This window comes from Micromonospora sp. II (assembly GCF_001709195.1).
In the GTDB taxonomy this organism is placed as follows: Bacteria; Actinomycetota; Actinomycetes; order Mycobacteriales; family Micromonosporaceae; genus Micromonospora; species Micromonospora chalcea.
The window spans coordinates 1-54,773 of the sequence record NZ_LYXF01000027.1; the positions used below are offsets into that span (position 1 = coordinate 1).

General features: G+C 73.6%; 53 protein-coding genes, 1 tRNA gene and 1 riboswitch. Of the genes, 25 read left to right on the top strand and 29 right to left on the bottom strand.

Going from position 1 to position 54,773, the window contains the following annotated elements; all coding sequences use genetic code 11:
• Both A8711_RS16340 and A8711_RS16345 read right to left on the bottom strand, forming a co-directional pair.
• A partial coding sequence (locus A8711_RS16340) for a pyridoxal-phosphate dependent enzyme (protein ID WP_141707668.1) occupies window positions 1–409 on the bottom strand: 409 nt, incomplete at its 3' end.
• Window positions 410–421: 12 nt separating this feature from the next.
• Window positions 422–554, bottom strand: a riboswitch (SAM riboswitch).
• 72 nt (window positions 555–626) lie between these two features.
• Window positions 627–1,601, bottom strand: a complete 975-nt coding sequence (locus A8711_RS16345) for a DMT family transporter (RefSeq protein WP_069088723.1) — start codon at window positions 1,599–1,601, stop codon at window positions 627–629.
• Window positions 1,602–1,691: 90 nt separating this feature from the next.
• Between A8711_RS16345 and A8711_RS16350 the strand changes: the two genes are divergently transcribed.
• Both A8711_RS16350 and A8711_RS16355 read left to right on the top strand, forming a co-directional pair.
• Window positions 1,692–2,036 carry a helix-turn-helix transcriptional regulator gene (locus tag A8711_RS16350; protein WP_069088724.1) on the top strand — a complete coding sequence of 115 codons (345 nt, stop codon included), beginning with the start codon at window positions 1,692–1,694 and terminating at the stop codon, window positions 2,034–2,036.
• Window positions 2,037–2,043: 7 nt separating this feature from the next.
• Entirely contained in the window at window positions 2,044–2,673 is a 630-nt protein-coding gene (locus tag A8711_RS16355) for a DUF4232 domain-containing protein (RefSeq protein WP_069088725.1), read from the top strand.
• Between the two features lie 55 nt (window positions 2,674–2,728).
• Here the strand turns inward: A8711_RS16355 and A8711_RS16360 are convergent, their stop codons facing one another.
• From A8711_RS16360 to A8711_RS16370, 3 genes are all read right to left on the bottom strand, one after another.
• The gene (locus tag A8711_RS16360) at window positions 2,729–3,178 is read right to left on the bottom strand and encodes a DoxX family protein (RefSeq protein WP_069088726.1); all 450 of its coding nucleotides are present in this window, start codon (window positions 3,176–3,178) and stop codon (window positions 2,729–2,731) included.
• A gap of 150 nt (window positions 3,179–3,328) precedes the next feature.
• Entirely contained in the window at window positions 3,329–4,237 is a 909-nt protein-coding gene (locus A8711_RS16365) for an ABC transporter permease (protein ID WP_043327978.1), read from the bottom strand.
• Entirely contained in the window at window positions 4,237–7,101 is a 2,865-nt protein-coding gene (locus A8711_RS16370) for an alpha/beta fold hydrolase (protein ID WP_064446734.1), read from the bottom strand. Before A8711_RS16370 ends, A8711_RS16365 begins: the two co-directional genes overlap by 1 nt.
• Before the next feature lie 374 nt (window positions 7,102–7,475).
• Between A8711_RS16370 and A8711_RS16375 the strand changes: the two genes are divergently transcribed.
• Genes A8711_RS16375 through A8711_RS16405 form a run of 7 tightly spaced genes read left to right on the top strand, consistent with a single transcriptional unit; the run spans window position 7,476 to window position 16,031 of the window.
• Window positions 7,476–8,657, top strand: coding sequence for a hypothetical protein (locus A8711_RS16375; RefSeq protein WP_069088727.1), 1,182 nt, complete (start codon window positions 7,476–7,478; stop codon window positions 8,655–8,657).
• Window positions 8,644–11,538: a nitrate- and nitrite sensing domain-containing protein gene (locus A8711_RS16380; RefSeq protein WP_069088746.1), complete on the top strand. Its 2,895-nt coding sequence runs from the start codon at window positions 8,644–8,646 to the stop codon at window positions 11,536–11,538. The genes A8711_RS16375 and A8711_RS16380 overlap by 14 nt, the downstream gene beginning before the upstream one ends.
• A complete protein-coding gene (locus tag A8711_RS16385; RefSeq protein WP_043327977.1) occupies window positions 11,535–11,999 on the top strand; it encodes a roadblock/LC7 domain-containing protein in 465 nt (154 codons plus the stop codon). Before A8711_RS16380 ends, A8711_RS16385 begins: the two co-directional genes overlap by 4 nt.
• Window positions 11,996–12,445 carry a DUF742 domain-containing protein gene (locus A8711_RS16390; protein WP_043327976.1) on the top strand — a complete coding sequence of 150 codons (450 nt, stop codon included), beginning with the start codon at window positions 11,996–11,998 and terminating at the stop codon, window positions 12,443–12,445. The genes A8711_RS16385 and A8711_RS16390 overlap by 4 nt, the downstream gene beginning before the upstream one ends.
• Window positions 12,423–13,217, top strand: a complete 795-nt coding sequence (locus A8711_RS16395; protein WP_176722823.1) for an ATP/GTP-binding protein — start codon at window positions 12,423–12,425, stop codon at window positions 13,215–13,217. Before A8711_RS16390 ends, A8711_RS16395 begins: the two co-directional genes overlap by 23 nt.
• 47 nt (window positions 13,218–13,264) lie before the next feature.
• Window positions 13,265–13,756 carry a hypothetical protein gene (locus A8711_RS16400; RefSeq protein WP_043330885.1) on the top strand — a complete coding sequence of 164 codons (492 nt, stop codon included), beginning with the start codon at window positions 13,265–13,267 and terminating at the stop codon, window positions 13,754–13,756.
• Between the two features lie 37 nt (window positions 13,757–13,793).
• Entirely contained in the window at window positions 13,794–16,031 is a 2,238-nt protein-coding gene (locus A8711_RS16405; protein ID WP_043327975.1) for an AAA family ATPase, read from the top strand.
• A 4-nt stretch (window positions 16,032–16,035) separates the two neighbouring features.
• Here A8711_RS16405 and A8711_RS16410 read toward each other — a convergent pair whose 3' ends face one another.
• From A8711_RS16410 to A8711_RS16425, 4 genes are all read right to left on the bottom strand, one after another.
• Window positions 16,036–16,986 (bottom strand): SRPBCC family protein, encoded by a 951-nt coding sequence (locus A8711_RS16410; protein WP_083297029.1) that lies wholly within the window; start codon window positions 16,984–16,986, stop codon window positions 16,036–16,038.
• A gap of 2 nt (window positions 16,987–16,988) precedes the next feature.
• Window positions 16,989–17,396, bottom strand: a complete 408-nt coding sequence (locus tag A8711_RS16415; RefSeq protein WP_043327974.1) for a hypothetical protein — start codon at window positions 17,394–17,396, stop codon at window positions 16,989–16,991.
• Window positions 17,397–17,522: 126 nt separating this feature from the next.
• A complete protein-coding gene (locus tag A8711_RS16420) occupies window positions 17,523–18,032 on the bottom strand; it encodes a GNAT family N-acetyltransferase (RefSeq protein ID WP_043327973.1) in 510 nt (169 codons plus the stop codon).
• Between the two features lie 149 nt (window positions 18,033–18,181).
• Window positions 18,182–19,084 (bottom strand): hypothetical protein, encoded by a 903-nt coding sequence (locus A8711_RS16425; protein ID WP_069088728.1) that lies wholly within the window; start codon window positions 19,082–19,084, stop codon window positions 18,182–18,184.
• A 151-nt stretch (window positions 19,085–19,235) separates the two neighbouring features.
• Here A8711_RS16425 and A8711_RS16430 point away from each other — a divergent pair, with 151 nt between their 5' ends.
• Complete coding sequence (locus A8711_RS16430; RefSeq protein WP_013288875.1) at window positions 19,236–19,448, top strand: hypothetical protein; 213 nt, start codon at window positions 19,236–19,238, stop codon at window positions 19,446–19,448.
• Window positions 19,449–19,454: 6 nt separating this feature from the next.
• On the opposite strand, the gene A8711_RS16435 is transcribed toward A8711_RS16430, so the two are convergent.
• From A8711_RS16435 to A8711_RS16450, 4 genes are all read right to left on the bottom strand, one after another.
• Entirely contained in the window at window positions 19,455–19,919 is a 465-nt protein-coding gene (locus A8711_RS16435; RefSeq protein WP_069088729.1) for a DUF3263 domain-containing protein, read from the bottom strand.
• Between the two features lie 136 nt (window positions 19,920–20,055).
• Window positions 20,056–21,069 (bottom strand): ABC transporter permease subunit, encoded by a 1,014-nt coding sequence (locus A8711_RS16440; RefSeq protein ID WP_043327970.1) that lies wholly within the window; start codon window positions 21,067–21,069, stop codon window positions 20,056–20,058.
• A complete protein-coding gene (locus A8711_RS16445) occupies window positions 21,066–22,064 on the bottom strand; it encodes an ATP-binding cassette domain-containing protein (RefSeq protein ID WP_043327969.1) in 999 nt (332 codons plus the stop codon). Before A8711_RS16445 ends, A8711_RS16440 begins: the two co-directional genes overlap by 4 nt.
• Before the next feature lie 163 nt (window positions 22,065–22,227).
• Window positions 22,228–23,013 carry a DeoR/GlpR family DNA-binding transcription regulator gene (locus A8711_RS16450; RefSeq protein ID WP_043327968.1) on the bottom strand — a complete coding sequence of 262 codons (786 nt, stop codon included), beginning with the start codon at window positions 23,011–23,013 and terminating at the stop codon, window positions 22,228–22,230.
• A gap of 199 nt (window positions 23,014–23,212) precedes the next feature.
• Here A8711_RS16450 and A8711_RS16455 point away from each other — a divergent pair, with 199 nt between their 5' ends.
• The 3 genes from A8711_RS16455 (at window position 23,213) to nagA (ending at window position 26,260) form a co-directional block, all read left to right on the top strand.
• On the top strand, window positions 23,213–24,142 hold the full coding sequence (locus A8711_RS16455; protein ID WP_043327967.1) for an SIS domain-containing protein: 930 nt from the start codon (window positions 23,213–23,215) through the stop codon (window positions 24,140–24,142).
• Between the two features lie 79 nt (window positions 24,143–24,221).
• Window positions 24,222–25,154: an ROK family protein gene (locus A8711_RS16460; RefSeq protein WP_064446739.1), complete on the top strand. Its 933-nt coding sequence runs from the start codon at window positions 24,222–24,224 to the stop codon at window positions 25,152–25,154.
• On the top strand, window positions 25,151–26,260 hold the full coding sequence (gene nagA / locus A8711_RS16465) for an N-acetylglucosamine-6-phosphate deacetylase (protein ID WP_043327965.1): 1,110 nt from the start codon (window positions 25,151–25,153) through the stop codon (window positions 26,258–26,260). The genes A8711_RS16460 and nagA overlap by 4 nt, the downstream gene beginning before the upstream one ends.
• 12 nt (window positions 26,261–26,272) lie before the next feature.
• Here nagA and A8711_RS16470 read toward each other — a convergent pair whose 3' ends face one another.
• Window positions 26,273–27,481 carry a DUF4032 domain-containing protein gene (locus A8711_RS16470; protein WP_069088730.1) on the bottom strand — a complete coding sequence of 403 codons (1,209 nt, stop codon included), beginning with the start codon at window positions 27,479–27,481 and terminating at the stop codon, window positions 26,273–26,275.
• A 111-nt stretch (window positions 27,482–27,592) separates the two neighbouring features.
• Between A8711_RS16470 and A8711_RS16475 the strand changes: the two genes are divergently transcribed.
• Both A8711_RS16475 and A8711_RS16480 read left to right on the top strand, forming a co-directional pair.
• Window positions 27,593–28,366: a phosphatase PAP2 family protein gene (locus A8711_RS16475; protein WP_069088731.1), complete on the top strand. Its 774-nt coding sequence runs from the start codon at window positions 27,593–27,595 to the stop codon at window positions 28,364–28,366.
• 47 nt (window positions 28,367–28,413) lie between these two features.
• Window positions 28,414–29,655, top strand: a complete 1,242-nt coding sequence (locus tag A8711_RS16480; RefSeq protein ID WP_069088732.1) for an APC family permease — start codon at window positions 28,414–28,416, stop codon at window positions 29,653–29,655.
• A gap of 9 nt (window positions 29,656–29,664) precedes the next feature.
• On the opposite strand, the gene A8711_RS16485 is transcribed toward A8711_RS16480, so the two are convergent.
• Window positions 29,665–31,449 (bottom strand): TrkA family potassium uptake protein, encoded by a 1,785-nt coding sequence (locus tag A8711_RS16485; RefSeq protein WP_369830115.1) that lies wholly within the window; start codon window positions 31,447–31,449, stop codon window positions 29,665–29,667.
• An 87-nt stretch (window positions 31,450–31,536) separates the two neighbouring features.
• Between A8711_RS16485 and A8711_RS16490 the strand changes: the two genes are divergently transcribed.
• The 4 genes from A8711_RS16490 to A8711_RS16505 all read left to right on the top strand — a co-directional run bounded on the left by A8711_RS16490 (window position 31,537) and on the right by A8711_RS16505 (window position 35,636).
• Window positions 31,537–32,016 (top strand): MSMEG_6728 family protein, encoded by a 480-nt coding sequence (locus tag A8711_RS16490; RefSeq protein WP_069088733.1) that lies wholly within the window; start codon window positions 31,537–31,539, stop codon window positions 32,014–32,016.
• 227 nt (window positions 32,017–32,243) lie between these two features.
• Entirely contained in the window at window positions 32,244–33,788 is a 1,545-nt protein-coding gene (locus tag A8711_RS16495) for an FAD-dependent oxidoreductase (RefSeq protein WP_069088734.1), read from the top strand.
• A 54-nt stretch (window positions 33,789–33,842) separates the two neighbouring features.
• Window positions 33,843–34,979: a hypothetical protein gene (locus A8711_RS16500; protein WP_069088735.1), complete on the top strand. Its 1,137-nt coding sequence runs from the start codon at window positions 33,843–33,845 to the stop codon at window positions 34,977–34,979.
• A gap of 216 nt (window positions 34,980–35,195) precedes the next feature.
• The gene (locus tag A8711_RS16505; protein ID WP_043327959.1) at window positions 35,196–35,636 is read left to right on the top strand and encodes an HNH endonuclease; all 441 of its coding nucleotides are present in this window, start codon (window positions 35,196–35,198) and stop codon (window positions 35,634–35,636) included.
• A gap of 75 nt (window positions 35,637–35,711) precedes the next feature.
• On the opposite strand, the gene A8711_RS16510 is transcribed toward A8711_RS16505, so the two are convergent.
• The gene (locus tag A8711_RS16510) at window positions 35,712–36,335 is read right to left on the bottom strand and encodes a TetR/AcrR family transcriptional regulator (protein ID WP_176722824.1); all 624 of its coding nucleotides are present in this window, start codon (window positions 36,333–36,335) and stop codon (window positions 35,712–35,714) included.
• 69 nt (window positions 36,336–36,404) lie between these two features.
• Here A8711_RS16510 and A8711_RS16515 point away from each other — a divergent pair, with 69 nt between their 5' ends.
• Window positions 36,405–36,956: a peroxiredoxin-like family protein gene (locus tag A8711_RS16515; RefSeq protein WP_069088737.1), complete on the top strand. Its 552-nt coding sequence runs from the start codon at window positions 36,405–36,407 to the stop codon at window positions 36,954–36,956.
• A 54-nt stretch (window positions 36,957–37,010) separates the two neighbouring features.
• Here the strand turns inward: A8711_RS16515 and A8711_RS16520 are convergent, their stop codons facing one another.
• Together A8711_RS16520 and A8711_RS16525 are read right to left on the bottom strand one after the other, a co-directional pair.
• The gene (locus tag A8711_RS16520; protein WP_069088738.1) at window positions 37,011–37,778 is read right to left on the bottom strand and encodes an enoyl-CoA hydratase/isomerase family protein; all 768 of its coding nucleotides are present in this window, start codon (window positions 37,776–37,778) and stop codon (window positions 37,011–37,013) included.
• A gap of 81 nt (window positions 37,779–37,859) precedes the next feature.
• Window positions 37,860–40,259, bottom strand: a complete 2,400-nt coding sequence (locus tag A8711_RS16525; protein WP_069088739.1) for a M4 family metallopeptidase — start codon at window positions 40,257–40,259, stop codon at window positions 37,860–37,862.
• 171 nt (window positions 40,260–40,430) lie between these two features.
• Between A8711_RS16525 and A8711_RS16530 the strand changes: the two genes are divergently transcribed.
• Both A8711_RS16530 and A8711_RS16535 read left to right on the top strand, forming a co-directional pair.
• Window positions 40,431–40,880, top strand: a complete 450-nt coding sequence (locus A8711_RS16530) for a protealysin inhibitor emfourin (protein WP_140946391.1) — start codon at window positions 40,431–40,433, stop codon at window positions 40,878–40,880.
• An 80-nt stretch (window positions 40,881–40,960) separates the two neighbouring features.
• Complete coding sequence (locus A8711_RS16535) at window positions 40,961–41,617, top strand: type 1 glutamine amidotransferase domain-containing protein (RefSeq protein ID WP_233514730.1); 657 nt, start codon at window positions 40,961–40,963, stop codon at window positions 41,615–41,617.
• A gap of 8 nt (window positions 41,618–41,625) precedes the next feature.
• Here the strand turns inward: A8711_RS16535 and A8711_RS16540 are convergent, their stop codons facing one another.
• The 6 genes from A8711_RS16540 to A8711_RS16565 all read right to left on the bottom strand — a co-directional run bounded on the left by A8711_RS16540 (window position 41,626) and on the right by A8711_RS16565 (window position 45,265).
• Entirely contained in the window at window positions 41,626–42,237 is a 612-nt protein-coding gene (locus tag A8711_RS16540; protein ID WP_069088749.1) for a histidine phosphatase family protein, read from the bottom strand.
• 49 nt (window positions 42,238–42,286) lie between these two features.
• A complete protein-coding gene (locus A8711_RS16545) occupies window positions 42,287–42,706 on the bottom strand; it encodes a VOC family protein (protein ID WP_043327953.1) in 420 nt (139 codons plus the stop codon).
• A 35-nt stretch (window positions 42,707–42,741) separates the two neighbouring features.
• Window positions 42,742–43,143, bottom strand: coding sequence for a helix-turn-helix domain-containing protein (locus A8711_RS16550; protein WP_069088740.1), 402 nt, complete (start codon window positions 43,141–43,143; stop codon window positions 42,742–42,744).
• Window positions 43,144–43,309: 166 nt separating this feature from the next.
• Window positions 43,310–43,981 (bottom strand): HNH endonuclease family protein, encoded by a 672-nt coding sequence (locus A8711_RS16555; protein ID WP_069088741.1) that lies wholly within the window; start codon window positions 43,979–43,981, stop codon window positions 43,310–43,312.
• Window positions 43,982–44,263: 282 nt separating this feature from the next.
• The gene (locus A8711_RS16560) at window positions 44,264–45,091 is read right to left on the bottom strand and encodes a hypothetical protein (protein ID WP_069088742.1); all 828 of its coding nucleotides are present in this window, start codon (window positions 45,089–45,091) and stop codon (window positions 44,264–44,266) included.
• Between the two features lie 97 nt (window positions 45,092–45,188).
• Window positions 45,189–45,265, bottom strand: a tRNA-Thr gene (locus A8711_RS16565).
• Between the two features lie 364 nt (window positions 45,266–45,629).
• Between A8711_RS16565 and A8711_RS16570 the strand changes: the two genes are divergently transcribed.
• A complete protein-coding gene (locus A8711_RS16570; protein ID WP_043327950.1) occupies window positions 45,630–46,721 on the top strand; it encodes an ABC transporter ATP-binding protein in 1,092 nt (363 codons plus the stop codon).
• 58 nt (window positions 46,722–46,779) lie between these two features.
• Here the strand turns inward: A8711_RS16570 and rlmB are convergent, their stop codons facing one another.
• Both rlmB and cysS read right to left on the bottom strand, forming a co-directional pair.
• Window positions 46,780–47,898, bottom strand: a complete 1,119-nt coding sequence (rlmB, locus tag A8711_RS16575) for a 23S rRNA (guanosine(2251)-2'-O)-methyltransferase RlmB (protein WP_043327949.1) — start codon at window positions 47,896–47,898, stop codon at window positions 46,780–46,782.
• Window positions 47,898–49,313: a cysteine--tRNA ligase gene (gene cysS, locus A8711_RS16580; protein WP_043327948.1), complete on the bottom strand. Its 1,416-nt coding sequence runs from the start codon at window positions 49,311–49,313 to the stop codon at window positions 47,898–47,900. Before cysS ends, rlmB begins: the two co-directional genes overlap by 1 nt.
• A gap of 63 nt (window positions 49,314–49,376) precedes the next feature.
• Between cysS and A8711_RS16585 the strand changes: the two genes are divergently transcribed.
• Both A8711_RS16585 and A8711_RS16590 read left to right on the top strand, forming a co-directional pair.
• Complete coding sequence (locus tag A8711_RS16585) at window positions 49,377–50,024, top strand: IclR family transcriptional regulator (protein ID WP_043327947.1); 648 nt, start codon at window positions 49,377–49,379, stop codon at window positions 50,022–50,024.
• Between the two features lie 216 nt (window positions 50,025–50,240).
• Entirely contained in the window at window positions 50,241–51,410 is a 1,170-nt protein-coding gene (locus tag A8711_RS16590; RefSeq protein WP_069088743.1) for a hypothetical protein, read from the top strand.
• Window positions 51,411–51,478: 68 nt separating this feature from the next.
• Here A8711_RS16590 and A8711_RS16595 read toward each other — a convergent pair whose 3' ends face one another.
• The 3 genes from A8711_RS16595 to A8711_RS16605 form a co-directional block, all read right to left on the bottom strand.
• A complete protein-coding gene (locus A8711_RS16595) occupies window positions 51,479–53,167 on the bottom strand; it encodes a S8 family serine peptidase (RefSeq protein ID WP_064446854.1) in 1,689 nt (562 codons plus the stop codon).
• Window positions 53,168–53,255: 88 nt separating this feature from the next.
• Window positions 53,256–53,954: an HAD family hydrolase gene (locus A8711_RS16600; protein WP_069088744.1), complete on the bottom strand. Its 699-nt coding sequence runs from the start codon at window positions 53,952–53,954 to the stop codon at window positions 53,256–53,258.
• Window positions 53,951–54,773 (bottom strand): EamA family transporter (locus tag A8711_RS16605; RefSeq protein ID WP_069088745.1); only part of this gene is annotated, 823 nt, incomplete at its 5' end. The genes A8711_RS16605 and A8711_RS16600, both read right to left, overlap by 4 nt.

Here is a 54,773-nt window from a genome sequence, read left to right on the forward strand (position 1 = left end):
GGGCCGCGGTCAGCGCCACCGAGACGACCCGGTCCTTGAACGAGTGGGTGGGGTTCGCGCTGTCGTCCTTGACCCACAGCGGCGCGGTGAGTCCCAGCTCGGCGGCGAGGTTCGGGGCGGCGACCAGCGGGGTCAGCCCCGGGTCGAGCGTGACCCGGGTGTCCGGGTCCTGACCGGCCGGCAGCAGCGCCGCGTACCGCCAGATGTTCGCCGGACCTGCCTCGATCTGCTCCCGGGTGACGGTGGCGAGCGCGGCGGTGTCGTAGTCGACCTCCAGCGGCCCGAAGCACTCGTAACAGGCGTGCTGGGCGGCCAGCGGGTAGCGCGCCGAACAGGCGCGGCAGACCAGGGCGCGGGCCGGGCTGAGGGTCGTGTCGATGCCGGTGGCGGCGGGAAGCGTCGACGTCATGTCGAGGATTTCCTCTCATCTTTCCCCGCATCGCCGGGTGCGGCGGGGACGGAATTGGCACCTGCCCGCTGTCGCTCGTCGTCGAGCGTGCGGGTGGTTGCCGGGGCGTCGTCGGGCCGTATCCCTCAGCCCCTCTGGATGAGGTATTCAGTTGTGCCGCCGAGTCTATGCGCTGCTCACGGCCGCGCCACCCCGGGATCCCACGCTGTGGGCCGGCTCAGCGTCCGACCACCGCGGCCGGCTCCACCACGGCGGGCCGGTCCACCACCGCGAGCGGCTCCGGCGCCGTCGTGGTCACGGCTGCCGGGCGGGTACGGGTGACCAGGTTCGCGGCCACCAGGGCGGCGATGGTCAGCCCGGCGCCCACCAGCTCGATCGCGACCGGCCGGTACCCGCGCAGGATCTGCACCGCGAACGTGACCACCGGCACCAGGTTCATGAACAGCGCGGCGTCGGCCGGGCCGAGTCGCCGTACACCGGCGTTCCAGGCCAGCACCGCGAGGACGGCAGCGATCAGCACCGCGTACGCCAGTTGGGGGGCGACCGCGACGAGGTCGGCGGCGGCCGGCGCGTGCTGGAGCCCGGTGAGGTCGGCGACGGCGCTGGCGGCGAGCATGGCGAGCATGCCCGTGACGGCGGTCAGCGTGGTGTAGCGCAGCGCCGACCATTCGGGGAACCGGCTCGCGCCGTGCGTGTAGAAGGCCCAGCCGATCACCGCGCCCAGCATGAGCAGCCCGCCGACGCCGAACTGTCCGAGCCCGTCCAGCCGGCCGCGGGTGATCACCAGGCCGACGCCGACCAGGGCCACCAGTGCCAGTCCGAGCAGCGCCGGGCGGGGGCGTACGCCGTCGCGCGCCCAGCGGACCAGCTGGGTGATCAGCGGCACGGTGGCGCCGAACAGCGCGATCTGCTGCGGGGTGGCGTGGCCGAGGGCGAGGTTCGTCAGCGCGTTGAAGCCGGCGAAGCCGAGTGCGCCGAGCAGCCACACCTCGGCCGCGCGCCCGCGCGTGGCGAGTGCGGCCAGCCCTTCACGGGCCAGCAGCAGGGCGACCAGCACGGCGGTGGCGAGGACGTACCGGGTGGTGGTCAGGTTGAGGGCGTCCACCCGGGTCAGCGCGCTCGCCAGCACGGGGAACATGACGCCCCAGCTGAGCACTGCGAAGATCGGGAAGGCGGCGGAACGGAAGCGCATCCCAGCTCCTATGTTCGAGTATCGTCGAACCAAACGCCACGACTCTAGGAGCTTGTTCGACGATTGTCGAACATGGGTTATCGTAGTCACATGGAGCTGCACGAACCCGAGCTGCGCGAGGTCCCGGTCACCGCCGTGCTGGCGGCGCTGGCCGACGACGTGCGGCTGCAGATCGTGCGCGCGCTCGCGCCGGGCGGGGAGCACGCCTGCGGCTCGTTCGAGTTCGGCGTCTCCAAGGCCACCCGCAGCCACCACCTGAAGGTGCTGCGCGAGGCGGGCCTGACCCGCACCCGCATCGCGGGCACCACCCGGTACGTGCGGCTGCGCCGCGACGAGCTGGACCGCCTCTACCCGGGCCTGCTCGACGCCGTCCTCACCGCGCCCGCCCGGCCGCAAGGATCAGCCTCCCCCGCCACTCCCGGCGGGATGACATGATCGCCTGATGCGGAGGGCGACTGCCCGGATCGGGCTCCTCGCCGGCGCGGCACTGCTCGCCGGCTGCACCCCGGCACCGGCCCCGGTCGACGGGCCGCCGTCGGCGCCACCCCGGCCCGGCGCCGAGCCCGCCGCCACGTGCTCCCCGGAGGGCATCCGGATCACCGGGCTCGGGGTGAGCGCGGCGATGGGGCTGCGGGCGATGGGCCTGGACCTGGTCAACTGCGGCGACCGCCCGTACGAGCTGCGTGGCTATCCGGCGGTCGCGCTCCGGGACGCCGACGGGGACGCGATAGCGGTACGGATCATCCCGGGCGCCGCGCCGATCACCGCCGGCTTCGACCACCCGCCCACCCGGATCGTGCTGGCGCCGGGCGAACGGGCCGGCGCGGCGCTGATCTGGCGCAACCTCGTCACCGACCCGACCGTGGTGGCCACCGCGGGCGCCGAACTCGACGTCGCCCCGTCGACCGGCCGGCCGGCGTACCCGGTCGAGCTGGACGGGCCGATCGACCTCGGGAACACCGGCCGGCTCGGCGTCAGCGCCTGGAAGCGCCGCGACGCCGACCCGGCGACGCAGGCGCCCCCGCGCTCCGATCCACCGGCCCCCTCGACCTCGCCGGTCAACCCGCTCTGACTCAGATCGCGGCACGGAAGCGCCCTCCCGTACCGCGATCTCGCCGGGCGGCGGATCAGACCGGAACCGAGGCGGGCGACGCGGTGGCGGGCTCGGCCGGGGCGGCGCGGCGGCGGGCGAGCAGCGCGTCCAGCGCCCAGCTGCCCGGGCCGAGCACGGCGACCAGCAGGAACGACCAGCAGAAGAGCGCCGCCAGTTCGCCGCCGTTCTGCAGCGGCAGCAGGTTCTGCGGCTGGTGCACAGTGAAGTACGCGTACGCCATCGAGCCGGAGGCGAGCAGCGCGGCCGGACGGGTGAGCAGGCCGACGAGGACCAGCACGCCGCAGACGAGCTGGATCAGCGCCGCCCACCAACCGGGCCAGGTGGCGAACGGGACGGCCTCGCCGGAACCTCGGTTGCCGCCGAAGACGCCGAATATCGACGCCGCGCCGTGGCATAGGAACAGCAGCCCCACAACAGCACGGAACAGGGACAGGACAGGGCCGCTGAGCTGGGTCGGAATCATGTGTGACCTCCTGGGGCGGGTGTTTGACCGCTCCAGGATGGCGATTGCACGTATCGATGTTAATCAATTTCTTTGCAGGCGGGACAATTGCATGGGAACGCTCCCATGATATGGGCGGACGCGCCAATGCGGGTACCCCCGACAGTCACCTCAGCTGGTGACGTCCTTGCGGGTGAAACGCCAGAAGGCCAGGCTCCAGAACAACGTGGCGTAGACGATTGCCGAGAACGCGCCCTTGACCACGTCGTCGGTCTGCATCGGCGTGGACAGCAGCCCCAGCCAGGCGCTGCTGTAGTGGGTGGGCAGCAGGTTCCGCAGCCCGCCCAGCGCGGTGATCTGATCCAGGATGCTGGACAGGATCCAGAGCAGCACCGCGCCACCGACCGCGCCGAGCGCGGCATCGGTGGTCACCGACAGCAGGAACGCCAGCCCGGCCACCACCAGCAGCACCACCGCCAGGTACCCGAGCACCCCGAGCAGCCGCAGCAAGCCGTCGGCCGGGGCCAGCTCGGCCGAGACCTGGCTGCTCAACGGCTTCCAGCCGTACCGCAGCGTGCCGACCAGCAGCGCGGTGCCCGCGAGCAACAGCAGCGCCAGCCCGGAGTACGCGAGCGCGACGACCAGCTTCACCGCGAGCAGCCGGGCCCGGGGCACCGGCACCGCCAGCAGGTAGCGCAGGCTGCCCCAGCTCGCCTCGCTGGCCACCGTGTCGCCGCAGAACAACGCCACCACCACGACCAGCAGGAACGACGCGGAGACCAGGATCGAGAACAGGGTGAAATTGAGCCCGCCCGAGGTGGCCAGGTCGGCCAGGCTGGAGAACTCGCCCCGCCCGCCGCGGTCGTCGTCCCCGGAGTCGAACTGGAACGCCACCAGGATGATCAGCGGCAGCAGCACCATGAACCCCAGCGCGAGCTGGGTACGCCGGCGCGACGCCTGCCGCCGGAACTCCGCGGCGAACGGAAGCGTGGCCGAGGGCCGGTAACCGGCCGCCGCACCGCCCGCGCCGGGCCCGGACGTGCCGCCACCAGGCGACGATGCCACAGACGAACCCGCCATCACCGGTCCCCGCTTCCCCGAGAGTTCTCGCCGACCAGGGCGAGGAACGCGTCCTCCAGGCGGCGCCGGGGCACCACCCGGTCCACTCCGATACCGGCCCGGACCAGCTCGGCCACCACCTCGCTGCGCGCGGTGCCGTTGGTGTCGACCACCAGCGCGCCCTCGGCGTCGGGCAGCACCCGTACGCCGTCGAGCCGGTCGAGCACCGTACGCGCCGCGTCCGGGTCGCTCACCTCGAACAGCACGCTCGGCGACTCGCCGACGATCTCCTCGACCGGACCCGAGGCGACGATCCGGCCCTTGTTCACCACCACGGCGTGCGTGCAGGTCTGCTCCACCTCGGCCAGCAGGTGGCTGGAGACCAGCACCGCCCGGCCGTCGGTGGCGTAGCGCTGGAGCACCCGGCGCATCTCGGCGATCTGCGGCGGGTCCAGCCCGTCCGTCGGCTCGTCCAGCACCAGCAGCTCGGGCAGGCCGAGCATGGCCTGGGCGATGGCCAGCCGCTGCCGCATGCCGTGGCTGTACTTCCTCGTCCGCCGGTGCACCGAGTCGCCCAGGCCGGCGATCTCCAGCGCCTCGTCGAAGTGCGCGTCCTCCCACGGCCGCCCGGTCGCCCGCCAGTACGCCTTGAGGTTGTCCAGGCCGGACAGGTGCGGCAGGAAGCCCGGCCCCTCGACCAGCGCGCCGATCCGGGACAGCACCGGCGAGCCGGGCACCAGCCGGTGCCCGAAGACGTAGATCTCCCCGGCGGTGGGCTGGGTCAGCCCCATCAGCACCCGCAGCGTGGTGGTCTTGCCCGCGCCGTTGGGGCCGAGCAGGCCGACCACCTGCCCGGGGTGCACCTCGAAGTCGACGTCGGAGACCGCGACGAAGCCGTCCGCGTACTCCTTGCGCAGGTTGCGCACGGCGAGCGGGACGCCCGCGTACTCCGGGTGCACGGAGTTGTCCTGGCGGCGGTGCCGGCGGCGGGTGAGCAGCACGACCACGACGAGCCCGAGCACGATTGCGGCGAGCAGCCCGGCCAGCGCCCAGCGCCACACCACTGCCGTGGTGGGGATGGGCGTGGCCTCGACGGTGGGCAGCGTCAGCGGCCCGTCGGCCAGCGCCACCGTGTGCACGGCCGGCTCGGCCGGCGAGGCGTACGCCTGGTCCGACGTCGCCACCACGAGCCGCAGCCGGTGCCCGGCCTCGACCCGCCGGACGATCCCCGGCAGCGTGACGGTGACCGGCGTGGCCGCGTCGACGGAGCTGGGCAGGCCGGTCAGGCGCACCGGCGCGACCAGGCCGGACGGCAGCGTGGCCGCCCCCTGCGGGTCGACGTCGTAGAGCTTCACGAACAGCACCGCCTCGCCGGTCGGGGAGGCGGCCCGGATCCGCACGGTGGGCGCGCCCACCACGTCGACCGGCTCGTCCAGCGGCGCGGACTCGAAGCGGGCGTGCTGGCCGGGGATGTCACCGGCCACGCCGTCCAGCAGCGAGCCGAGCGCGCCGGCGAACGGCACCGAGGAGATCGCCGCCGGGTTGCCGTTGGGCGGTACGGCGACCGGCTGGGGCGGACCGGCGAGCGTGACCTCGCGGCGGTCCTCCCCGGCCAGGCCCGGATAGTCGGCGGTACGGAAGCCGGTGGCGACCAGGCCCCGGTCGAGCGCGTCGAACCCGGCGATGCGGGAGAACGTGAACGTGTCGCCGGGCGCCGCCCCGTCCCCCTTGACGTAGTGGTCGAGCCACTGCGCGGTCAGGAACTTCACCCGGTCGGAGTCGGAGGTGGGTCCGGATCCGCCGTCGTGGCCGCCGGTGAACCAGGCGACCCGCACCGGCGTGCCGGCGGCGGCGATGCCCCGGGCGTTGGCGTCCGCCTCGGCCAGCGGGAAGAGCGTGTCCGCCTCGCCCTGGACCAGCAGCGTCGGGGACTTGATCCGGTCCAGCACGCCGGCCGGCGACGACCGGCGCAGCAGCTCGACCGCCGCCGCGTCGGCCCGGCCCGTGGTCGCGATACGCAGGTACGCGGCGCAGACGTCGGCGGCGAAGCGCCCGCAGGACGGGTCGGCGGCGCCGGCCGGCGCGCGACCGGAGCCGGTGCCGGGACCGGCGCCCGGCTGCGGGCTCGGCGGTCCGGCCGACTCGGGCGCGCCCTCCGGCGCGGCGGCGGTGGCCCCGGAGAGCCCGGCCGGACCGGAGCCGGCGTTCCCGCCGCCACCGAAGAAGATCCCCGCCCAGCCCTTCTTGAACACGCCGTCGGTGGGCTGCCGGCCGGTGCTCTCCGGCAGGAACGCGCGGGACAGGTCGTTCCAGGTGATCATCGGGACGATCGCGTCGACCCGCTGGTCCTGCGCGGCCAGCAGCAGGGCCAGGCCGCCGCCGTAGGAGCCGCCGACCACGCCGACGCGGGGGTCGCCCGGCGAGTCGAGGCGGATGTCCGGCCGGGCCGCGAGCCGGTCGAGCAGGCGCTGGGCGTCCCGCACCTCGTAGTCGGGGCTGTCCAGGTGGATCTGGCCGCCGCTGCGCCCGAAGCCGCGGGCGGTCCAGGTGAGCACCGCGTACCCCCGGGCGGCCAGGTCCTCGGCGTCGGAGCGGACCGAGTCCTTGGTGCCACCGAACCCGTGCGCCAGCAGCACCGCCGGCACGCGGTTCGCTTCCGACGCGCGATCCGGCAGGTAGAGCGTGGTGTCCAGCTCGACCGGCTCGTCACCGGAGGGCCCGGAGCGGACCGTCACCAGCGCCGACTCGGTGCGGAAGTCCGGGCTCTGCGGCCGGGCCACCCAGACGAGCGCGGCGGCGACGAGGACTACCACCGCCACGACGGCGACGATCCGGCGTGGGCGTCCGGCCAGGGCGCGCCGGATCCGCGCGACTGGTGATCTCATGCGGCACACGGTACGGGCCGATCGCTGTGCATTCGCTGAGATCCGCCGTACGTCCGTCCGGTTGCGCCGTTCGTCGTTCGCCCACCGTCGTCCGCCAAAGGTCCAGAGCATCCCAGCGGCACATGTTCGGATCATGTGAATTCACATCTACACGCGCAAACCATCGTCGATGTCACTTCTCGGCAACATGATCGGACGCTGAGTGACGTCGAAGCTCACTCAGCGTCGCCCAGAATGGACTGACGTGAAGCCGACTCATCGGCCGAGGTTGCACAGACGTCCGGTTCGGCTACTTTTCCGGTCCGGTGCACGGGACTGCGTACGGCGACCTCCCGGGGCACCGAACGCCCCGCCGTCGCCGGAGGAGACACACCATGACAGTCCCCGCGCCGCGGGTCCGTCGGCGGCCCGCCGTACCGGGCCGCACGCTTCCCCTGCTGCTGGTGCTGGCGCTGCTCGTACCGCTCGGGTTCATCTTCGCCCAGTCCGAGAGCAGCGCCGCGGACGACCACGACCTGGCGAGCCGGGAACGGCTCGGTGTGCGCTACCTGCGCGCCCTCGGCCCGATCACCGACGCGCTGGTGGAGGCCCAGGCGATAGCGGTCGCCGAGGGAGCCGTCTCCCGGGGCGCGCTCACCGCCGCGATCGAGGGCGTCGCCGAGGTGGACAGCGCCGTCGGCGACGAGTTGCGCACCCACGAGCGCTGGGCCGGGCTGCGGGCGAAGCTCGAGTCGCTGCCGGACCGCGGGCTCGGCGACCCCGAGGCGGCCTTCCGGGCCTACGGCGAGGCGTCCGACCTGCTCCTGGCCCTCTACCGCAAGGTGCGGGAAAGCTCCGGGCTGATCCGCGACCCGCGCTCGGACTCGTTCTTCCTCCAGGACGGCATCGGCGGTGACCTGCCCACCGCGACCGTGCTGGCCGGGCGGCTCGTCGACCTGGCCCGGCTGGCGGCCAAGCGCCCCGCCGCCGAGCGCGCGCGGACCGGCGCGGAACTGGCCGAGCTGCGCGTCGCCGCGCTCGGCCCGGCCACCGACCTCGTCGCCGACCTGCGCTCCGCCGTCGACAGCTCGGAGAGCACCGACCTGGGCGCCAACGTGCTCACCCCGCTGGACACCTACCAGCGCTCGCTGGAGACGTTCTCGGTCTACTCGGCGCCCGGCGGCGGGCGGTCCGCGCCGAGCACCGACCAGCTCACCCAGGCCGGCATCACCGCGCAGAACGCCGCCAAGCAGCTCCGGACGGTCATCCTCGACCAGCTCGACGCGCTGCTGAAGGAACGGCTGGACGCGATCGACCGGGACCGCCTGCTGGGCCGGGCCGCGGCCGGCACCGCTGTCGCGCTGCTCGCCGGGATCGCCGCGCTGCACCTCGCCGCGCTACGGCGGGCGCGGGCCGCCGGCCCTCCCCCGGCGCGCCGCACGCCGGCCGAGGCCGGACCGCCACCGGCGGTCCACGCTGACCCGCCGATCACCGTGTCCGAGGGTGACCGCCAGCCGGTCGCCGTCGGCCGGGGCGGCGACGCCGACCGGTGGAGGCCGTTCGATGCTGCTCGCTAGGTTACGGATCCGGGGCAAGCTCGCCCTGCTGGTGATCATCCCGCTGCTCAGCATGGTCGGGCTGGCCGTTCCGGTGGTCATCGACCGGGTGGCCGCCGCGCAGCGGGCCGCCGACACCGCCGAGACGGTCCGCATCGCCAGCCGCGTCGGCAGCCTGGTCCAGGATCTCCAGCAGGAACGCCTGCTCTCGGTCGGGCTGCTGCTCGGACGGGTGTCCCGCACCGAGCTGATCCAGAAGTCGGCCACCGTCGACGACCGGGTCGCCGATCTGCGCGCCGAGACGCTGCCGACGGCGGTCCGCGAGAGCCTCGACGGGGTACGCAAGCTGGACGACGTCCGCACCGCCACGCTCGCCGGCCGGGCCAGGCCGGACCAGATCCTGACCGCGTTCAGCGAGGTCGACACCGCCCTGATCGACGCGCTGCGACTGCCGTACCAGGTGGACACGGACACCGCCGCCGGGCGGCAGGTGCTCGCCCTGGACGCGTTGCTGCGCGTCGACGAGGCGCTCAGCTCCTGCACCACCCAGATCGTGCTGGTCAAGGCGACCGGCGACCCGCGGATGTCGCGGTCGTTCGTGGCGTGCATGGCGGCGCTCAACGTCGACAACCGGCGCTTCCGCCGGCTGATCACGCCGGAGCAGCTCAAGGTGGCCGAGCTGGACGACGCGGCGGTGGCCGCGCGGACCAGCCCGACGTTCCTGGTGGACAGCCTCCGGGACCCCGACGCGGCGATCGCGCCGGTCTCGCTGGACGTGCTCTTCCCCGCGTCCCGGTCGATGATCACGCTGGGCCAGTTCGTCGAGAAGAAGGTCGTCGCGGACGTCATCGCGGAGACCCGCGCCCGGGAGCGGGAGGCTCTGACCGCGGCCTGGCTGGTCACCGTGGCGGCGGGCGTCATCCTGCTGGTCGTGGTGCTGCTGAGCATGACGGTGGCCCGTACCGTCGCCCGCCCGCTGAGCCGGCTCACCCGCTCCGCCGAGCGGGTCGCCCGGGTCGCCGAGGCGGAGCTGACCCGGGTCGCCGACGACGAGTCCGAGAGCGTGCCCCCGGTACGCCTCGACCCGGTGGAGGTGAGCGCCCGGGACGAGATCGGTGAGCTGGCCCGCGCGTTCGACCGGGTGCAGCACACCGCCGCCCGGCTGGTCGAGCGGCAGGTGGCCGGACGCCGCAACGTGGCGCAGATGTTCGGCCACGTCGGACGGCGTACCCAGAACCTGGTCGGCCGCCAGATCGCGCTCATCGACCGGCTGGAGCGGCAGGAGACGGACCCGGGCCGGCTGGAGCACCTGTACCGGCTGGACCACATCTCCAGCCGTCTGCGCCGCAACGCGGGCAGCCTGGTGGTGCTCTCCGGCGCCACCGGCTCGGACGGCCACGTGGCGCCGGTCCCGCTGGCCGACGTGGTCCGGCTCGCGCTCGGCGAGATCGAGGACTACACCCGCGTCGACGTGGAGGTGCCGCCCGGCGTCGCGGCGGCGCCGGCGATCGTCGGCGACCTGGTGCTGACACTGGCCGAGCTGATGGAGAACGCCACCTCCTTCTCGGCGCCGCACACCCGCGTGGTGGTGACCGGCGAGCTGACCGACGGCGGCGCCCGGCTCGTGGTGGTCGACCACGGCATCGGCCTGACCGAGGAGCGGATGGCCGAGGAGAACGCGCGGTTCGACCGCCGGGAGCGGCTCGACCTCGCCCCGACCGAGGTGCTCGGCCTCTTCGTCGTCGGCCGGCTGGCCCGGCGGCACGGCTGGCACGTCCGGCTGACGCCGACCCCCGGGGGCGGCGTCACCGCCACCCTGGAGGTCCCGGCCGACTCGCTCGTGGTCCGCCGCCCCGAGCCGGTCTTCGCCACCGCCACGCTGGCCGCTGTGCCGCCCGGCGGGCACGAGCACGGGACGGCAGCGGTCGAACCGCCCGCCGGCTTCGACGCGGAGCTGCTGAGCCGGGCCACCCGCAGCATGTCCAGCGGCGACCCGTGGAACGCCTTCGGCAAGCGGGACGACGCTCCGGAGCCGGCCGAGGATCCGGGCCTGCCCACCGCCGGCGCGCCGCCCGCCTGGCCGCCGGCCGCAGGTGCGCCCGCCACCCGGCCGGCCGGGCCGGTGGCGCACCCCGGCCGTACCTCCCCGCCGACACCGGTCGTCGGCCCGGTCCCGGTCGCTCCCCCGGCCGCCGGGCCGACGACCGGCCCGACCCGCACCGCGCCGGCCGGCCCAGCCCTGACCCCACCGGCGGGTCCGGCCCTGACGCCGCCCGCCGGCCCGGCCCTCGCACCGGCCGCCGGGGCCGGCCTGGCCGTCGGGCCGTCGTCGCCACCGGCTGTCCGGCCGGCGCGCACGCCGACCGTCGGGTCCGCGCCCGTACCGACCGCCGGACCGGCGTCGGCCCCGCCGGTCGGTCCGGCCCGCACGGCGCCCCCCGCCGGTGGTCGCCCGTCGGCCCCGGCCGGGCCGGAACCGGTCGGCCCGCCCACCGGACGGCCCGGCACGCGGTCGCCGATCCGGCAGCGGGTGCCCGGCGCGAACCTCCCGGCCCCCGCGCCCACCACCCCGGCCGCCCCGGCGACCGGCGGGCCGCTGATCGGCGTACCGGCCGATCCGGCATCCGTCCGGGCCCTGGTCGAGGCGTTCCAGGACGGCGTACGCCGGGCCGAGGGCCACACCACCCTCGTCCCGCCCGCAACGGAGCGTCCCCGGCTGAGCCGGCGGGTGCCGGGCGCGAATCTGGCCGACACCCCGGTCCAGTCCACGCCCCCGGCCAGCTCCGACCCCGGCGACCCCGTCGAGGTCCGCAATCTCGTCAACGAATTCGAGGCGGGCGTCGCCCGCGCTCTGCGCGAAGTCAGCCCAGACCGTCATTACGAAGAGGACCCATCACGGTGACCAGCCCCTTCTTGCACGACAACATCGAACAGAGCGCCGCCGGCGACCTCAGCCCCGAGGCGCGCACCTTCAACTGGCTGCTCGACTCGTTCACCTCCAGCACCGCCGGGGTGATGGAGGCGATCGCGGTCTCCTCGGACGGGCTGCTGATGGCCATGTCCGCCATCAAGGACCGGTCCAACGCGGAACGGCTCGCCGCCGTGGTCTCCGGCATGACCAGCCTCGCCGGAGGCGCCGCGAGCTGGTACGCGCTGGGCGCGCTCAACCGGGTGATCGTCGACATGGCCGAGGGTTACCTGCTGATCAGCGCGATCAGCAGTGGTTCGGTCCTCGGCGTCGTCGCCGACCGGACGGCCAACCTGGGCACCGTGGCGTACGAGATGACGCTCTTCGCCGGCCGGGCCGGCGGCGCCCTGAGTCCCCGCCTGATCGCCGAGCTGAAGAACGCCGTTCAGCAATGATCCCGGGGGCCGCCGGCGCGGACCCGGAGCCGGAACCCGGCATCCGGGTCCGCCCCTTCCTGCACGCGTCCGTTCCGGTTCCGGAGCCGGACGCGGGCGACGGGGAGCCGACCGGCCCGCGCCCGTTCGTGCTGACCGCCGGACGAGTGGACGGCGACCCGGCGATCGGTCTGGAGACCCAGGTCACCGCTCGTCCGGGCAGCACCTCGTGGGCGGTGACGGCCCGGCTGTCCCCGGAACTGGCGGCGATCGTCGCGATCTGCGCCGAGCCCGTCTCGGTGGCGGAGATCTCCGCCCGGACCCGGATGCACTTCGGTGTGACCCGGGTACTCGTCGGCGACCTCCGCGCCGCCGGCCATCTCGACGTGCACGTCGCGGACGGCGACGACGCCCTCGATCCCGACATCATCCTGCGAGTGATTGATGGACTTCGTGCGATCTCCTGAATGGCCGGCGGCGGCCCTGGGCGGGCCGTCCGCGAACAGCGCCCCGAGCCGCTACGGCGGACCGGCCCCGCTGATCGGCCGCGCCACACCGCCACCGCCCACCCCGCCGCTGCCGTACCTGCCGCCCGGGGTGCCGCCCCAGGAACCGGCCCCGATCGTGAGCCGGGTCCCGGCGCCCCGCCCGCCGATCCCGGTCAAGATCCTGATCGCCGGCGGGTTCGGGGTCGGCAAGACCACCACGGTCGGGGCGATCTCGGAGATCGCGCCGCTGACCACCGAGGCCGAGATGACCACCGTCGGGATCGGCATCGACGACCCGGGCGGCGTCGCCGGGAAGACCACCACGACCGTCGCCATGGACTTCGGCTGCGTCACCATCGACCGCAGCCTCAAGCTCTACCTCTTCGGTACGCCCGGTCAGGCGCGGTTCGGTTTCATGTGGGACGACCTGGCCCGGGGGGCGCTCGGCGCGCTCGTGGTGGTGGACAGCGCCCGCCTCGACGACTGCTATCCGGCCATCGACTTCTTCGAACGTTCCGGGCTGCCGTTCGCCGTCGGCGTCAACGCCTTCGACGGGCGGCTGGCCCTCGACCTGCCGTCGATCCGCTGGGCGCTGGCGATCGCGGAGCACGTGCCGCTCGTGCAGTTCGACGCCCGGGACCGGCTCTCCGTCCGGGACGCCCTGCTGGTCGTCCTGGACCGGGCGCTGGACCGGGCGACCCGTTCGGGGCGGCGCGGCGACGGGCCCGCCCCGCAGCCACGGGCGGGCTGAACACCGACAGTCGTTTCGATCCGTTGTCTGGCGAAGGGGTGGACGCCATGAGAGGTGATCTGGACGAGACACTGGCCCGGATGGCGCGGCGCGAGGAGGCGATGCGCCGCCGGGCGCCCGGCGAACCGGCCGGCGGGACCGACCAGGACGTGGTCCCGGAGGAACTGCCGGCCGAGCCGGGCAACGGGCGGGCGGGCCACGGCGCGTACCGGCTGCGGGGCGGCGCGGCGCCGGCGCGGCGTGACCCGGTCGAGGAGGTCGCCGACGCGGTCCGGCGGGTCGTGGCCGACCACCCCGGGGTCGCCGTCACGCTGCGGGTGGAAGTGGGCGACCAGGCGTACCCGCTGCGGGTCTCCTGGTCGGGCCCCGCGGTCACGGTGGGCCCGGCCTCGGCGCCGACGCCCCCGCCGGCGTGGCCCATGTCGGTGAAGACGGTGCCCGCCCCCGGGCAGGACTCGGTCGAGTCGGACCCGGCGGCCCGGCTGGCGGAGATGATCCGGCGGGATCCCTCGCTGCTGGACGGCCCGGACCCGCGCTGAGGCGGCACCTCGTGGTCACGGCGGCTACTGTCGGCGGGTGGCGGAACCCGATCTGACCCTGACCGCGACGCTGCGGCCGGCCGCGCTCGACGCCCGCCGCGGCGTGGTACGCCTGCACCCCGAGGTGCTCACCGCGCTGGCGCTGCGCCCCGGCGATCCGGTGCGGCTGACCGGCCGCCGGACGACCGCCGGCATCGCGGCCGCCGCCGACCCGGGCACCAGCGGCGTCCTGCTGCACGCCGACGACCTGCTGCTCGGCAACCTGGGGCTGCGGGCCGGCGGCCAGGTGACGGTGAGCCCGCTGCCGGCCACCCCGGCGCGCCGGCTCACGCTGGCCGGCCCGGCCGCGGTGGTCGCCGCGGTCCCGCCGGAGATGCTGCGGCTCGCGCTGCTCGGCAAGGTCGTCACGCCCGGCGACGACGTCTCGCTGCTGCCGCAGGACGTGCTCCCGGACGCCGCCGTGCGCGGCCTGATCGAGGCCGCGCGGCGCAGTCTCGCCAGCTCCGTCGGGTACGCCTGGACCAGCACGCTGCTCAACGTCGTGTCCGTCGAGCCGGCGGCCGGCGCGCTCGTCACCATGGACACGGTGGTGGGCTGGGAGCACGGTCCGGCCACCCGGGGCTCCGGCCCGGTGTCCCCGGGCGCGCCCGTCTCCGCCCCCTCGGCCGCGCCGGCCGGGACGGAACGGGCCGAGGGCCTGCTCGGCCCGGAGGACGCCCCGGACGTCGACGAGCTGCCCGGCCTGCGCGCCCAGGCCGAGGAGCTGACCGAGCTGCTGGACCTGGGCTTCCACCACCGTGAGGTGCTGGGCCGGCTCGGCACCACCGTCTCGCTCGGCGTGCTGGTGGAGGGACCGGCGGGCTCAGGCAAGTCAGCGCTCGTGCGCGCCGTCGCGGCCCGGGTCGGCGCGGGTCTGCGCCCGCTCTGGGCGCCGGAGCTGGCCGCGCTCACGAACGACGCGGCGGCCCGCAGGCTCCGCGAGGCGGCGTCGGCGGTACGCGCCGGCGGACCGGCCGTGCTGCTGGTCACCGACGTGGAGGCGATCGCCCCGGCCGACGAGCCGGGTCCGCTGGCCACCGTGTTCCGCCAGGTGGTCGCCGAGGCGCTGCGGGCCGGCGTGGCGGTGGTCTGCACCAGCGGGCGACCGGAGGCGGTGGACCCGGGACTGCGCGGCCCGGATCTGCTGGCGCTGCGGATCACCGTGCCGCTGCCCGACGCGGCGCTGCGCCGGGAACAGCTGACAGTGCTCACCCGGCAGGTGCCGCTGGCCGGCGACGTACGGCTGGACGAGGTGGCCGGCCGTACCCCCGGGTTCGTCGCGGCGGACCTGGCGGCGCTCGTCCGCGAGGCCGGGGTACGCGCGGCGCTGCGGCAGAAGACGGCGGAGACGCCGACGGTGGCGATGACGGACTTCACCGAGGCGCTGGAGGTGGTCCGGCCGACGACGATGTCCGCGTCCACGCTGGAGCTGGCGTCGGTGACGCTCGACGACGTGGGCGGACTGCACGACGTCAAGCAGACGCTCACCGAGTCGGTGCTCTGGCCGCTCACCTACCCGGACACGTTCGCCCGGCTGGGCGTGACGCCGCCGCGCGGGGTGCTGCTCTACGGGCCGCCCGGCTGCGGCAAGACCTACCTGGTCACCGCGCTGGCCGGGTCCGGGCGGGCGAACGTGTTGTCGGTGAAGGGCGCGGAGCTGCTCTCCAAGTGGGTGGGTGAGAGCGAGCGGGCGGTGCGGGAGCTGTTCCGCCGGGCCCGCCAGGCCGCGCCCACGCTGGTGTTCCTGGACGAGGTGGACGCGCTGGCCCCGGTACGCGGGCAGGCCAGCGACGGCGGCACCACCGACCGGGTGGTGGCGGCGCTGCTCACCGAGCTGGACGGGGTGGAGGCGCTGCGCAACGTGGTGGTGGTCGGCGCGACGAACCGGCCGGAGCTGGTCGACCCGGCGCTGCTGCGTCCCGGCCGGCTGGAACGTCTGGTCTACGTGCCGCCGCCGGACGGGCCGGCCCGCGCGGAGATCCTCCGCGCCGCCGCCCGGGGCGTACCGCTCGCGCCGGACGTCGACCTCGACGCGCTCGGCGCCGAGCTGGACGGCTTCTCCGCCGCCGACTGCGCCGCGCTGGTACGGGAGGCGGCGCTCGCCGCCATGCGGGAGTCGCTCAACGCGAGCACCGTGACTGCCGCGCACGTCGGGGCGGCCCGGGACCGTGTCCGGCCGTCGCTGGACCCGGTGCAGCTCGCGCACCTGGAGTCGTACGCCGCCGGCCGGTCCTGACCGGTCAGCGCTCGTCGCGGCGGCGGGCACGCTCCGGTGCCGTGAGGACCGGCTCGTCGGCGTACTCGTCGTCGGCGAAGTCGTTGCCCTCGTCGTAGGCGGCGTACTCGTCGTCGGCCGGCCCGGTCTCTCCCCGCTCCTCCCGGAGCGCGGTCTCGTGGTCCTTGACGACCTGGGAGTCCTCGATCTCGCCGCGCCAGCCCTCGACCGCGTCCGGGTCGAGCACGGTCCGGGTCATCACGTGCCGGACGAAGTGCTTCAGCTCCAGCCGGACCCGGCGGCCCTGGGCCCGCCACAGGTTGCCGGTGTGCTCGAAGAAGCCCTGCGGGTGGTACTGCAGCACGACCAGGATCCGGGTCAGCTCCGGGGCGACCTCGTGGAAGCTGACGCTGCCGTCGACCGAGCCCTTCTCGCCGGTGGACCGCCAGTGGATGAGCCGGTCCGGGATCTGCCGCACGATCGTCGACTCCCAGGTCCGGTGCGACCAGAGCACCTGCGCCTTCCAGGTCATCTTCTCGTCGTCGCAGTCGGCCTGTTCGACCTTCTTCATGAAGCTCGGGAAGTCGCCGAACGTCGTCCACTGGTTGTAGGCGACCCGGACCGGTACGCCGACCTCGATGGTCTCGACGATGTTGGTGACCTTGAGCTTCCGGCCGCCGTCGCCGCCGCCCTTGCGGCCGAACGCCGCCATCAGCTTCTCCCTACCGCCGGCCACGCCGGCATGGAACATGGCCTTCACCGGGGAGTTGCCCTCGGCGAGCTTCCGCGCGCCGGTGGCGGCGGCGACCAGGCCGGGGTCGCCGCCCTGCTGCGCGTACTCGCTGAGTCGTCCGGTCGCGGCGGTGACCCGGTCGCTGATCGCCTGGACGGCCCGTTCACCGAGAGCCGCGGCGAGGTTGCGCAGCTCGCCGCCGATCTCGTCGCGTACCCGGCCGGTCAGATCGGTCGTCGCCATCGTCACCGCCCCCGCTGCTGTCGGTCCGGCGCCTCGGGCTGCTCGTCCAGCTCCGGTTCCTCGTCCGGCGCGGAACGCTCGGCGTCCGGCCGGCCCGGGCCGCTCCGGCGGCGCAGCGCGTCGGCCCCGTCGCGCAGCCGGCCGCCGATCGCGTCGATGCCGCTGCCGGCGGCGGCGGTCGCCGCGGCCCGCCCGGCCGCCACCAGCGGCGGCGCCAGCCCGCCGAGGTTGCGCAGCTGCGGACTGGCGCCCATCAGATCCGCGCCGAGCCGCTTGATGCCGCCGGGACGCTGGCTGGCCCGCCCGGCGGCGACCGCCGCGGCGAGCGTCAACGCGGTACGCATCTTCCTCCGGCGACCCAGCAGGTAGCCGAAGCCCACCGCCAGCGCCACCCGTGCTCCGCTTTTCATCCGCTCTCCTCCGCACTCCCCGGGGCGCGAACTACCCGTCACCCCGTTGGGAAAACATTTCCTCAGGGGAACGGAAAAGGCGGCCGAAACTTCACGTCAAGCGTCAGGGAGCTGCAAGAACGGGTCTCAGCGGATCGGCAGCGCCGAGTCGAGGCACATTCGGGCGTGCACTTCTCCGCCCTCCTCGCGCAATTCCGCACCGCATTTACGAAGAACGGAGAGAGCGCCCGCGTTGTCCGGCGTGGTGTCCGCGACCACTGTGTGCATCCCGGCCGCCGCGGCGGTGTGCAGCAGCTGCCGCAGCGCGGCGGCGCCGAGACCCCGGCCCCGGGCGGAGCGGCCCAGCCACATGCCCGTCTCCACAGTGCCGGGCTCGTCCCGGCGGGTCATCCGGATCATGCCGACGACCTCGCCGCCGGAGACGATCGCGTACATGGCGGTGCGGGTCGGGCCGTCGAGTCCGCCGAGGTTCGCCCGGTGGAACTCCCGGAACGCGTCCCGGCGGGCGAGCGACCAGCCCGCGGGCGCCTGCACCGGAGGCATCACGTCCTCCGGTTCCGCCTCCGCCGCCGCTACGGAGAGCAACGGTTCCAGGTTCCGCTCGTCCACCGGCTCCAGCCGTACCGCACCCGTCACGAGGCGCAGTCTGCCGCTACCTGTCCGGGCCGTCCACCCCTTTGGGCCCGGATTGCCGCTATGGCCGACCGCCTCGGCCGGTCGTACCCCCGGGGTGTTCCGCCTCACGCTGCGTTGTCATCCGACCGGGTGTTCCGGCGTGAGCGTGCTCACGCCGGAGGAGCGAACTCGCACAGCACCACCGAGGCGTCGTCGGTGCGCTTGCGCCGCCGCAGCCGCTCCGGGTGGTCCCGCTCGGCCGCGCGGACCCGGTCGATCAGCCCTTCCGGGCCCGCCACGGTCAGCACCTCCAGCAGCCCGGCCCAGTCGAACAGGCCGAACTGGTCGACCGCGCAGGAGGCGCCGTCGCTGAGCAGCGCGGCCCGGCGCAGCGCACCCGGACCGCGCAGCGGAAGCGTGCCGGTCAGCGCGTGGTACGCCGCGTCCGGGTCGCTCGCCGCCGCCCAGTAGCCGTGGGTGCGGTTCATCCGGGTCCGCTGCACCGTCGTCGCCCGCCGGAACCGGGTCGCCGGGTCGGTCTCGCCGTCGGGCAGCGCGGCGGCGTTGCGCCGCAGGTCCGCCACCGCGTCCGCGAGCCGGTCGTCGGTGACCACCTCGATCCCGCGGTCGGTGTCGAGCACCAGCGGGCTGTCGCAGAGCACCAGGTAGTCGACCCGGTCGCCGCTTTCCCGCAGCAGGCAGACGGTGGACGAGGAGGTGCCGGGATGGTCCAGGTCGCACGTCCCGCCGTGGTCGGCCCGGACCGCGAGGATCGCCGCCGCGAGGCTGCTCATCAGCGTGGCGGCGGGCCGGGCCGCGATCGCCAGGCCGATCCGGGCGGCCAGGTGCCGGACGTACCAGGCGGGACCGTGCACGCATCCGGTGTCGAAGCCCTCCGGCACGGTGGCCCCGTCGAGGACGCCGACGAGCGGGCCGATCCGGAAGACCACGTCCTCGTTCTCCGGGCGGCCCGGCGCCGGGTCGGAGGCGGAACGCACCCGCATCACCGGCGCCTCCCCGGCCGGGCGGGCCGGCCTGCTGCCGATCGCGTACCGGCGGTCCGGTGCTCCCATCGTCGCCTCCGTTCGTCGTCGTCGGCCGCCTACCCGGCCCGCGCCAGGTCATCCGCCACCGGCCCGATCGCGGTAACCCTGCGTCATCACTCCCGCACTTTCGGTAGCGTCGGACGCGACCGGGTCGGTCCCGGTGACAGGGGGATTCGAGATGTTGGAGCGGTTGCACGAGGGCGGCATCCGGGCGGAGCACGCATACCTCGCCGGGTTCGTCAGCATCGGCCTCTCGGTCACCAGTTGGTTCCTCTCCAAGCACATGGAGCGCGCCGGAGTGGCGCGGGCGGACCGCTGGGGCATCTTCATCGGCGAGTGGGCGCCGACGTTCTTCGCCATCGGCAACGGGCTGCGCACGTACGAGAAGTGAGGCGGGTCAGCGCCGCCGGTTGCGGGCCCGCGACGAGCGCAGCCGGCGCAGCCGGCCGATCAGCACCGGATCGGCGGCGAGCGCGGCCGGGTGGTCGAGCAGCGCGTTGAGCAGCTGGTAGTAGCGGGTCGCGGAGAGCCCGAACGTGTCCCGGATGGCCTGTTCCTTGGCTCCGGCGTGCTTCCACCACTGCGCCTCGAAGGCGAGGATCCGCTGCTCCCGCTCGGTGAGGCCGGCCGGCGTCGTGCCCGCGGCGCCCGTATCCGCCGCTTCCGGACCGGGCTGCTCGACCGGCGCGGTGGACTCGACGGGCGGCGACCCGGGCCGGACGGACTCCGACGGCTCCGACGGTGCGGTGGACTCGACGGGCGGAGCGGTGCGCGGTGGCGGAACCGCCCCGCCCGCGTGGCGCGTACCCGCTGCCGGGCCGGACGGGTCGACGGCGGCCCGCTGCGAGGCGTCGGCGGACATGGCGCTCCTCTCCGACGGCGGGTGACCGGCACGCGGAGCGCGCCGGCCGGGGGAGCCCCAGCGTAACCAGGGCCGCCCCCGGCCGCATCGGACGCGGGGTCCGCGCCGCCGGGGGGAGCCGGCGGCGCGGACCAGGTCAGGCGATGTCCCGCCGCCGCATCGTCCAGAACGCGGCCACGACCGCGCCCACCAGGGCCACGCCGAACACCACAGCCGACTGCTGCCAGGTGACCACGTACGTGGCCGGCTCGCAGGCGCCCTGGGAGAACTGACAGGTGTCGTAGTCGAACAGTTCCGCCTGCTTCAGGAACCACGACTGGGCGTACGTGGAGAGCACGTACCGGTCGCCGAACTGCACCCCGAGCACGGCGACCGCGATCCGGATGCCGATCTCACTCACCGCGAAGATGCCCACCGCCGCGCCGAGCGCCATCGCCGTGTGCCGGCCCAGCGAGGCCAGCGCGAACCCGACCGCCGCCACGAGGAGCGTCATGCCCAGCGCGCGCAGCCCGTCCAGCCCGATCGACTGCCACACCCCGGCGGTCATCTTCGCGGTACTGCCCCGCTGGCCGGCGATCAGCCAGAACGCCGCCGTCCAGAGCGCGCCGAGCACCACGGTCAGGCCGAACACCGTGGTCAGCAGGGCGGCCAGCTTCGTGCCCAGCACGGTCAGCCGCTTCGGTCGCCACAACAGCAGGTTCATCATCCCGCCGGTGTTCCACTCGGCGCCCACGAAGGAGGCGCCGACGATGAAGCCGAACAGCGCCACGGAGGCGGCGAACACGGCGATGAACATGGGGAACTCGGCCCGGAAGTCGAACTGGTACGGCAGGTACCACTTCGCCTCGAACATGTCGGGCTGCGGCTGGTAGTCCTTGCCGCAGTTCGGGCCGTACCGCTCCTCGGTCTTCTCGCCGCGCGCCTGGGCCGCCTCGCACTCCGCGACGTTACGCTTCCAGTCCGTCATCGCGGACTGGTAGTCGTTGTTCGCCTTGGCCTCGGCCTCGGCCACCACCACGGGCGAGAGCTTCTCGCTGGAGAAACTGAACGCGGTCGCGACGGTGGCCAGGCCGAGCACCAGGAGCACGAGCATCAGCCGGGTCACCCGGCGCTTGCCGAGCCGGCGCAGCTCGGTGACGAACAGGCTCATGCGCCCCAACCTCCTGCGGTGCCGGTCTGGTCGACCTTGGCGGACTGATCGACCTGACGGTGCTGGCCGGGGACCGGCGCGGTGGCGGTCAGTTCGAGGAAGACGCTCTCCAGGTCGACGGCGACCGGGGTGAGCTCGCTGACGTACAGGCCCTGCTCGGCGAGCAGGCGGCTGACGGTGGCCGGCTTGTCCACACCGGACAGCATCAGGTGGTCCGGCTCGGCGGTCACGCCGACCCCGGCACGGCTGAGCGCGTCGGCGGCCTGGGGCAGGTCGTCGACCGCCTCCAGGCGTACCCGCACGGCGCCCTGGGAGTGGGCCGCGAGCACCTGGTCGACCGGTCCGAACGCGACCCGGCGGCCGAGCGAGATGATGGTGACCGAGTCGCAGATGAGTTGGATCTCGCCCAGGATGTGGCTGGAGAGCACCACAGTCATCCCGGCCTCGGACAGCTCCCGCATCAGCCCGCGCATCTCCCGGATGCCGCCCGGGTCGAGGCCGTTCGCCGGCTCGTCGAGGATCAGCAGCTTGGGGTTCTTGAGCAGCGCGGACGCGACCGCGAGGCGCTGCTTCATGCCGAGCGAGTAGGTCTTGACCCGCTCACCCGCCCGGTCGCGCAGCCCGACCAGCTCCAGCACCTCGTCCACGCGCTGCTTGGGCAGCTCACCCGCCTGGGCGAGCAGGCCCAGCGTGTCCCGCGCGCTGAAGTGCGGGAAGAACTGCGGACTCTCCACGATGGCGCCGACCTGCCCGGCGACGGCCGGCAGCGCGTGCGGCAGCTCCTGACCGAGGATCGCCATCCGGCCGCCGTTCGGCTTGATCAGGCCGAGCAGCGTACGCAGCGTGGTGGTCTTGCCCGAACCGTTCGGGCCGAGGAAGCCGTGCACCTGGCCGGCTTCCACTCGCATGTCGAAGCCGTCGAGCGCGTGGCGGACCCCGCGCTTCCGGCTCCGGTACGTCTTGCGGAGACCTTCGATCTCCAGGACAGCCGACACAGCTGACCTCCCCCGATAAGTAGGCGTCAGCGACACCATACGCGGTATGCACCGGATGGCAATACCCGGTATGCAGTGTCGGCGTGTCGAGGCGCGTCGAGGCGCGTTAAAAAGGGGCCCCTCCTCTACCGCAGGCGTTAAGAAGGGTCCCTTCCTTGCGCCGTCAGGCGCAGACGACGTGGACGCCGGCCTCGCGGAACGCCGCCACCACGTCCGGGGACGCGCCGGAGTCGGTCACCAGCGTCTCGACCCGGTCCACCGGGCAGATCCGGGCGAACGCGTGCCCACCGAGCTTCGAGGAATCGGCTATCACGACGACCCGCTTGGCGCGGGCGACCATGAGACTGTTCATGGCCGCCTCCCCCTCGTGGTGCGCGGCGGCGCCGAGCTGCGGGTCGATCGCGTCCACGCCGAGCAGCGCGACGTCGAGCGTGACCTCACGCAGCAGCGCCCCGCCCAGCGGCCCGACCAGCTCGAACGACTTGGGCCGGACCACGCCGCCGGCCACCACCACCTTCATCCGCGAGCGCACCAGCAGCTCGTTGGCGATGTTCAGCGCGTTGGTGACCACGGTGAGCTGGGCGCCCTCCGCGCTGGTGTTGAGGTCGGGGCGTACGGCCAGCGCCCGCGCGACCTCGGTGCTCGTGGTGCCGCCGTTGAGGCCGACCACCGTTCCCGGGGAGACGAGGGCGGCGGCGGCCGTGCCGATCCGCTGCTTCTCGGCCGAGTGCTTCGCGGTCTTGTAGCGCAGCGGCAGGTCGTAGGAGACGCCGTTGGCGACCGCGCCACCCCGGGTGCGGGTGATCATCTGCTGCTGGGCGAGCTGGTCGAAGTCACGCCGGATGGTGGCCTGGGAGACGTCCAGCCGGTCGGCCGCCTCCTCGACGGTGACCCGGCCGCTGTCGGTCAGCATCTCCAGCAGCGCGTTCCAGCGCGCGTAGCGGTCCACCGCTGGGGCCTCCCTGACTATGCGTGAACGGTGATCGGTTGCGTGCACACTAGTGCGCGAAACTCAGTCCGCGCAAAAGCCTTCGCTGCGCGAACTTGGAGACAGTTGCCACAACCACGCCGCTTCGCGCAGAATGACGCGCGAAAGACGGCAGTATCGCGCCGTATTGCGCAAGGGTTTTTCCCGGCGAGGAGTTGTCATGGCGTACGTGCACGCGGAGATCGCGAGCCAGCCCGACTGCTGGCGGGAGGCGGCGCGACTCGCTCCGACCGTCGCCGAGCGCCTGCCGCGCCCCGGCGAGCGGGTCGCGGTGGTCGGTTGCGGCACGTCGTGGTTCATGGCCATGGCGTACGCCGGGCTGCGCGAGGCCGCCGGCCACGGCGAGACCGACGCCTTCCAGGCCAGCGAGTTCCCCACCGGCCGCCACTACGACCGGCTCATCGCGATCACCCGCTCCGGCACCACCACCGAGGTGCTCGACCTGCTCGCCGCGCTGCGCGGGCGGATCCCCACCACGGTCCTCGTCGGCGACCCGGACTCGGCCGCCGTCGCGTCCGCGGACGCCACTGTCGCGCTCCCCTTCGCCGACGAGCGGTCGGTGGTGCAGACCCGCTTCGCCACCACCGCGCTCGCGCTGCTGCGCGCCCACCTCGGCGAGGACCTCAGCCGGCTCGCCGCCGACGCGGAGGTGGCCGTCCGGGCCCCGCTGCCGATCGACCCGGCCGGCATCGAGCAGGTCACCTTCCTCGGCCGCGGCTGGACCGTCGGGCTGGCCCAGGAGGCCGCGCTGAAGTGCCGCGAGGCGGCCACGTTCTGGGCCGAGGCGTACCCGGCGATGGACTACCGGCACGGCCCGATCTCGGTCGCCGCCCCCGGCCGGCTGGTGTGGGCGCTCGGCGAGATCCCGGACGGCCTGCCGGAGGACGTGGCCGCCACCGGCGCCGCGTTCGTGCACAGCCGCACGCACGGCTGGCGCACGGTGCTGACGAGCTGGGCGGCCGGGCGCAACCCGGTCGACCCGATGGCCGACCTGATCCTGGCCCAGCGTTTCGCGGTCGCGCTCGCGACCACCCGTGGCCTCGACCCGGACGCGCCGCGTCACCTGACCCGGTCCGTGGTCCTGGCATGAGCGAACGCACCGAGCGCAGCGAGGGCCGTGAGCGCATGCCCAGTCAGCACGGCGTGAGCGAGCGAAGCGAGCCCACGGCGTGAGTGGAGGCGACGAGGTCGTCGTCGCGCTGGACGTGGGCGGCACCGGGATGAAGTGCGCCCTGGTCCGGCCGGACGGCACGACAGTGCACACCGAACGGCACGACACCGGCGCGCAGCGCGGCCCGGAGGCGGTGGTCGGCACGATCCTCGACGTGGCCGAAGGGCTGGCCGGCAAGGCCCGCGCCGACGGCCGTGCGCCGGTGGCCTGCGGCATCGCCGTACCCGGAGTGGTCGACGAGGCGCGCGGCGTGGCGGTCTGGTCGGCGAACGTGGGCTTCCGGGACGTACCCCTGCGGGAGCTGGCCCGCACACGGCTGGGACTGCCCGCGGCGCTCGGCCACGACGTGCGTGCCGGAGGCCTGGCCGAGGCGCGCCTCGGGGCCGGGCGGGACGCCGGCCACGTCCTGTTCGTCGCCATCGGCACCGGCATCGCCGCCGCCCACGTGGTCGACGGGTCGGCCGCCACCGGCGCGCACGGCGCCGCCGGGGAGATCGGCCACATCCTGGTACGGCCCGGCGGGCCGCGCTGCGGCTGCGGGCGGACCGGCTGCCTGGAGGCGGTGTCGTCGGCCTCGGCGATCGGACGCCGGTACGCGGAGCTGTCCGGCGCGCCCACCACCGCCGCCCAGGTGGCCGAGCGCGCGGCGGCCGGTGAACCGCTCGCCGTGGAGGTGTGGCAGGACGCGGTCGAGGCGCTCGCCGACGGACTGGCCACCGGGCAGGCGCTCTACGATGTGTCGACAGTGGTGCTCGGCGGCGGGCTGGCCCAGGCCGGTGCCCGGCTGTTCGACCCGCTGCGGGCGGCGCTGCGCGAGCGGCTGACGTTCCATCGCGAACCGCGCCTGGTCGCGGCCGACCTCGGCGACGAGGCCGGCTGCCTCGGCGCCGCCCTGCTGGCCCTGGACACCCTGGTGAAGGAGAGTCGATGACCCGGCGTGTGACCGGCAAGGTGGTGACCCCGACCGGCGTCATCCGGCAGGGCTGCGTGGAGATCGCGGACGGGCGGATCACCGCCGTCGCCGAGTATCCGTCGGTGCGCGACGGGCACTGGATCGTGCCGGGCTTCGTGGACATGCACACCCACGGCGGCGGCGGGCACACGTTCACCACCGGCGACCCGGAGGCGGCGCGGCAGGCCGCCGCGTTCCATCTCGGGCACGGCACCACCACGCTGCTGGCCAGCCTGGTCAGTTCCCCGTTCGAGCTGATGCGCGACGCCACCGCCGCCTACCGCCCGCTGGTCGAGTCCGGCGTGCTCGCCGGCGTCCACTTCGAGGGCCCGTACCTGTCTGCCGACCGCTGCGGCGCGCAGAACCCGGAGTTCCTGCGGGACCCGTCCACGGCCGAGCTGACCGAGCTGATCGAGCTGGGCGGCGGCGCGGTACGCATGGTCACGCTCGCGCCGGAACGCGACGGCGCCACCAAGGCGATCGAGCTGCTGGTGTCGCAGGGCGTGGTGGCGGCGGTCGGGCACACCGACGCGACCTGGGAGCAGACCCGCGCGGCGGTGGCCGCGGGCGCGACGGTCGGCACCCACCTGTTCAACGGGATGCGCCCGGTGCACCACCGTGAGCCCGGCCCGGTGGTGGCGCTGCTGGAGGCCCCGAACGTGGTGTGCGAGCTGGTCGCCGACGGGGTGCACCTGCACGACGGGATGCTCGGTTTCGCCACCTCGGTGGCCGGCCCGGAGCGGGCCGCGCTGATCACCGACGCGATGGCCGCCGCCGGCATGCCCGACGGCGAGTACGAGCTGGGCGGCCAGGCGGTCACCGTGGCCGGCGGGGAGGCCCGGCTCGCCCACAACGGCGCGATCGCCGGCAGCACGCTCACCATGGACGCCGCGCTGCGGCACGCGGTCGGCGCGGGCGTGGCCCTGCCGGACGCCTGCCGCATGGTCGCCACCACCCCGGCCCGCGCGATCGGCCTGGGCGACCGGGTCGGCGCGCTGGTCGCCGGGCTGCGCGCCGACCTGGTGGTGCTTGACGACGACCTGAACGTGGTGCGGGTGATGCGCGGCGGTAACTGGGTGGAGTGACCCGCCCGGCGGTCAGGCGGTGGGCACCTCGACGCCGAGCACCGCCTGCTCGTCCGGCCGGTGCACCAGCACGTCCGCCAGGTACGACTGCACCGCCCGGCGCATCCCCACGTCCCGCCCGGCCTGCTCGGAGAGCAGCCACTTGTGCTCGATGATCTGGGCGAACAGCTCCTGCGGCTCCAGCTTGCGGCGCAGGTGCGCGGGCACCGCCCGGACCACCGGCTCGAAGACCTCGGTCAGCCAGCGGTGCGCCGCCTGCTGCTCGTCGGTCAGGTCGCTCTCCACCCGGTAGGCGTCCAGGTCGTTGAGGAGCCGGCGGGCCTGGTTCTCCTCCGCGTCCAGGCCGGTGAGGCGCAGCAGCCGCCGGGTGTGGTAGCCGACGTCGACCACCTTCGGCCGCACCAGGTAACGCCCGTTGTCGACAGTGGACATCGCCACCTCGGCCACGTCGAAGCCCAGCTCGTTGAGGCGGCGGATGCGGCGCTCGATGTCGTGCCGGGCGGCGCGCTCGACCTGCTGCTCGTAGGTGATCTCGTGCCAGAGCTGCTCGTAGCGCCGTACGACCTCCTCGCAGACCACCTCCGGGTCGATCGACTCGTGCAGCAGGCCGGCGGCCTGCAGGTCGAGCGCCTCGCCGAAGATGTTGACCCGGGCGATCYCCAGGTCCTCGCCGCGCTGCCCGTTGGACAGCGACGGGTGCAGCGCGCCGGTCTCCGCGTCCACCAGGTAGGCGGCGAACGCGCCCGCGTCCCGCCGGAACAGCGTGTTGGACAGCGAGCAGTCGCCCCAGAAGAAACCGGTCAGGTGCATCCGGACCAGCAGCACCGCGAGCGCGTCGAGCAGACGGTTCATGGTCTCCGGCCGCAGCGTGCGGGAGAACAGCGCCCGGTAGGGCAGGGAGAACTGGAGGTGGCGGGTGATCAGCACCGGGTCCAGCGGCTCGCCGTCGTCGCTCTGCCGGTCGGCCACGATGGCGACGGCCTCCACCGACGGGAAGTCGATCCGCTCCAGCGCCCGCAGCAGGTCGTACTCGCGCTCGGCGACCCGCTCGCCGGTCTCCTTCACCGCGTAGACGTACCCGCCGAGCCGGACGAACCGCACGATGTGCCGGGAGATGCCCTGCGGCAGCGCCACCAGGTGCTCGGCAGGCCACTGCTCCAGCGGGGTCGACCAGGGGAGGTCGAGCAGCGCCGGGTCGACGAGAGCCGAGGTGATCCGCACGGCAACCAGTGTGACCGCTCACCCCCGCGCCGCGCTTCCCTTCGTGGCTCGGCACACAGCCGCCGATGCCCGCGCCGCCCCGGCGCCGTCGGCGGCCGGTAGCGTGGTCGCGTGCGTCAGACCTCAGGGGTACGCGGTGACCTGCGGCTGCGGCCGGTCCGGCCGGCCGGGTGGTGGTTCGACGGGCTGCTGCTCGCGTCAGTGGTGGCGATCACCGTGGCGCTCGCCTCCGGGCACCTGTTCGGGCTCGACCGGGCGGTCGCCGACTGGTCCGACGAGCACCGCCCGACCGCCGCCCGCTGGGTGGCGATGACGCTCAACCTGCTCGGCCAGGGCACCCCGCTGACGCTGCTCGCGGCCGGGCTGGGCGTGCTGCTGGCGCTGCGGCTGCGCTCGGTGCGGCCGATCCTGCCGCCGGTGGTCGCGTTCGTGCTGACGTTCTTCACGATCGGCCCGCTGAAGGTGTGGACGGCCCGGCCGGCGCCGAGCGCCTCGGTCAAGGAGCCGTTCCTGTCGCCCGAGCAGACGCTGCCGCTGTTCCAGCACGACCTGCCGGTCCGCTTCGCCCAGTCGTACCCGTCCGGGCACGTCGCCAACGCGATCGTCTGGTACGGCGTGCTGGCCCTGCTACTGGCCCCGCTCGTGCGCACGGTCGGCCGGACCGTGCCGCCCCGGCTGGTCACCGTGGTCCGGGTGGTGCCCCCGGCGGTGGTCTTCTGCACCACCGTCTACCTGGGCTGGCACTGGCTCACCGACTCGATCGCCGGTCTGCTGCTCGGCCTGCTGCTGGACCGGCTGCTGCGCCGGGTGCCCTGGGACGACCTGCCGCTGCCGCGCCGGCTCGGCGACTGGCGGCGGCCGGTCGACTGGTCCGCGCCGGGCTGACCGGGCGACCGCACCCGCTGTTCACCGCACGCTCCTAGGCTGCCGGTGTGGAACAACTGGCGCGGCGACTCGGCGTACCCGACGCGGTCGTCATCGGTCTCGGCTCGATGCTCGGCGCGGGCGTCTTCGTGGTCTTCGCCCCCGCCGCGGCGGCAGCCGGCGGCGTCGGTCTGCTGGTCGCGCTGGCGGTCGCCGGCTTCATCGCCTACTGCAACGCCACCAGCTCGGCCCGGCTCGCCGCCCGCTACCCCGAGTCCGGCGGCACCTACGTCTACGGCCGGGAACGGCTGCACCCGTTCGCCGGCTTCCTGGCCGGCTGGGGATTCGTGGTCGGCAAGACCGCGAGCTGCGCGGCCATGGCGCTGACCGTCGGGGCGTACCTGTGGCCGGGGCGGGCGCGGCTCGTCGCCGTCCTCGCGGTGGTGGCGGTGACGGTGGTGAACCTGCGCGGCATCGGCAAGACCGCCGCCGCCACCCGGGTGCTGGTCGCGGTGGTGCTCACGGTGCTCGCCGTGGTGGCGGTGACCGGCGCGCCGCAGGTGGCGGCCGACCGGCTCACCGCCCCCGCCGACCTCGGGGTACGCGGTGTGCTCACCGCCGCCGGGCTCCTCTTCTTCGCGTTCGCCGGGTACGCGCGTATCGCCACGCTGGGCGAGGAGGTACGCGACCCGGAGCGCACCATCCCCCGCGCGGTGCCGCTGGCGCTCGGCGCGGTGCTGGCGATCTACCTGACGCTGGCGGTAGTCGCGCTCGGCGTGCTGGGCGCCGACCGGCTGGCGTCCACCGACGCGCCGCTGGTCGAGGTGGTGACCGCCACCGGGCACCCGGGGCTGGCCTGGCTGGTCCGGGCCGGCGCGGCGGTAGCGGTGACCGGGGTGCTGCTGTCGCTGCTCGCGGGCGTCGGCCGCACCTCGCTGGCGATGGCCCGCCGCCGGGACCTGCCGCGCGCGCTGGCGGCGGTGCACCCGCGCCACCGGGTGCCGCACCGCGCCGAGCTGGCCGTGGCCGCCGTGGTGATCGCCGTCGTCGCGGTCGGCGACGTCCGGGGCGCGATCGGCTTCTCCAGCTGCACCGTGCTGGTCTACTACGCGATCACCAACGCGTCGGCGCTGACGCTCGGCCCGGACCCGGCCCGCCGCGTACCAGCCCGGGTGCTCGCCGCGCTGGGGCTGGTCGGCTGCCTGGTGCTGGCGGTCAACCTGCCGCTGCCGAGCGTGCTCGCCGGGTTCGGCGTGCTCGCGCTCGGCGCACTCGGATACACGGTCCGCCGCCGTCGGCGACCTGCCTGACGCGGCCGGTCACTCCTCCGGCCGGCGCGCGGCGGGTGGACCGGCGGGCGCCGGCGGCGGCGCGGGCGTGGTCTCCCGCAGCAGCGCGGTCAGCCCGGCCCGCCGGGCCACCACCGTCAACCGGTCACCGGCCTGGATCACCATCCGCGGATCGGCCGTCCAGTCGGCCTTTTGGTTCGGCCGGGTGTACGCGAGCAGGCGTACCTCGCCGGGCCGGGCCACCGCGCTCAGCGGACGCCCGTCCAGCGGTGAGCCCGCCACCACCGGCACCTCGGTGACCAGCAGCGCGTGCCGGTCGACCGGGATGGTGGCGACGACCGCGCGGTCCAGCAGCGCCGCCGCGAACGACGGCGCGGCCAGATAGGACACACTGCGCGAGATGCCGATGCCGAACGCCTGCTGGATCCGCTCGGCGAAGTCGCCGTCGAACAGCCGCAGCACCACGCGCAGGTCCGGGTCGAGCGACCGGGCGATCAGCGCGGCACGCAGGTTCGTCCCGTCGTCGGTGGAGACCACCACCAGCGCCTGGCACGTGTCGACGGACGCGGACCGCAGCGTCTCCTCCCGGCCCGCGTCGCCGACGATCAGCGGCACCCCCAGCCGGTGCGCCAGCGCGGCGCCCCGCGCGTCCGCGTTCTTGTCGATCGCCACCACCTCGACGCCGAAGTCGTGCAGCTGGGCCATCACCCGGGTGCCGATGTTGCCCAGCCCGACCAGCACCACGTGCCCGGAGCGGTCCGGCTGGACCCGGCCGGCGTGCAGGGCCAGCCGGGCGTTTACGACGCCGTCGACCACGGCGGCCGTGATCAGCGGGATCAGCGCCAGCCCGGCCAGGTTGAGCACCACCTGCATGACCTGGGCGGCGACCGGCTTGTTGACGTCCGGGTCCTGGCCGGTGAGCGTGGTGACCAGCGTCAGGTAGACCGCCTCGCTCCAGCTGACGTCGGCGGCCCGCGCGTTGAGCCAGCCCAGCACCGCGATCACCCCGAGCAGCGCCAGCACCGCGATGCCGATCTTGCGGGTGGCGAAGTGGCGGACCGCGCGCAGCAGCACCGCCGCCGGCTGCCGTCGCCGCCGCGCCCGCACCAGCCGCCGCGCGGCCACCTCCGTGCCCGCCGGCCGGCCGGTCGCCTCGGCCAGCACCACGTCGGCCGCGGCCTCGTCGGCGGGCAGCACCCGGACCAGGTCCGGGTCCGTGGTGACGGCCAGGCCGCAGACCACGTCCTGCGGGCGTACGTCGTCGCGCCGCGCCACGTACAGCGTGCGCCCGGCGTGCCGGAAGTGGGTCGGCGCCACCTCGCCCAGCGCTGCGGCGACGAAGGCGGGCGCGGCCATCGAGGCGTCGGAGAGCACCGCCGAGTCGGGGAAGAGCTGGCGCAGCCCGTCCGCCAGGTTGGTGTTGAACATGCGCACCACCAGGCGCAGCCGGGACTCGACCTCCTGGGCGCAGAGCGCGGCGTGCATGTTGCCCACGTCGTCCTGGTTCAGCAGCGCCAGCCCGGCCGCGCCGGCCAGCCCGGCCCGGCGGAACGCCGCCTCGTCGAGGCGTTCGGCGGTGACGACCCGTACCCCCGGCACGTCCCGCCCGTCCGGGCCCTCGGACCGGCGGCGGGCCGGCACCACGAGCGTGACCCGCACCCGCCCGTCGGCGCTGTCGGTGGCGAGCAGCGACCGGACCACCCAGTAGGCGAGCGGATCGGAGCCGCAGACCACGAAGTGGGGGCGTTCGTCCCCGTTCATCCGGAGCCGCCAGCCGGTCGCGCGGCGTGCGCGGTCACGCAGGGGCTCGGCCATGTCCGGATGGTAGTCAGCCGCTCTCGGTACGCGCAGCCCCCTCGATCATGAACGCATGGCGTGGCCGGGTACGGGTAGAGCACCGGCATGCAGACGTTCCTGCCGTATCCGGACTTCCTGGCCAGCGCCCGGACGCTGGACCAGAAGCGGCTGGGCAAGCAGCGCGTGGAGACGATCCAGGTGCTGCGCGGCCTGACCCGGCCGGACTACGGCTGGCGCAACCATCCCGCCGTGAAGATGTGGGCCGGGTACGAGGAGGCGCTGACCCGGTACGGGCTGGACATGTGCGCGGTGTGGTGCGAGCCGGGCCGGGCCGACACCTGCGCCGRCACGCTCGCCACCGACCTCGCCACCGCCTGCGGCATCGCCGTGATCCGCACCCAGGACGAGCTGGCCGCCGCCGGTGAGCTGCCGCCCTGGCTGGGCCGCGACGACCTACACCGCAGCCACCGGTCGTCGCTGCTGCGCAAGGACCCGGTCCACTATGCGCGGCTGTTCACCGACGTCTCCCCTGACCTGGAGTACGTCTGGCCCCCCTCCGACCGCCCCCGCCGCTGCCTGGAGTGAAAGGAAGGGCCCCTTTTTAACGCCTCCGGTAGAGGAAGRGCCCCTTGTTAACACCTCCCCCACGCCGCCGCGCGGCGCACTCGGCGCGCGGGCGACCGGCGCGCGGCGCGGACGTAACCGGGCCGCCCGGCGTTAAGAAGGGCCCCCGCACATCCGTATGCGTTAAAAAGGGCCCCTTCCTTTCACCTCGGGCAGACTGGGGGGACCACCGACTGAAGGATGCCCCCGTGAGTCTGTCGCAAGTGGTAGGTCGCCTGATCGGCGTACGCGAGCACGTGGTGGACCCGGGCGGCGGTGGCGCTCCCCGCGCGCCGCGACCGGTCGCGGCGCTGGTGGTCGGCGGCGGCATCGCCGGCATGTCGGCGGCGGTGGTGCTGGCCGAGCGCGGAGTTGCGGTGACCGTGCTGGAGGCCGCGCCGCACCTCGGCGGCCGGCTCGGCGCCTGGCCGGAGGAGCTGCCCGACGGCGTCCAGCGCAACGAGCACGGCTTCCACGCGTTCTTCCGGCAGTACTGGAACTGGCGGTCGATCCTGCGCCGCGTCGACCCGGCGCTGGGCTTCCTCAAGCCGATCCCGGGGTACCCGATCCTGTCCGAGCAGTGGCCCACGGAGGAGTTCGGCAAGCTGCCGCCCGCGCCGCCGGCGAACCTGCTGGCGCTGCTGCTGCGCAGTCCGAGCCTGCGCCTGGCGGACCTGCGCACGATGGATCGGGACGCCGCGCTGCCGCTGCTCACCTACGACCCGGTGCGCACCTACGAGGAGTTCGACGAGCGCACTGCCGACGAGCTGCTCACCTCGCTGCGCCTGCCGGACCGGGCGCGGGCCATGCTCTTCGAGGTCTTCTCGCACTCGTTCTTCAACCACGAGGCGGAGATGTCGGCCGCCGAGATGATCGCGCAGTTCCACTTCTATCTGCTCGGCAACCCGGAGGGGCTGGCGTTCGACTGCCCGGACCGGGACTACGCGACGGCGATCTGGGAGCCGCTGACCCGGCACGTGGAGAAGCACAGCGGCCGGGTGCTGACCGGCGCTCCGGCGGCCCGGCTGGACCGTACCCCGGAGGGCTGGCGCGTCACCGGCGCGGACGGCGACGTCTGGGAGGCGCCGCACGTGGTGCTCGCGGTGGACCCGCCCGCGCTCGCCGCGCTGGTCGCCGCCTCGCCCGGCCTGGTCGCGGCGGCACCCGAGCTGGTGGCGCGGATGCCCGCGTTCGGCACACCCGGGCCGCCGTACGCGGTGGCGCGGTACTGGATGGACGGGGACGTCCGCCCGGACCGGGCGGTGTTCAGTGGCGTCTCCCGGCAGCCCACGCTGGACTCGGTGACGCTCTACCACCGGCTGGAGGACGAGCCCCGCCGCTGGGCCGAGCGGACCGGCGGCTCGGTGGTGGAGCTGCACGCGTACGCCTGCGAGCCGGACGTGCCGGCCGACGAGCTGGCCGCCCGGATGCTGCGGGAGCTGACCGCGCTCTGGCCGGAGGTGGCCGATCTGCGGGTACGCGAGTTGCGCGCCCGGGTCGAGGCGCTGGCCCCGGCGTTCACGCCTGGTAGCCACGCCGGGCGGCCGGGGGTGGAGACCGACGCGCCGGGCCTCTACCTGGCCGGGGACGGCATCCGCACGGAGTTCCCGAGCGCGTTGATGGAACGGTCGGCGGCCACCGGGATCATCGCGGCGAACCACATCCTGCGTGCCGAGGGGGCGGCGGCCGAGCCGGTCCGCTCGATCCGTCCGCGCGGCCTGCTGGCCGGCAGGGTGAACCCGAAACGGTCATAGGCGGGCAAAATCGCCTCTACGCTCGACTGATCCGGTGACACGGGAGGTCGGGCGGTGAGCACCGCGACGCGCGAGCGGCGCGACGAGGAGCACGGGACACCACGGGACGAGCGGACCGCGGTGGTCACCGCGCTGCGACTCGGCTGGTCGATGGCGGACGCCTACCACCACGCGCAGACCGCCGACCTGACCGACGGCGGGGACCGGCCGACGGTCGCGCCGCCGAAGCTGTCGAACCTGACCGAGCTGGCCGGGTGGCACCGGCTCGGCATGTACCTGGACGGCGTGGACGTGGCGCTGGCCCAGATCGCGCCGCTGACCCCGGCGGGCCGTACCGTGCCGTCCACCGCCGCCGCCCGCCGCGCCACCGGCGCCGACCGGGACCCGTTGCTGCGGGCGCTCGACGACCTCAACATCGACGTGCTGCGCTGGACGATGGCGACGGACCACCGGGTGGGTGTGGCGTACCGGCTCGGGCGCTCGCTCGCCGACACCGTACGGCGCGGCGACGCCGACCGGCTCCCGGGCCGGTTCGGTGGCCGGCACCTCCAGATCAGCAGGTGGCTGGACGAGCTGGCGAGCGTGCTGCCGCCGTACTCGGCCGCCGTGGTGCGCCGCTCGCTCGCCGCCTGGGCCACGGCTGTCGGCCGGGCCACCGTCGGCGACCCGGGCGAGGCCGGACTCGCCGACCTGGCCCGGGAGCTGCGCAACCAGGGCGACCTGTGGCAGGACGTGCTCACCGGTGGGCTGCATCCGCGCGACCTGCTGGACGAGGAGAACTGGGCGGTGATCGCCCGCAACGTCGTCATCCGGGACCGGAAGCTGGTGGCGCAGGCGGCCCGGGGCATCTTCTGGCCGGTGCTGGCACCACTGCTTGTGGTGCTGCTGGCGGTGGTGGGCGTCAGCGCCGCCGCGGCGGCCGGCTCCCCCACCACCCGGGCGGCGGTGGCGCTCGTCGGCCTCGGCGCCGGGCTCACCGCGATCTGGCGGTCGATCTCCACGCCGACGCTGTCGGTGGCCGCCGAGGTGAACCGTCCGCTGCTGGACAGCGAGCTGGTGGTGCAGATGACCGCCCGGATCGACCGGCCGCTCGCCGCCGCGCGAAGCGCCGGCCGGGCCGGACGGCAGCGGCGACCCACCGAGGACGGATCGAAATACGTTGGCCACGATTCCCGAATCGATCTACCGTGAGCGAGCAAGGTCAACCACCGTTCCAGGAGCCGTCGATGTCGCTGCGATACGCCACCACGATGACGTCGTGGCTGCTCGGCGACGGCTGCCGGGAACACGGTCCCTGGCCCGGAGGGCACGACTGACGCGCGTCGCGCGTCCCCGTCGTCGCCGCCCGGTCCCGTGGACCGGGCGGCTTTTTCGTCGCCGTACCGCCGATCGTGAAGGGAGAGCCCGGTGGACGCCGTCCTCGTCATAAACGCCGACCTCGGCCCGCTGCACCGGGTCACCGTCAAGCACGCGATCCGGATGCTCTGCCGCCGAGTCGCCGAGATCCACGAGGCCGAGCCGGACCGGGTGATCGGCGTCTTCCCGCTGCCGCGGGTGGTCCGCCTCGTCCGGTACGTGGTGACCCGCTGGCGGTTCAGCGCCGGCCCGGCCTGGTCGCGGGCCGGGGTGCTGGCGCGCGACCGGCGGCGGTGCGCCTACTGCGACGGCGCGGCCAGCACGATCGACCACGTCCTGCCCCGCTCGCGCGGTGGCCGGAACACCTGGGGGAACACCACCGCCGCCTGCTACGCGTGCAACCAGCGCAAGGGTGACCGGACCCCGGCCGAGGCGGGCATGCCGCTGCGGCGGGCTCCGGTGACGCCGAGCTGGGCCGCGCTGGCGCGGTGACGGACGGCCGGCGGGCACAGGGGGCGGTGTCGGGGGTACGCCCCGGCGCCGCGCCCGCCGGTCCCACCAGTGCGCCTACCTGTCGAGACGCCGGGCCAGCCCGTCGAGCAGGAGGTCCAGCCCGCCGCCGAACTCGTCCTCCGGTACGACCACGCCGGCGTCGCGCGCGGTCGCGGCGAGCAGGGGGAACTCGTCGCGGGGCAGCGCCGCGATGACAGTCGTGCCGGGCCCGGCCAGCGCGCCGAGGTGTTCCATCTGGATCGCGCCGACCACGTAGCCGAGCAGGGCGCGGAACGCGATCACCCGTCCGGTGCCGGTGAAGCCGGCCCCGGTCAGCACCGCGAGCACCGCCTCGCCCCAGCGCAGGATCGTCGGCGAGCGGTGCCGGTACGCAGGGAGCAACGGCACCACTGCCGGGTGGAGACCGACCGCGCGGCGTACCCGCTCGGCCAGGTCCCGGATGCCGTCCGCCCACGGGACGTCGGGCGGCGGGCGGGTGTCGACCGGTTCGAGGACCCGCTCGACGACGAGCGCTTCCAACTCGTCGCGGTCGGCGACGTAGCGGTAGAGGCCCATCGTGCTGGTGCCGAGCTGCGCGCCGACCGCGCGCATGGTGAGGCCGGCGAGGCCGTCCCGGTCGAGCACCGCGAGCGCCGCGTCGGCGAGCTGGGCCGGGGTCAGGGAACGGGGACGGGGCATGGCCTTGACAGCGTACAAGATACGCCTACGGTTGTAGGAGTACGTCGTACGCCTACAACGGGAGCGCGCATGGACGTCGTCACCCCTCGCCATCTCACCAGCGTGACCGGTGCCCAGGTCGCCCTGCCGGACCCGGACCGCCTGGTCCACCTCCAGTTCCGTCGCTTCGCCGGCTGCCCGGTCTGCAACCTCCACCTGCGCTCGATCGTCCGCCGGCACGCCGAGATCGAGGCGGCGGGCGTACGCGAGGTGGTGCTCTTCCACTCCCCCGCCGACGAGTTGCGCGAGCACGTCGCCGACCTGCCGTTCGCCGTGGTGGCCGATCCGGACCGGCGGCTCTACCGGGAGTTCGGGGTGGAGTCGGCGCGGCGGTCGCTGCTCGACCCGCGCGCCTGGCTGCCGATCCTGCGCGGCGTGGCGATCAGCACCTGGTACATCCTGCGCGGACGGGAGCGGTCGCCGTCCCTTACGCCGCACGGCGGCCGCTTCGGGCTGCCGGCCGACTTCCTGATCGCGCCGGACGGGCGGGTGCTCGCCGAGAAGTACGGCGAACACGCCTCCGACCAGTGGTCGGTGGACGAACTGCTGGCCCAGGTCAGCCGGAGCCGGTCGGCGCGGTGACCGCTGGATCGCCGGTCGGGACGTACCCGCCGAGGGGTGCCGGGCAAACGGCGGTCAGTGGGCGGTCGGCGGGGTCCAGCCGAAGCGCGGCGGGCGGCGCTCGTTCATGGCCGCCACCCCCTCGCGGGCCTCGCCGCTGTCCCGCACCTGGCCGTGCCACCAGGCCAGCCGGTCGGCGTCGGCGCGCCCGTCGACGATCTCCTTCGCGGCGGCCACCGTGAGCCGGGAACGCTCGGCGATGGTGGCGGTCAGCGTTGTCACCCGCCCGGCCAGCTCCCCGGCCGGCAGCACCTCGTCCACCAGGCCGATCCGCAACGCCCGCTCGGCGTCGACCAGCTCGCTGCTGAACAGCAGGTGCTTGGCGGCGGACGGACCGACGAGCGCGGCCAGCCGCCGCGTGGTCGGCGCCGGGTAGACCAGGCCGAGCCGGGCCGGGGGTACGCCGAACCGGGCCTCCGCCGAGGCCAGCCGCAGATCGCAGGCGACGGCGAGCTGGCAGCCGCCGCCCACGCAGGCACCCTCGATCGCGGCCACAGTGGGACGGCCGAACGCGGCGAGCCGTTCCTCGGCGGCCACCGCGATGCTGCCGTCTCCGGCGGCCAGCAGCTCGTCCAGGTCGCCGAGGTCGGCCCCGGCGCAGAACGTGCCGGCCGCGCCGGTGAGCACCAGCACCCGTACCGCCGGGTCGGCCTCCAGGCCGTCGAGCAGCACCGGGAGCTGCCGCCACATGGCCGGGGTCATGGCGTTGCGCCGGGCCGGGTTGTGGATGACCACGGTTGCCACCGGGCCGTCCACCCTGACCGTGAGTTCCGCGTCGGACATGGTGCGACCGTAACGGGCGGGGCCCGGCGGCCACCCGCGTGGGGTGGCCGCCGGGCCCCGGGGTCGGGCGGTCAGGTCAGGTCAGGAGACGTTGACAGCGGTGTCGTCGAGCACGAACGACGTCTGCAGGGAGACGTCCTCGGTGCCGGTGAACTTCAGCGTGACGGTCTGCCCGGCGTACGACGCCAGGGAGAACGACTTCTGGCTGTAGCCGCTGGCCTTGTTCAGGTTCGAGTAGGTCGCCAGCGTGGCCAGCACCGAACCGGAGGAGTTGAGCACCTGCACGTTCAGCTTGTCGTACTGGACGCTGCTGGTGGTCTCGGCCGAGTCGATGTGCAGCCAGAACGAGAAGGTGTACGTGGAGCAGCCGCTCGGCAGGCTGACCGACTGCGACAGCGAGTCGGTGCGGGTGGTGCCGTAGCCGTTGAGCCAGGCGTTCCACGTACCGGTGCGGGTCGGCTGGCCCTGCGAGCCGTACTGGCCGATCACGCCGGAGGTGGAGGTCCAGACCGTGTTGCCGGACTCGAAGCCCGGGTTGCCGAGCTTCTGGCCCGCGCCGGTGCAGCCGCCGCCGGTGCCGTTCACCGTCAGCGAGAACGTGGCGGTCTTCGTGCCGGACGCCGCGCTGCCGGTGACGGTCACCGAGTAGGTGCCGGTCGGCGTGCTGGAGCTGGTGGAGATGGTGAGCGTGGACGAGCCGCCCGAGGTCACCGAGGAGGGGCTGAACGACGCGGTGGCGCCGGTCGGCAGGCCGGACGCGGAGAACGTCACGGTCTGCGCGCTGCCGTTGGTGGTGGCCGTGGCGACGGTGGCGGTGACCGAACCGCCCGCGGTGACCGACCCGGCGGTCGGCGAGAGCGAGACGGAGAAGTCGTTGCCGGTGGAGCTGCACGGCGCGTCGTTACCGGCGACGTTCACCGCGGTCCAGGCGGCCTGGACGGTCTTGTACTCGGTGGAGCAGTTGCCGTACAGGTCGGTGGCGGCCCGCAGGGTGTACGCGCGGGCGGTGTTGGCCGGGTTGCTGGTGTTGACGTACGAGGTGTTCGAGGTGAAGTACACGTCGAGCGCCCGGTACCAGATCTTCTCCGCCTTGGTGCGGCCGATGCCGGTGACCGCCGGGGCCGAGCCGCAGACCGGCGAGGTGCCGTACGCGGTGGCGCCGGTGCCCTCGGCGAGGTTGAAGAAGAAGTGGTTGCCGACGCCGGAGGAGTAGTGCACGTCCTTGTTCTTCGTGCTGGTGGACCAGCAGGAGTCGGACGAGCCGTCCAGCGACGGGTTGTACATGTAGCGCAGCGGCGTACCGTTGCCGTTGATGTTGATCTTCTCGCCGACCTGGTAGTCGCCCGGGTCGCTCGGCGCGGCGGCGTAGAACTCCACCATGTTGCCGAAGATGTCGCTGGTGGACTCGTTCAGGCCACCGGACTCACCGGAGTAGACCAGCCCGGCCAGCGCCTCGGTGACGCCGTGGCTCATCTCGTGGCCGGCGACGTCCAGCGAGACCAGCGGGCGGGAGTTGCCCGAGCCGTCGCCGTAGGTCATCTGGGCCCCGTCCCAGAAGGCGTTGACGTAGTTGTTGCCGTAGTGGACCCGGCTCGGCACGCCCTGGCCGTTGCCGAAGATGCCGTTGCGGCCGTGCACGTTCTTGAAGTAGTCGAACGTCTTGGCGGCGCCGAAGTGGGCGTCCACGGCGGCCGACTGCCGGTTCGAGGTGGCGCCGTTGCCCCACGCGTTGTCCGCGTCGGTGAACGTGGTGCAGGYGGAGGTCCCGTTGTTCATGTCGCAGGTACGGCCGTTGCCGCGTACCGGGTCGATCATCTGGTACGTGCTGCCGGAGAGCGTGGTGTCGATGGTGACCGAGCCGGTGTAGATGCCCTGGCCGGTGCCGGCCACCGTCTCGATCTCGTCGTACGAGCCGATCACCTTGCCGGTGGTGGCGTCGGTGACGACGTGCAGCTTCGACGGGGTCTGCTTGTCCGCCTTCCAGCCCGTCGCGACGGTCTCCCAGGCGAGGCGGCCCTTGCCGCTGCTGGCGTCGATGAACAGCTCCGGCGTGCCGACCGAGGTGAGCGAGCCGGAGAACGTCTTGCGGGCGCTGGCCTTGGCCGCCTCCGCGCCGACCTTCGCGGTGGTGCTCAGGGTCAGCGGGGCGTCGAGGCTGACCGACGCGCTGGTCATGGTGCCGTTGGGGGCGGTGTGGATGACGAAGTCACCGCCGTACACCCGGAGACCCTGATAGGTCCGGCTGTACCGGGTGTGCGCCGCCCCGGAGGGGTCGACCTTGGTGCGGACGGCCTGATAGGCCTCACCGCCGGCGCCCTTGACGACGCCGGGGTTGGCGCGCAGCAGGCTCGCGGCCTTGGCCGCGGCCGAGGTCTCGGGGCTGGGGGCGGTTGGCGCTGCCGCTTGCGCCGAGGTGGTGACGCAGGCCAGCACGCTGCTGGTGAGCAGCGCTGCGCTGACGGCGGCGACGGATCTTTTCACGGGCCCTCCTGGAAGGCGAATGTTGTGACGGGGGTAGTCACTGATGTAGATATAGCGATACATCGACGAACGTGAAAGAGGCTGGCGGGAACCCGCCGGAGACACTGACCGAACGGATGAGGAGGACCGGTGGACCGGAACCGGGTGGTCCCGTCGCGCGTCCGAACCGGTATGAGAGCTGCCCCCGCCGTGGCGGCCGTCGCCGCCCTTCTCGTCCCGCTCGCCGGCTGCGCCCGCACCGACGCGCCACCCGTCGTCACGGACGGGCCCTCGCCGCTGGCCACCGAGGTCGTGCTCGTGAAGTCGGGCGGCATCGCCGGGCTGACCGACACCGTCCGGGTCGGGCCGGACGGCCACTGGACCCGCACCGACCGCGCCGGCGCCTCCCGAGAGGGGCAGCTCGCCGCGGAGAAGCTCACCCGGCTGCGGCAACTCGCGGCCGACCCCCGGCTGGCCGCCGAAGCCGCCGTCACCGCGCCGGCGACCATGTGCGCCGACGCGTTCAGCTACCGGCTCACCGTCGGGCCCAACCAGGTCAGCTACGTGGACTGCCCGCCGCAGGCCACGCCGCCCGCCGTCACCGCGCAGGTGGTGGACCTGCTCAACGGCGCCACAGGCTGACCGGCGCCGACTTCAAACCCGTTCCGGCTGTGACATCGGCCTATGGCCGGCCGGCCGGCGGCGGGGCCAGCATGGAAGGCATGACTCGCGCACTCATCGCCCTGACCAGTCACTCCGAGCTGGGCCGCACCGGCCGCTCGACCGGCTACTACGTCGGCGAGGCCGCCGAGCCGTGGGAGGTGTTCCGGGCCGCCGGCTACGACGTCGACCTGGTCTCCGTGGCCGGCGGCGAGCCGCCGGTCGACGGGCGGGACGAGAACGACAGCACCCAGAACGACTTCCTCGCCACCGCCGGCGTCACCGACACCCCGAAGGCCGCCGACGTCGACCCGGCCGGGTACGACGTGATCCTCTTCGCCGGCGGTCACGGCACCATGTGGGACTTCCCCGACGACCCCGACCTGGCCCGGATCGCCCGCTCGGTCTACGAGCGCGGCGGTGTGGTGGCCGCCGTCTGCCACGGCCCGTCGGCGCTGGTGAACCTCACGCTCACCGACGGCTCACGGCTCGTCGCCGGCAAGCGGGTCGCCGGGTTCACCAACAGCGAGGAGGCGGCCGTCGGCCTCACCGACGAGGTGCCGTTCCTGCTCGCCGACAAGCTCACCGAGGCGGGCGCGCAGCACGTGCCGGCGCCTGACTTCACCGAGCACGTGGTGGTCGACGAGCGGCTGGTCACCGGCCAGAACCCGCAGTCCGCCCGCGCCGTCGCCGACGCCGTGGTGAAGCTGATCGCCTGAGCGCCGGATCAGAACCGGTAGTCGTCGGGCAGGCCGGTGGCGCGCAGCTCGGGTGGCAGGTGGGCGACGTCGTTCAGCGCGACGAGCGTCGGCGGGCCACCCGAGCTGTAGCGGATCACGGTGAGCCCGCAGTTCTGGTGGTTGAGCCCGATCCAGCGGTGCGGCGGCGCCTCCAGCGCGTGCAGCACCAGCCAGGCGACCAGGAAGTTGTGGGTGACGACCAACTCGCGTACGTCACCCTCCGCGGGGGCGGCGGCGAACCGCGCCACCGCCTCCGCGGTCACACGCGGTCCGTCGCGCCGCTCCCGCTCGGTGAACCCGGCCAGGAACTCCGCGTACCGCTCGGGCAGGCCGGCCGGGTCGGTGTCGTGCGGCACGTGGTCGCCGGCGCGGTCGTCCTCGCGTACCGGAACACCCGGCAGCGACGCCGCGACCAACGCGGCGGTCTCCGCGGCCCGGCGGGCCGGCCCATGGTGTACGGCGGCGAAGCGCGTGCCGCGCAGCCGTTCACCCAGCAGCGTCGCCTGCCGCCGGCCGCGCTCGGACAGGCCGGTGTCGGCCTCCTCCTCCGCGCGGTCCTGCTCGCCGTGGCGGACCAGGTAGAGCAGGCGGCTGGGCATCGGCGCCTCCACGGTCGGGGACCGCGAGACTAGCCCGCCGCCGCGCCGTTCACTGCCCCTGGCGCATCTGCCCGATCCGGATCCGGTTGCCGAACGGGTCGCGGATGCCGAAGTCGATCCCGTACGGCCGGTCGGTCGGCTCGTCGGTCACCTCCACACCCTTCGCGACCAGATCCGCGTACGTCTTGTGCGCGTCGTCGGTGGTGAAGAAGAGGAACCCGCCCGCGGCGCCCTTGGTCAGCAGCTCCCGGACCTGCTCGGCGGTCTTCGGGTCCAGCGCCGGCGGGCCCGGCTTCTCCAGCAGGATCTCCCGGCCCGGGTCCCCCGGCACGTTCACGGTGAGCCAGCGCATGAAGCCGAGGTCCTGGTCGGTGCTGACCTCCAGGCCCAGCTTCCCGACGTAGAAGTCGAGCGCCTCGTCCTGGTCGAGCACGTAGATCTGCGAGCGGGAAGTCGAAGTCATCGTCATGCCGACGACGCTAGAGCAGCGGCCTGACCTGCTGCTTATCCAAAACTGCTCGGTCTGGTCCAGGACTTGGCGAAGCAGCTCGGCACGTCCGGCAGCGCGGCCCGGCGACGCCGGAAGGCCGAGGGCGACGCACCGACGATGCCGTGGAACGTCCGGCTGAACGTGCCGAGGCTGTTGAAGCCGACGGCGAGGCAGATGTCGGTGACGTCGCGGTCGGTCTCCAGCAGCAGGGCCATGGCCCGCTCGACCCGGCGGCGTTGCAGGTAGCGGTGCGGGGTCTCGCCGAAGGTGGCCCGGAAGGTACGGATGAAGTGCGCCTCGGACACGTGGGCGATCCGGGCCAGCGCGGCGATGTCCAGCGGCTGCGCGTACGCCCGGTCCATCGCGTCCCGGGCCCGCAGCATCGCCCGATTGGACTCCTCGACCGCTCTGCTCACGCCGTCCCCCCGCTGGCCAGCGTACCGAGACGTCGATCGTCAGCACGGCCGAGGCGCCCTGACCCGTGCCACCCGTTGTCGGCCGCCCCGCCCGGTGGAAGACACCGTCCGGGGCGGCCCTGGTGTGCGCGCTGCTGTCATCCGGCCCGAGCGACGGCTCCTGCGATCACGAGGCGCAGGTGTTGAGCATGCTCTGCAGCGCGGACTTCTCGGATGACTGGAGCGTCAGGCCCCAGTTGTACTTCACGGTGATCCACATCTTGCTGTAGGTGCAGCGGTACGACGTCAGGGGCGGCTGCCACGTCGAGGGGTCCTGATCGCCCTTGGCCTGGTTGACGTTGTCGGTGACCGCGATCAGTTGCGGGCGGGTCAGATCGTTGGCGAAGCTCTGCCGGCGGCTCGTCGTCCAGGAGTTGGCTCCTGACCGCCACGCCTCCGCCAGGGGCACGACGTGGTCGATGTCGACGTCGGAGGCGGCGTACCAGGTCGCACCGTCATAGGGGCTGTACCAGCGGCCTGAGGTGGCGGCGCAGGAGCTGCTGACCACGACGGACGAGCCGTCCCGCTTGAGGACCTGCTCGCGGGTGTTGCAGGTTCCGGTGATGGTGATCCAGTGGGGGAACAGGTCCCGCGAGTAGCCGGACATTGAGCCCTGTGCGGCCACTGTCAGCGCGTTGAGCTGCGACTGCGCCGTCGCCTGGGAGGGGATGCCGGGCGGGGTGGCCGAGGCCGGCTGGCCGTTCACGGCGGCGAGAACAGCGCCCGCGAGGGCGGCGACAGTGATCGCGGCGGCACGGCGCCAGGCACGCGGGGTGAGGGTGACGGGCGTGATCGGCATGACGGCGACCTTTCGTCGAGGAAAGTGACAGCAACCTTCCCTGACGATCATGTCCATCGATCATCGTCCCTGTAAAGTACAGCTGTCCGGTTGTCGAGCATCGAGCCGCCCCGCACCGCCGACGCGCCGACTCCGCCGGCGTCACTCAGGGCAGCGGCGGCGTGACGGTCGCCGTGGCCCTGACCGTGGTGGGCGTGACCGGCATGTTCCTCACGGACCAGGGCAGGTCAGCTGACCTGCGGTGTTGTCGGCATCTTGTCCGGAGTGCGAGGTACAGGTCCGTTAGCTGCCGTCCACCGGGTCGTCGTACGGCGGCGACACCTCGTCGTTCCAGGAACGTTTCACGTAACCGCCGGTGAGATCTTGGAGCCGTAGGTTGACCTCGATCAGGGTGTTGATTTCCTGGAGCACCTCGTCGAGATCGTCGAACGTGACCTGGAACCGGCGGTCGTAGGCGGCCATCTCGGGGATGCCATAGTCCTCGGCGACCTCAGCGGCCTCAGCGACAATCCGTGGCCCCGCGTCGAAGGTCACCTCCAGCTGGGGACCATCGGACCATTGGACGGTGAATCGGTCGCTCTCCTCGGCCACCACCATCGACTTCAGGCGCTGCACGGCGTCGGCAAGGGTGAGGGACCCGGTGAAGTAGACCCGGAACCCATCGCGCGGCCAGAGGTGAGACGAAACGGGATCGTCCAACAGCAGATCGACCGCGGCGTCGATCCTGGACTCAGCTTCGGTCAGCGGCACACCCAGTTGCGAAACATGGGCGACCAGGCCCGTCGCGTCCGCTACCACGTGCCCGATCCGATACATGGTCCGGACGAGCCCTTCAGCATCCACGTCACTGCCACTGTGCCAGAACGGCAGATTGATGGCCGTCTCACCGGACCGGTAGCGCACCGTAATGCCGCTGGGCTGGTGCGTCAGCGTGCGGCTCGGGCCGTCCTCGCCCAGAACCACCTCGCCGACGACGTCCCGTACGCCGGAAACGATGGCGTCCCATGCCTGCGAGTCGGACGGCTCACCCGCACCCTTCCGTTCGCCGTCCGACGCCTTCAGCGAGGGCTGTCCGACGGGCTCGGTTAGCAGGATGAGATCAAGAGTCATGGCCGTCAGGCTAGGGCCTGTGACGGGCGGTCGTGACCCTCGTTGCTGTCATCAGGCCAGATCGCAGCGGCTGCCGCCGCGAAATGCCTGATGGAATTGGAGCCCCCGGCCGGGATCGAACCGGCGACATCTCGCTTACAAGGCGAGTGCTCTGGCCAGCTGAGCTACAGGGGCGCGTGCGTCGGGCTCAGCATAGCGACTGAGCCCCGGAAATCCCGCCTCGCAGGGCTCCCGAGCACGGAAAACGTCGGCATCCCGACCGGTGCGGCCGATGGATCATCGCCCGGGCGCGCTCCCAGCGGGGAGATTGATGCCTCGCAGTGCCCTGCTGACCGTTATGCGTATGCCGTCCATCCCATCCGGAGAACCACGTCTTGGCACGATCGCGAAAGCCGTTTACCGTGCAGTGACACGGACGACACTCCGGCGGGCTTCGGCTGCCTGAGCGACGACCCCGTTGGCCGGTGCCTTGGGCGCCGGTCGCTCCTTCACTCGGATCGTCCGGCACGTTCCTGCCGGTGAAAGGAAGCGCTCCATCATGGCTACGGTCACCTACGCGAAGGCGTCCCGGATCTACCCGGGCACCGAGCGCCCCGCCGTCAACCAGCTCGACCTCCAGATCGGTGACGGGGAGTTCCTCGTCCTGGTCGGTCCGTCCGGCTGCGGCAAGTCCACCAGCCTCCGGATGCTCGCCGGCCTGGAGGACGTCGACGACGGCGCGATCTACATCGACGACCGCGACGTCACGCACCTCCCCCCGAAGGCCCGCGACATCGCGATGGTCTTCCAGAACTACGCCCTCTACCCGCACATGACGGTGTACGAGAACATGGCGTTCGCGCTCAAGCTGCGCAAGACCTCGAAGTCGGAGATCGACCGGCGGGTCAAGGAGGCGGCCGGGCTGCTCCAGCTGGAGGAGTTCCTCAGCCGCAAGCCGAAGGCGCTCTCCGGTGGTCAGCGCCAGCGTGTCGCCATGGGCCGCGCGATCGTCCGCGAGCCGCAGGTCTTCCTCATGGACGAGCCGCTGTCGAACCTCGACGCCAAGCTGCGTGTCCAGACCCGTACCCAGATCGCCTCGCTGCAGGCGAAGCTGGGCGTCACCACCGTGTACGTCACCCACGACCAGGTCGAGGCCATGACCATGGGTCACCGGGTGGCGGTCATGCTCGACGGCGTGCTCCAGCAGGTGGACACCCCGCGGGCGCTCTACGACACCCCGGCCAACGTCTTCGTCGCCGGCTTCATGGGCTCCCCGGCCATGAACATCAAGACGGTGAAGCTGACCGAGCAGGGCGGCGCGTTCGCCGAGATGATCGTGCCGCTGACCCGCGAGCAGGTCCAGGCGGCCAGCGCCGAGGGCGGCGACGGCAAGGTCACCGTCGGCTTCCGGCCGGAGGACTGCGACCTGGTCAGCCCGTCCGAGGGCGGCATGCCGGTGGTGGTCGAGCTGGTCGAGGACCTGGGCTCCGACGCCAACGTCTACGGCCACGCCGCGCTGGAGGGCCACAACGAGCGGTTCGTGGTCCGTACCGACCGGCGCAGCATGCCGAACATGGGTGACACCGTGTTCGTCAAGCCGCGTACCGGCCGCAGCCACGTCTTCCACTCCGCCACCGGCCAGCGGATCTGACGTACCCGAGAAAAGGGGCGGCCCGCCACGGCGGACCGCCCCTTTTTCGTACTCTCGATCAAACCTCGACGGACCGGCGGCGCGCGACCTCGGCCAGCGTGACGGCGGCGGCGACGCTCGCGTTGAGCGACTCCACGTCGGAGACCATCGGGATGCTGACGGTCAGGTCGCAGGTCTCGCCGACCAGGCGGGACAGGCCGCGCCCCTCCGAGCCGACCACCACGACGAGCGGGCCGACGGCGGCCTCCAGGTCGTACAGGTCGGTCTGCCCGTCGGCGTCCAGGCCGACCACGACGAAGCCGGCGTCCTTGCACGCCTTGAGCGACCGGGTCAGGTTGGTGACCTGGGCGACGGGCACGCGCGCGGCCGCGCCGGCGCTGGTCCGCCAGGCGGTCGCGGTGATCCCGGCGGCACGCCTTTCGGGTACGAACACACCCTGCGCGCCGAACGCGGCGGCCGACCGGATGACCGCGCCGAGGTTGCGCGGGTCGGTGACGCCGTCCAGCGCGACGAGCAGCGGGGCGGCCTGTTCCAGCGCGGCGGCCACCAGGTCGTCGAACGGCTCGTAGGCGAACGGCGGCACCTGGAGGCCGACGCCCTGGTGCAGCACCCCGCCGGTCATCCGGTCCAGCTCGGCGCGGCTGACCTCCAGGATCGCGATGCCCCGGTCGGCGGCGGTACGGACGATCTCCTTGACCCGGTCGTCGACGTCGATGCCCTGCGCGGTGTAGAGGGCGGTCGCCGGCACCTGGGTGCGCAGCGACTCCAGCACCGGGTTGCGCCCGACCAGCAGCTCGGGGCTGTCCTTCGCCGGGTTGGCCTTGCGGCCCGGCGCGACCCGGGGGCCGCCCCGGCCGGCCGGCTTTCCGCCCCGCCCCTTCGTCGTGGGCGTGCCCCGGCCACCGCCCTTGCCCCAGGTGGTGTCCTTGGTGCCGGGCTGGCCGATCTTGGGGGCGCGGCCCTCCTCGGCGGCGGCGCGGCGCTCCTTCTCCTGCTTCCAGGCGGTGCGCTGGGGCAGCTTCTCGGTGCCCGAGTACGCCTTGTGCCACGGCCGCTCGTCGGCGGGCAGCGTGCGCCCACGCCCGGCGAGGGAGTCCTTGTTCTTGCCGCCGGTGCCCTTGGGGGCGCCCGCCTTCGGTGCCAGTCGCCGGCCTCGGCGCTGTGAGTTGCCGGCCATCAGTCCTGCTCTCCAATAGTCCAACGCGGGCCCTGGGGGGTGTCCTCGACGACCACGCCGGCCTGCTTGAGCTGGTCGCGTACGGCGTCGGCGGCGGCCCAGTCCTTGCGGCCGCGGGCCTGCGCGCGCTGCTCCAGGGCCAGCGCGATCAGGGAGTCCACCACGCCGCGCAGGTCGTCCGTGCGGCCGCCGCCGGTCCAGGCCGGGTCCAGGGGGTCGACGCCGAGGATATCCAGCATCGCCCGGGTGGAGGCGAGCGTCGTGCGGACGGTCACATCGTCACCGGCGGTCAGCGCGGTGTTGCCGTCGCGGACCACCTCGTGCAGCGCCGCGAGCGCCGCCGAGGTGTTGAGGTCGTCGTCCATCGCGGCGACGAAAGCGGCCGGCAGGTCGCCGGGCCGGCCGCCGCCGACCCGCTCGGCCGCCCGCTGCACGAAGCCCTCGACCCGCCGGTACGCGACGGCGGCCTCGCGCAGCGCGTCCTCGGAGTAGTCGATGCGGGACCGGTAGTGCGCGGCGACGTAGTAGTAGCGCAGCTCCACCGGGCGCACCCCGAGCGAAGCCACGTAGTCGAGGTCGAGCGTGTTGCCCAGCGACTTGCCCATCTTGGTGCCACCGATGCCGAGCAGGCCGTGGTGCACCCAGTAACGCGCGAACGGCAGGTCGGCGGCCTGCGACTGGGCGATCTCGTTCTCGTGGTGCGGGAACGTCAGGTCGAGCCCGCCGCCATGGATGTCGAACTCGGGGCCCAGGTAACGCCAGCACATGGCCGAGCACTCGATGTGCCAGCCGGGCCGGCCACGACCCCACGGCGACGGCCACGAGGCGTCGGCCGGCTCGTCCGGCTTGACGCCCTTCCAGAGCGCGAAGTCTCGCGGGTCCCGCTTGCCCCGGTCGGGGGCGTCACCGGCCGGCTGCATGTCCGCCGGGGACTGGCCCGACAGCGAGCCGTACGCCGGCCAGGAGGCCACGTCGAAGTAGACGTCGCCGGAGCCGTCGGTGGCCGGGTAGGCGTGACCGGTCTCGATCAACCGGGCGATCAGCTCGTGCATCTCCGGGACGTGCCCGGTGGCCCGCGGCTCGTACGTCGGCGGGAGCACGTTGAGCGCCCGGTAGGAGGCGGCGAGGATCTGCTCGTTGGTGTACGCGATCGACCAGAACGGCCGGTCCTGCTCCATCGCCTTGGCCAGGACCTTGTCGTCGATGTCGGTCAGGTTGCGGATGAACGTGACCTCGAAGCCCTTGTCGAGCAGCCAGCGGCGCAGCACGTCATAGTTGACGCCGGAGCGAAGGTGGCCGATGTGTGGCGGGGCCTGGAGCGTGAGACCACACAGGTAGACCCCCACCTTGCCGGCTTCCCGCGGGACGAAGTCCCGCACCGATCGGGTGGCGGTGTCATACAGGCGTAGCGTCACCTCACAAGGGTAGCCGTCCGCACATTTCGAGGTTGGCCGGAGCCGGGTCGTACGCTGCGTGCTGTGGACACGGCGGCGCGCACGGGAGAGACCGCACAGACCCTGGACCGGGGTCTGCGCCTGCTGCACCTCGTCGCGGACGCGCCGGGCGGGCTCACCGTCACCGAGGCGGCGCACCGGCTGGGCATCGGACGCGCCGCTGTCTACCGGCTGGTCGGCGCGCTGACCGGCCACGGCATGCTCCGGCGCGACGGCGAGGGCCGACTGCGCATCGGCGTGGGCGTGCTGCACCTGGCCCGCCGCGCCCAGCCGCTGCTCGCCGAGGGCGCGCTGCCGGCGCTGCGCCGCCTCGCCGAGGGCACCGGGGCGACGGCCCACCTGACCGTGGTCGAGGGCGGCGAGGGGGTGGCGCTCGCGGTGGTCGAGCCGAGCTGGACGTCCTTCCACGTGGCGTACCGGACCGGCACCCGGCACCCCCTGGAGCGGGGCGCCGCCGGCCGGGCCGTGCTGGCCGGGCGGGCCGGCGATCCGGGGCCGGTGAGCACCAGCGGTGAGCTTCAATCAGGCGCGTACGGGGTGGCGGCGCCGGTGCTGGGTGTGCCCGGCCTGGAGGGCAGCGTCGGGGTGGTGTCGCTGACCCCGCTCGACGTGGCGGACATCGGCGCCCAGGTGACGGCCGCCGCCGAGGCGGTCGCCACCGCGCTCTCCTGACCCGCGCGCGCCCTTTACGCCAGCTCGGCGCGAGGTGGCTGCATCAAGCGGCCCGGACACCACCACCTCCCCGAGGTGGAGTGGATCATCCACAGGCCAAGGGTCATAGCACGCGGACAGGCCGCGCGGGGGTTGTCCACAGGGCGCGAAGGGCGGCACGGCTGCGGCTGTCCACAGGGGTATCGATCTCGACCCGTGCGCCGCCACGCTCGTCACATGCCACCTCATCCTCATCGCCCACCGGAGCTGGCCTGGCAGGTCTTCCGGGGCTCGGAAGCGATCCGGCACGGGCTGCTGTCCCGGCATCATCTGCGCGGCGCGTCCTGGGTCCGGCTCCGGCAGGACGTCTACGCCGACGCGCGGCTCGACCGCGACCACGCGCTGGCCTGCCGCGCGGCGCTGCTGCGCCTGCCACCCGGCGCGGCAATCGCCGGCCCTTCGGCGGCCTATCTGCACGGGGTCGAGCACGCCGCAGGCTTCACCGACGACGTGCACGTCCTGCTGCCGGCCACGGTCCGGGCCGACTCCCAGCCGGGTGTCCGGGTGCACCACGCCCCGATGTCGAGCACCCGCAGCGGCCTCCTGGTCCCCGTCGGCGCCGCCACACCCGCGCGCACGAGCCCACCCGACGGCACGAGCCCATCCGCAGGCACACGCCCTGCCACCGGCACCAGGTCGCCCGTAGCAGCACCGCCTGCGGCGGGCCGCCTCCCGGGCACACCGGGCCGGACCAGATCGCCGGATCCGGCCCACCCCCACAACCGCCCCGGACCGCCCGGCCCGACCGACCCGCAGAACTCAGCCGCATCGAGCCCGTTCGCAGAGTCGTCCCCCGGCGCGGCGTTGACCCTGGCCGGGCCGCCGCCACGCACCGAGCCGGCCGCCTGTGCCTGGGAGACAGCGGTCTGGGCCGATCCGGTGAAGGCGGTCGGCATCATCGACGGGCTGCTGCGTACCGGTTCGGTGAACCGGTCGGCGCTGGCGAGCGAGGCGGCCCGGAACGCCTGCCGACCCGGTGGGCGGCGGGCGGCGTGGGTGTTCGGCCTGACCGACGGGCTGGCCCAGTCCCCGCCCGAGTCCCACCTGCGGGTCCGTCTCGCCCTCGCCGGCCTGCCCCGCGCGGTGGCCCAGTATCCGGTGCGGGTGTCGACCGGCCTGATCCTGCACCCCGACCTGGCCTGGCCGGAGTTCCGGGTCGCGGTCGAGTACGACGGTCAGTGGCACTCCGACGCGGACCGGATGCACCTCGACCGGCGGCGGCTCAACCAGCTCGTCGCGGCCGGCTGGCTGGTGCTGCACGTGACCGGCCGCCGCCTGCGCAAGGAGTTCCCCGACCTGGTGCGTGAGATCCGCGCCGCACTGGTGGCCCGGGGGTGGCGCCCGTGACACCCGCCGGAACGCCGAGGTGGCGGCGTCCGGGTGATCCGGACACCGCCACCTCGGGGAAACGGTCGTTACGGTCGTACGTTCGGCTTGACCGGGGTCTTCACCGCGGCGTAGGCGTCGACGATGCCGTAGCCGTAGAAGCCGTTGAAGTTCAGCGAGCCCGCGCAGTACGCGTCGAACTCGGCGCTCCGGCCCTCGTTGGTGTAGCTCTGCAGCCGCGGCTCCGGGCAGGCGTGCTCGGCCGCCGTCCGGTAGAGGTGCTGCTCGACCAGGTTCGGCGCCATGCCGTAGCCGTTGCGGCCCTCCTTCTTGCCGTGCTTGCTGACGATCAGCGCCGCCACGCCCGAGACGTGCGGGGACGCCATCGAGGTGCCCTGCAGGTAGGTGTAGTAGCCACACTCACCCTTCGCGGTGCACTGCTTGAACACCGAGTTCTCGAAGCCGGCGACGATGTTGCCGTTCTCGTCGACCGACCCCTCCTCCTGGAGCACCTTCTTCGGGTACGTGGAGAGAATCATGTTGGCGTCGGTGCGGTACGTGTCGGTGCCGAAGCCGTCCCGGAACCAGCCACCCGGCGCCGCCACCGAGATCTGCTCGGTGCCGTAGTTCGAGTAGTCGGACTTCTTGCCGGACGGCCCGACCGCCGACACGCCGATCACGTGCGGGCCCTCGACCGGCAGGTCCCAGCAGGTCGCGTTGTCGATCGGGCGCGGGTACGGGTCGGCGCCGTAGTCCGGGCTGCTCACGTCGGTGCGCGGCGCGCCCAGGTCCTCGTGGTTGTTGCCGAGCGAGCCGACGAGCGTGACGCCCTTGCGGTGCGCGAAGTTGAGCGCCCGCTTCATGGCCTCGATGACGGTGCGCTGCTCGGCCTGCGCCTCCGGCGAGTCGGCCGGGTTGGCGGTGCAGTTGTAGAGCCACGGGTCGACGTAGAAGGACATGTTGACCACGTCCAGGCCGGAGCGGCCCGCGTGCACCAGGGCGTTGACCACCGGGTTGAGGAAGAAGTAGCCGCTGTCCTGGCCACCCTTCAGCTCGACCAGGGAGACGTTCGGGGCCACGCCGGACAGGCCGAAGCCGTTGGCGGCGGCGCCGATGGTGCCGGCCACGTGGGTGCCGTGCCCGCCGTCGTCGGTGCCGACCGGGTCGAGGCAGCTGGCCACCTCGCACGGGCCGTCGACCTCGGGGATGTCCGGGGCGAAGTTGCGCGACAGTGCCCAGTTGAAGTTCGGTGCCAGGTCGGGCTGGCTGGCGTCGACGCCGGTGTCCAGGATGCCGACGGTCACCCGGCGGTCACCCGGCTCGATCTTGCGGGCCTTGTCGGCCCGGATCATGTCCAGACCCCAGAGCTTGTCGTCGAGCGGGTCCATCTTCTTGCCGTTGTTCTTGGCGGCCTTGCCCTTGGTCGCCGCGGCGGCCAGCAGGTGCTCCTGCTCGACCCGGTCCAGCTTCGGCTTGCGGCCGATCGCCTTCTCCTCGGCCGCGCCGACCAGGGCGCCGGCGGCGGTGGCCCGGCTGGCGAAGTCCGCCCGGTCGCTCGTGACCTGGAAGAGGCCGACATCGTCGGTACGGGCGACGACAGTGCCGCCGGCGGCGGTGATCGCGGCGATCGCGGCGTCGGTGGACACACCGCTCTCGGCCAGCACGGTGAAGGTCCGGGTGTCCGACGGCGCGGCGTTCGCCGGGATCCCCAGGCCGGTCACCGTGAGTGCCAGCGAAGCCGCAGCCGCGACCGCGCCGACGGTGAAGCGCTTGCTCACCACATCAGATCCTCTCGTTGAGGGACGTGGTGTCATCCCACATCACGGGAGCGGGTTCCGCCAGATCGACGTCCGTTATCGGCCGCAACTAGGCATTCGCGCTTGTCAAGGTGTTGAGCACCGTGGACAGTCCGGCGAGCGTGGACACTTCGGCGTCCGGTTCGAGGCCCCGAGGCCGGGGAAGCCCGCCCCGGTTGAGCCAGACGGCACGCAGTCCGGCCCGCTGGGCGGCGACCACGTCGTGCTCCGGCGAGTCGCCCACGTGCACGATCCGCGCGGCGGGCAGTCCGGCGGCCGCCACCACGGCCGCGAAGAACTCCCCGGCCGGCTTCTTCGGCAGGCCGCCCTCGTGGGCGTACAGCTCGAAGGCGAACTGCCCGGCGAGGCCGCAGCGTTCGGCGCGGCTGTTGCCGTTCGTGGCGAAGCCCAGCACGTGGTGCGGGCGCAGTGCCGCCAACGCGGGCAGCGCGTCGGGGAAGGGCCGGCTCAGCGCGTACCGGCGGGCGAAGAACAACTCCGCCAACTCGTCCAGCTCCGTCTCCAGCCCGGCCCGGGCCAGCGAGCGGGCCAGCGCGGCCCGCCGGATCTCCTGCACCGGGGCGGCGCTGAGCGCGCCGAAGACCGCACCCCAGTCCTCCTCCAGGTCCGCGAGCGACACCGTGGCCGCCGCCGGGGTCCGCCGCCGCATCTCCTCCAGTACGGCGACGAGCGCGCCGGTGATCGCCGGGCGCAGGTCGACGAGTGTCTCGTCGGCGTCGAAGACGACAGCGCTGCGCGGCCCGCTCACCGGTCGCCTGCCAGCACCGGCTCGGCGGACGTGGACGCCGAAGGTGTGCCGCGCAGTTCGTCCGCCCGGACCAGGGCGACGCCGCCGAGGATGAGCACCCCGCCGGCCAGCTGGATCAGGCTGGGCAGTTCGTCGAGCACCAGCCAGGCGATCAGCACCGCGAACATCACCTCGGTCAGCCCCACGAAGGAGGACAGCCGGGCCCCGAGCAGCCGGGTGCCGGCGACCCCGGCCAGGTACGCGACCACGGCGGCGATCAGCGACAGCCCGGCGATCGGCACCAGCCAGCTCACCTGGTGCCCGGCGAAGGTGACGTCGGCGGTGCCGGCGGCGAGCGGCAGCGCGCCGATGCCGCCGAGCAGGAGCAGCGCCACCGCGCCGACAGCCATGCCGCCGCTGGCCATCACCACCGACGGCAGTTCGGCGTCGATCCGGCCGGCGATGACGAAGTATCCGGCCAGCCCGACGCCCGCGCCGAGACCCCACAGCACGCCCACCGGATCCAGGCGGCCGGCGCCGGTGAGGTCGAGGACGAGCGCCAGCCCGCACAGGGCGGTAACCGAGCCGGCCACCGTCAGCGCTCGCGGGCGCTGCCCGTGGACCAGCCACATCCATCCGACCACCAGCACGATGCCGAGGTATTCCAGCAGCAGCGCCACACCGACCGGGAGGTAGCGGACCGCGTTGAAGAAGCACGCCTGCGCGGTGGCGACGCCGAGCAGCCCGAACAGCAGCACCGTGACGCCGTTGCGCCGCAGCACCGACCACTTGCCGCGCAGGGCCAGCAGGGCGGGCACGGCGAGCACCAGCGCGGCGATG

Bases quoted from the DNA above. Each gene is read 5' to 3' on its own strand.
- A8711_RS16360 (WP_069088726.1), bottom strand. From the start codon at position 3,178: ATGATTCCGACCCAGCTCAGCGGCCCTGTCCTGTCCCTGTTCCGTGCT.
- A8711_RS16555 (WP_069088741.1), bottom strand. From the start codon at position 43,981: ATGCCGATCACGCCCGTCACCCTCACCCCGCGTGCCTGGCGCCGTGCC.
- A8711_RS16530 (WP_140946391.1), top strand. From the start codon at position 40,431: ATGAGAGCTGCCCCCGCCGTGGCGGCCGTCGCCGCCCTTCTCGTCCCG.
- A8711_RS16345 (WP_069088723.1), bottom strand. From the start codon at position 1,601: ATGCGCTTCCGTTCCGCCGCCTTCCCGATCTTCGCAGTGCTCAGCTGG.
- nagA (WP_043327965.1), top strand. From the start codon at position 25,151: ATGACCCGGCGTGTGACCGGCAAGGTGGTGACCCCGACCGGCGTCATC.
- A8711_RS16355 (WP_069088725.1), top strand. From the start codon at position 2,044: ATGCGGAGGGCGACTGCCCGGATCGGGCTCCTCGCCGGCGCGGCACTG.
- A8711_RS16400 (WP_043330885.1), top strand. From the start codon at position 13,265: ATGAGAGGTGATCTGGACGAGACACTGGCCCGGATGGCGCGGCGCGAG.
- A8711_RS16365 (WP_043327978.1), bottom strand. From the start codon at position 4,237: ATGGCGGGTTCGTCTGTGGCATCGTCGCCTGGTGGCGGCACGTCCGGG.
- rlmB (WP_043327949.1), bottom strand. From the start codon at position 47,898: ATGGCCGGCAACTCACAGCGCCGAGGCCGGCGACTGGCACCGAAGGCG.
- A8711_RS16485 (WP_369830115.1), bottom strand. From the start codon at position 31,449: ATGGCCGAGCCCCTGCGTGACCGCGCACGCCGCGCGACCGGCTGGCGG.
- A8711_RS16415 (WP_043327974.1), bottom strand. From the start codon at position 17,396: ATGAAAAGCGGAGCACGGGTGGCGCTGGCGGTGGGCTTCGGCTACCTG.
- A8711_RS16455 (WP_043327967.1), top strand. From the start codon at position 23,213: ATGGCGTACGTGCACGCGGAGATCGCGAGCCAGCCCGACTGCTGGCGG.
- A8711_RS16380 (WP_069088746.1), top strand. From the start codon at position 8,644: ATGCTGCTCGCTAGGTTACGGATCCGGGGCAAGCTCGCCCTGCTGGTG.
- A8711_RS16370 (WP_064446734.1), bottom strand. From the start codon at position 7,101: ATGAGATCACCAGTCGCGCGGATCCGGCGCGCCCTGGCCGGACGCCCA.
- A8711_RS16515 (WP_069088737.1), top strand. From the start codon at position 36,405: ATGGACGTCGTCACCCCTCGCCATCTCACCAGCGTGACCGGTGCCCAG.
- A8711_RS16545 (WP_043327953.1), bottom strand. From the start codon at position 42,706: ATGACGATGACTTCGACTTCCCGCTCGCAGATCTACGTGCTCGACCAG.
- A8711_RS16560 (WP_069088742.1), bottom strand. From the start codon at position 45,091: ATGACTCTTGATCTCATCCTGCTAACCGAGCCCGTCGGACAGCCCTCG.
- A8711_RS16410 (WP_083297029.1), bottom strand. From the start codon at position 16,986: ATGGCGACGACCGATCTGACCGGCCGGGTACGCGACGAGATCGGCGGC.
- A8711_RS16540 (WP_069088749.1), bottom strand. From the start codon at position 42,237: ATGCCCAGCCGCCTGCTCTACCTGGTCCGCCACGGCGAGCAGGACCGC.
- A8711_RS16390 (WP_043327976.1), top strand. From the start codon at position 11,996: ATGATCCCGGGGGCCGCCGGCGCGGACCCGGAGCCGGAACCCGGCATC.
- A8711_RS16430 (WP_013288875.1), top strand. From the start codon at position 19,236: ATGTTGGAGCGGTTGCACGAGGGCGGCATCCGGGCGGAGCACGCATAC.
- A8711_RS16350 (WP_069088724.1), top strand. From the start codon at position 1,692: ATGGAGCTGCACGAACCCGAGCTGCGCGAGGTCCCGGTCACCGCCGTG.
- A8711_RS16395 (WP_176722823.1), top strand. From the start codon at position 12,423: ATGGACTTCGTGCGATCTCCTGAATGGCCGGCGGCGGCCCTGGGCGGG.
- A8711_RS16570 (WP_043327950.1), top strand. From the start codon at position 45,630: ATGGCTACGGTCACCTACGCGAAGGCGTCCCGGATCTACCCGGGCACC.
- A8711_RS16435 (WP_069088729.1), bottom strand. From the start codon at position 19,919: ATGTCCGCCGACGCCTCGCAGCGGGCCGCCGTCGACCCGTCCGGCCCG.
- A8711_RS16375 (WP_069088727.1), top strand. From the start codon at position 7,476: ATGACAGTCCCCGCGCCGCGGGTCCGTCGGCGGCCCGCCGTACCGGGC.
- A8711_RS16425 (WP_069088728.1), bottom strand. From the start codon at position 19,084: ATGGGAGCACCGGACCGCCGGTACGCGATCGGCAGCAGGCCGGCCCGC.
- A8711_RS16535 (WP_233514730.1), top strand. From the start codon at position 40,961: ATGACTCGCGCACTCATCGCCCTGACCAGTCACTCCGAGCTGGGCCGC.
- A8711_RS16520 (WP_069088738.1), bottom strand. From the start codon at position 37,778: ATGTCCGACGCGGAACTCACGGTCAGGGTGGACGGCCCGGTGGCAACC.
- A8711_RS16440 (WP_043327970.1), bottom strand. From the start codon at position 21,069: ATGAGCCTGTTCGTCACCGAGCTGCGCCGGCTCGGCAAGCGCCGGGTG.
- A8711_RS16510 (WP_176722824.1), bottom strand. From the start codon at position 36,335: ATGCCCCGTCCCCGTTCCCTGACCCCGGCCCAGCTCGCCGACGCGGCG.
- A8711_RS16590 (WP_069088743.1), top strand. From the start codon at position 50,241: ATGCCACCTCATCCTCATCGCCCACCGGAGCTGGCCTGGCAGGTCTTC.